The sequence below is a fragment of the Empedobacter sp. GD03865 genome, assembly GCF_029840775.1.
In the GTDB taxonomy this organism is placed as follows: domain Bacteria; phylum Bacteroidota; class Bacteroidia; order Flavobacteriales; family Weeksellaceae; genus Empedobacter; species Empedobacter falsenii_B.
The window spans coordinates 1-45,613 of record NZ_JAOCDF010000031.1; the positions used below are offsets into that span (position 1 = coordinate 1).

At 31.3% G+C, this 45,613-nt stretch carries 39 protein-coding genes and 2 tRNA genes; 23 read left to right on the forward strand and 18 right to left on the reverse strand.

Annotated elements, in window-relative coordinates; genetic code table 11:
• Positions 1-284: 284 nt before the first annotated feature.
• From N5D46_RS11455 to N5D46_RS11465, 3 genes are all read right to left on the reverse strand, one after another.
• Positions 285-356 (reverse strand) — tRNA-Glu (locus tag N5D46_RS11455).
• 12 nt (positions 357-368) lie between these two features.
• Entirely contained in the window at positions 369-623 is a 255-nt protein-coding gene (rpsT, locus tag N5D46_RS11460; RefSeq protein ID WP_038334974.1) for a 30S ribosomal protein S20, read from the reverse strand.
• Positions 624-717: 94 nt separating this feature from the next.
• Positions 718-789, reverse strand: a tRNA-Glu gene (locus tag N5D46_RS11465).
• Positions 790-1,007: 218 nt separating this feature from the next.
• Here N5D46_RS11465 and N5D46_RS11470 point away from each other — a divergent pair.
• Positions 1,008-1,640 (forward strand): C40 family peptidase, encoded by a 633-nt coding sequence (locus N5D46_RS11470; RefSeq protein WP_038334971.1) that lies wholly within the window; start codon positions 1,008-1,010, stop codon positions 1,638-1,640.
• Positions 1,641-1,696: 56 nt separating this feature from the next.
• On the opposite strand, the gene N5D46_RS11475 is transcribed toward N5D46_RS11470, so the two are convergent.
• Genes N5D46_RS11475 through N5D46_RS11490 form a run of 4 tightly spaced genes read right to left on the reverse strand, consistent with a single transcriptional unit; the run spans position 1,697 to position 7,375 of the window.
• A complete protein-coding gene (locus tag N5D46_RS11475; protein WP_280050021.1) occupies positions 1,697-2,404 on the reverse strand; it encodes a rhomboid family intramembrane serine protease in 708 nt (235 codons plus the stop codon).
• The gene (locus tag N5D46_RS11480; RefSeq protein WP_219034066.1) at positions 2,404-4,971 is read right to left on the reverse strand and encodes a DNA gyrase/topoisomerase IV subunit A; all 2,568 of its coding nucleotides are present in this window, start codon (positions 4,969-4,971) and stop codon (positions 2,404-2,406) included. Before N5D46_RS11480 ends, N5D46_RS11475 begins: the two co-directional genes overlap by 1 nt.
• A 4-nt stretch (positions 4,972-4,975) precedes the next feature.
• Complete coding sequence (locus N5D46_RS11485) at positions 4,976-5,482, reverse strand: hypothetical protein (RefSeq protein ID WP_280050022.1); 507 nt, start codon at positions 5,480-5,482, stop codon at positions 4,976-4,978.
• A 42-nt stretch (positions 5,483-5,524) separates the two neighbouring features.
• A complete protein-coding gene (locus N5D46_RS11490; RefSeq protein WP_280050023.1) occupies positions 5,525-7,375 on the reverse strand; it encodes a DNA topoisomerase IV subunit B in 1,851 nt (616 codons plus the stop codon).
• 107 nt (positions 7,376-7,482) lie between these two features.
• On the opposite strand from N5D46_RS11490, the gene N5D46_RS11495 reads away from it, so the two are divergent.
• Positions 7,483-8,622: a methionine aminotransferase gene (locus N5D46_RS11495; RefSeq protein WP_280050024.1), complete on the forward strand. Its 1,140-nt coding sequence runs from the start codon at positions 7,483-7,485 to the stop codon at positions 8,620-8,622.
• A 55-nt stretch (positions 8,623-8,677) separates the two neighbouring features.
• Here the strand turns inward: N5D46_RS11495 and ychF are convergent, their stop codons facing one another.
• Together ychF and N5D46_RS11505 are read right to left on the reverse strand one after the other, a co-directional pair.
• The gene (ychF, locus tag N5D46_RS11500) at positions 8,678-9,769 is read right to left on the reverse strand and encodes a redox-regulated ATPase YchF (protein WP_125348936.1); all 1,092 of its coding nucleotides are present in this window, start codon (positions 9,767-9,769) and stop codon (positions 8,678-8,680) included.
• 82 nt (positions 9,770-9,851) lie between these two features.
• Positions 9,852-10,253, reverse strand: a complete 402-nt coding sequence (locus tag N5D46_RS11505; RefSeq protein ID WP_280037818.1) for a hypothetical protein — start codon at positions 10,251-10,253, stop codon at positions 9,852-9,854.
• A gap of 62 nt (positions 10,254-10,315) precedes the next feature.
• Between N5D46_RS11505 and N5D46_RS11510 the strand changes: the two genes are divergently transcribed.
• The gene (locus N5D46_RS11510) at positions 10,316-10,828 is read left to right on the forward strand and encodes a thioredoxin family protein (RefSeq protein ID WP_125348934.1); all 513 of its coding nucleotides are present in this window, start codon (positions 10,316-10,318) and stop codon (positions 10,826-10,828) included.
• A gap of 36 nt (positions 10,829-10,864) precedes the next feature.
• Here N5D46_RS11510 and N5D46_RS11515 read toward each other — a convergent pair whose 3' ends face one another.
• Positions 10,865-11,560, reverse strand: a complete 696-nt coding sequence (locus tag N5D46_RS11515; RefSeq protein ID WP_280050025.1) for an ATP-binding cassette domain-containing protein — start codon at positions 11,558-11,560, stop codon at positions 10,865-10,867.
• A gap of 243 nt (positions 11,561-11,803) precedes the next feature.
• Here N5D46_RS11515 and N5D46_RS11520 point away from each other — a divergent pair, with 243 nt between their 5' ends.
• The 11 genes from N5D46_RS11520 to N5D46_RS11570 all read left to right on the forward strand — a co-directional run bounded on the left by N5D46_RS11520 (position 11,804) and on the right by N5D46_RS11570 (position 23,209).
• Entirely contained in the window at positions 11,804-12,625 is an 822-nt protein-coding gene (locus tag N5D46_RS11520) for a prephenate dehydratase (protein WP_219034020.1), read from the forward strand.
• Entirely contained in the window at positions 12,622-13,764 is a 1,143-nt protein-coding gene (locus N5D46_RS11525) for an aminotransferase class I/II-fold pyridoxal phosphate-dependent enzyme (protein ID WP_280050026.1), read from the forward strand. The genes N5D46_RS11520 and N5D46_RS11525 overlap by 4 nt, the downstream gene beginning before the upstream one ends.
• Positions 13,761-14,609 carry a prephenate dehydrogenase gene (locus N5D46_RS11530; protein WP_219034018.1) on the forward strand — a complete coding sequence of 283 codons (849 nt, stop codon included), beginning with the start codon at positions 13,761-13,763 and terminating at the stop codon, positions 14,607-14,609. The genes N5D46_RS11525 and N5D46_RS11530 overlap by 4 nt, the downstream gene beginning before the upstream one ends.
• A gap of 46 nt (positions 14,610-14,655) precedes the next feature.
• A complete protein-coding gene (locus N5D46_RS11535; protein ID WP_280050027.1) occupies positions 14,656-15,735 on the forward strand; it encodes a bifunctional 3-deoxy-7-phosphoheptulonate synthase/chorismate mutase type II in 1,080 nt (359 codons plus the stop codon).
• Between the two features lie 6 nt (positions 15,736-15,741).
• Positions 15,742-16,662: a ribosome small subunit-dependent GTPase A gene (gene rsgA / locus N5D46_RS11540; protein ID WP_038333226.1), complete on the forward strand. Its 921-nt coding sequence runs from the start codon at positions 15,742-15,744 to the stop codon at positions 16,660-16,662.
• Positions 16,663-16,764: 102 nt separating this feature from the next.
• A complete protein-coding gene (locus N5D46_RS11545) occupies positions 16,765-17,037 on the forward strand; it encodes a hypothetical protein (protein ID WP_038333228.1) in 273 nt (90 codons plus the stop codon).
• 135 nt (positions 17,038-17,172) lie between these two features.
• Positions 17,173-17,622 (forward strand): D-aminoacyl-tRNA deacylase, encoded by a 450-nt coding sequence (gene dtd / locus N5D46_RS11550; RefSeq protein ID WP_038333231.1) that lies wholly within the window; start codon positions 17,173-17,175, stop codon positions 17,620-17,622.
• Positions 17,623-17,643: 21 nt separating this feature from the next.
• The gene (locus N5D46_RS11555) at positions 17,644-19,536 is read left to right on the forward strand and encodes a DUF3857 domain-containing protein (RefSeq protein ID WP_280050029.1); all 1,893 of its coding nucleotides are present in this window, start codon (positions 17,644-17,646) and stop codon (positions 19,534-19,536) included.
• A gap of 7 nt (positions 19,537-19,543) precedes the next feature.
• Positions 19,544-21,562, forward strand: coding sequence for a DUF3857 domain-containing protein (locus N5D46_RS11560; RefSeq protein ID WP_280050030.1), 2,019 nt, complete (start codon positions 19,544-19,546; stop codon positions 21,560-21,562).
• Between the two features lie 88 nt (positions 21,563-21,650).
• Complete coding sequence (locus N5D46_RS11565) at positions 21,651-21,977, forward strand: nucleotide pyrophosphohydrolase (protein ID WP_038333238.1); 327 nt, start codon at positions 21,651-21,653, stop codon at positions 21,975-21,977.
• 2 nt (positions 21,978-21,979) lie between these two features.
• Positions 21,980-23,209 carry a 3-phosphoshikimate 1-carboxyvinyltransferase gene (locus tag N5D46_RS11570; RefSeq protein WP_038333240.1) on the forward strand — a complete coding sequence of 410 codons (1,230 nt, stop codon included), beginning with the start codon at positions 21,980-21,982 and terminating at the stop codon, positions 23,207-23,209.
• A gap of 57 nt (positions 23,210-23,266) precedes the next feature.
• On the opposite strand, the gene N5D46_RS11575 is transcribed toward N5D46_RS11570, so the two are convergent.
• On the reverse strand, positions 23,267-25,102 hold the full coding sequence (locus N5D46_RS11575) for an ABC transporter transmembrane domain-containing protein (protein ID WP_280050031.1): 1,836 nt from the start codon (positions 25,100-25,102) through the stop codon (positions 23,267-23,269).
• Positions 25,103-25,254: 152 nt separating this feature from the next.
• On the reverse strand, positions 25,255-25,680 hold the full coding sequence (locus N5D46_RS11580) for a DUF2147 domain-containing protein (protein ID WP_038333244.1): 426 nt from the start codon (positions 25,678-25,680) through the stop codon (positions 25,255-25,257).
• Positions 25,681-26,012: 332 nt separating this feature from the next.
• Here N5D46_RS11580 and epsC point away from each other — a divergent pair, with 332 nt between their 5' ends.
• The 3 genes from epsC to clpB all read left to right on the forward strand — a co-directional run bounded on the left by epsC (position 26,013) and on the right by clpB (position 30,477).
• Positions 26,013-26,786, forward strand: coding sequence for a serine O-acetyltransferase EpsC (gene epsC, locus N5D46_RS11585; RefSeq protein WP_125348924.1), 774 nt, complete (start codon positions 26,013-26,015; stop codon positions 26,784-26,786).
• 12 nt (positions 26,787-26,798) lie between these two features.
• Positions 26,799-27,707, forward strand: coding sequence for a cysteine synthase A (gene cysK, locus N5D46_RS11590; protein WP_038333247.1), 909 nt, complete (start codon positions 26,799-26,801; stop codon positions 27,705-27,707).
• A gap of 157 nt (positions 27,708-27,864) precedes the next feature.
• On the forward strand, positions 27,865-30,477 hold the full coding sequence (clpB, locus tag N5D46_RS11595; protein WP_280050032.1) for an ATP-dependent chaperone ClpB: 2,613 nt from the start codon (positions 27,865-27,867) through the stop codon (positions 30,475-30,477).
• 55 nt (positions 30,478-30,532) lie between these two features.
• Here the strand turns inward: clpB and N5D46_RS11600 are convergent, their stop codons facing one another.
• The gene (locus N5D46_RS11600) at positions 30,533-31,042 is read right to left on the reverse strand and encodes a DUF2480 family protein (protein WP_280050033.1); all 510 of its coding nucleotides are present in this window, start codon (positions 31,040-31,042) and stop codon (positions 30,533-30,535) included.
• 100 nt (positions 31,043-31,142) lie between these two features.
• Between N5D46_RS11600 and lpxB the strand changes: the two genes are divergently transcribed.
• The 4 genes from lpxB (at position 31,143) to N5D46_RS11620 (ending at position 34,852) form a co-directional block, all read left to right on the forward strand.
• The gene (lpxB, locus tag N5D46_RS11605) at positions 31,143-32,255 is read left to right on the forward strand and encodes a lipid-A-disaccharide synthase (protein WP_221855728.1); all 1,113 of its coding nucleotides are present in this window, start codon (positions 31,143-31,145) and stop codon (positions 32,253-32,255) included.
• Positions 32,256-32,501: 246 nt separating this feature from the next.
• Positions 32,502-32,945: a hypothetical protein gene (locus N5D46_RS11610; protein WP_280050034.1), complete on the forward strand. Its 444-nt coding sequence runs from the start codon at positions 32,502-32,504 to the stop codon at positions 32,943-32,945.
• Between the two features lie 13 nt (positions 32,946-32,958).
• The gene (locus N5D46_RS11615) at positions 32,959-33,516 is read left to right on the forward strand and encodes a sigma-70 family RNA polymerase sigma factor (RefSeq protein WP_038333274.1); all 558 of its coding nucleotides are present in this window, start codon (positions 32,959-32,961) and stop codon (positions 33,514-33,516) included.
• Positions 33,503-34,852: an outer membrane beta-barrel protein gene (locus N5D46_RS11620; protein ID WP_280050035.1), complete on the forward strand. Its 1,350-nt coding sequence runs from the start codon at positions 33,503-33,505 to the stop codon at positions 34,850-34,852. Before N5D46_RS11615 ends, N5D46_RS11620 begins: the two co-directional genes overlap by 14 nt.
• A 15-nt stretch (positions 34,853-34,867) precedes the next feature.
• Here N5D46_RS11620 and N5D46_RS11625 read toward each other — a convergent pair whose 3' ends face one another.
• Complete coding sequence (locus tag N5D46_RS11625; RefSeq protein WP_257468052.1) at positions 34,868-35,305, reverse strand: DUF2141 domain-containing protein; 438 nt, start codon at positions 35,303-35,305, stop codon at positions 34,868-34,870.
• Between the two features lie 76 nt (positions 35,306-35,381).
• On the opposite strand from N5D46_RS11625, the gene N5D46_RS11630 reads away from it, so the two are divergent.
• On the forward strand, positions 35,382-37,346 hold the full coding sequence (locus N5D46_RS11630) for a ComEC/Rec2 family competence protein (protein ID WP_280050036.1): 1,965 nt from the start codon (positions 35,382-35,384) through the stop codon (positions 37,344-37,346).
• Here the strand turns inward: N5D46_RS11630 and N5D46_RS11635 are convergent.
• The 4 genes from N5D46_RS11635 to N5D46_RS11650 form a co-directional block, all read right to left on the reverse strand.
• Positions 37,336-37,779, reverse strand: a complete 444-nt coding sequence (locus N5D46_RS11635) for a thioredoxin family protein (RefSeq protein WP_125348917.1) — start codon at positions 37,777-37,779, stop codon at positions 37,336-37,338. The genes N5D46_RS11630 and N5D46_RS11635 overlap by 11 nt on opposite strands.
• Positions 37,780-37,794: 15 nt before the next feature.
• Positions 37,795-39,879, reverse strand: coding sequence for a peptide MFS transporter (locus tag N5D46_RS11640; protein ID WP_280037725.1), 2,085 nt, complete (start codon positions 39,877-39,879; stop codon positions 37,795-37,797).
• Positions 39,880-39,908: 29 nt separating this feature from the next.
• The gene (locus N5D46_RS11645) at positions 39,909-41,393 is read right to left on the reverse strand and encodes a peptide MFS transporter (RefSeq protein ID WP_125348915.1); all 1,485 of its coding nucleotides are present in this window, start codon (positions 41,391-41,393) and stop codon (positions 39,909-39,911) included.
• Positions 41,394-41,564: 171 nt separating this feature from the next.
• Positions 41,565-43,724 carry a S9 family peptidase gene (locus N5D46_RS11650; protein WP_125348914.1) on the reverse strand — a complete coding sequence of 720 codons (2,160 nt, stop codon included), beginning with the start codon at positions 43,722-43,724 and terminating at the stop codon, positions 41,565-41,567.
• An 898-nt stretch (positions 43,725-44,622) separates the two neighbouring features.
• Here N5D46_RS11650 and N5D46_RS11655 point away from each other — a divergent pair.
• Positions 44,623-45,228, forward strand: a complete 606-nt coding sequence (locus N5D46_RS11655; protein ID WP_280050037.1) for a hypothetical protein — start codon at positions 44,623-44,625, stop codon at positions 45,226-45,228.
• Positions 45,229-45,613 lie beyond the last annotated feature (385 nt).

Genomic DNA, 45,613 nt, shown 5'->3' on the forward strand with positions numbered 1-45,613 from the left:
TTAATATGAATTAATTAATTCGAATATTCTTTATTTTGAATGAACGTCATTTTGTGTTGGGAGTTGTAGAAAAGTCGATGTATAATTCTAATAATTTGAACCAAGTTGAATTATACAGCGACATTTTCATTCCCGATTAATCATCTAAACATTATGATTAACCTTTACAAACAAAACACAAAAAACAATTTCCTTTACACAGTATTCTACTGGTTGTTTAAAAAATCAACAACTATGAACAAGGAAAAAAAAGATTGCAATAATGCAATCCATCTATTAATTTGTAGTCCCTAGGGGAATCGAACCCCTCTTTCTAGAATGAAAATCTAGTGTCCTAACCGATAGACGAAGGGACCACTTTTATTTTATTAAGCTAATCCCGCAATATGTTTCGCTAACTTTGATTTTAAGTTTGAAGCTTTATTCTTGTGAATAATGTTTCTTTTTGCTAACTTATCAATCATTGAAGAAACTTTTGGAAAAACTGTTTCTGCTTCATTTTTATCAGATTCAGATCTTAAAGCTTTAATAGCTGTACGAGCTGATTTGTGATAATATTTATTACGATCGCGTCTTACCGCTGATTGTCTAATTCTTTTTAATGCTGACTTATGATTTGCCATAACTTAAATCTCTTTCTATTTTAGTTCGGCAAAGATATAAACAAATATTTTATCTCGCCAAATTAATTTAATAATTTTCTAAAACACTTTTATGTAGCCCATAGGAGAATCGAACTCCTGTTTCCAGGATGAAAACCTGATGTCCTAACCACTAGACGAATGGGCCGCATGACGGCTTAACCACTTGTTGTGAAAAGCGAGTGCAAATGTAGAACAATTTTTTGGACTTCCAAATATATTTAAAAGTTTTTTTGAATATGTTTTTGTTAAAAAATGTTAAGGAAGTTAATATTTTGTCAAAACAACTCTTATATATAATGAGTTATAATTTTAACAATTACTTTAGCGGTGCTATTAAAATTTATACAAACGAATACTCAATATATGAAAGCATCGATATTAGGTGTAGCTGCAGTGGTTTGCACGATGTTTATTACATCATGTTCATCTTTAACCCCAGTTAGTGAAGCTACAGAATATTCTTCGAGAAGTTTCGTACCGAAACCAAGAGCTATTGAAGCTCAAGCTAAAATAATCAATAAACATGCCAATTTAGATGTTACACCAATAGAAATTAACGATGAAGCGAAATCTATGGTTGTGTTAAACAGCGTTTTAGAAGAAACGAATGAATTGTTTGCAGGGTTTTTATTAAAAGAAGCAGAAACGTATATTGGTACACCTTACCGATACGGAGGCACAACAAGAAGTGGTATTGATTGTTCTGCCTTTGTTAGAAACGTTTTCGAAACTTTCAATAAAAATTTACCTCGTGTATCTGCTGATCAGGCAAGAGAAGGCTTTACAGTTAGTACAGACGAAGCAAAAGAAGGAGATTTAGTTTTCTTTGCAACAAGAGGTCGTGGTAGAGTTTCGCATGTAGGAATTGTTCATGGAAGAAATAAAGATGGAGTTTTAGAATTTATTCATTCATCTACTTCTCAAGGTGTTATGGTATCTTCTTTGAATGATAGATATTGGGGACCAAAATTCTTATACGTAAAAAGAATATTATAACATTATCATAAAAAAAGCATCAAGTAATTTTGATGCTTTTTTTTTGTCTTATTTTTTTATTTTCGATGTTCTCTCAAAATCATCACAAGCAATACAATTAATGGAACAATCATTCCTAAAATATAATATGTATTGATTTGTAAAATTGTTGGATAAAATAATATTGCAGATAATAATCCCACAATTGCTCCACCTAAATGCGCTGAATGCCCGATGTTTCCTAAATTAGTTTTCATTCCATAAACTGAATATCCTAAATATAATATTCCGAAAATCCAGGCTGGAATTGGTAAAGCAAAAAATAATCTTAATTCCATTTCAGGAAAAGCTGCAATTGCAGCGAATAAAACCCCTGTCACTCCACCAGAAGCTCCTACTGCCGAATAAAAAGTTTCTTTCTTGTGAATCAACAAAGACAAAATATTTCCGCCAATAACCGCTGCAAAAAAAACTAAAAGAAACATTCCGTAACCTACATTTAGTTTAGCATTCGAAAAGTCTCCTAATAAAAATCCTTCTGGACTTGCAAAAAAACCGATAACAGGATTCGCAAAAAAGTAAAGAGTTAACATATTGAATAACAAATGAGTAAAATCAACATGTAAAAATCCTGAACTTAAAATTCTATAGTATTCCTTATTATATAATATCGACCCTACTTGGAATTTATATTTTTCAAAAAAAGCTAAATCGTTAAAACCTTTCCAACTTACCAAAACATTCAATCCAATAACGACTAATGCCACAATAGAGATGTCTCCCATTATTCTTCTATATTTTCTTCTTCATTATTATCCTCCTCAATCGCATCAAATAGCGTCGGCTGCGGCTCTTCTTCTGACTCCTCCTCTTCTTCTGGTTCTTCGAATGGAAGCGGTTCTAACACATTAATCTGTTTTAATTTATATGTCGTCAATTGATTTCCTTGCGCTTTAATTCCTTTAACTGTAATAAATTCTTCTAAATTTATCACTTCTGGTTCTTTTTCTAAACCTTTTACTTTCGGGAAAATCAACTCAATAACTGGTAAATAATCTGTCGAAACAACTTTTATTGATGATTTACCATCTTCTAACGTATAAAAAGTTTGTGGAGAAAATGTATCTTCTAAAAGGAAACGTTTCACAAAATAACGATCTTTTTCTGCATCATAATACACGCAAGAAATCGGTTTTGAAGGTTTCCATTTCTCGATAATTTCTAAATCTTCGTCAAAACGATTACTCAAATCAAACGAAACCAATTTTGCTTCACCTTTTTTATTAATCGTTAAAATTTTATCATCACCCTTAAAAGAACCTAATAAAATCCCCAATCCATCTGCATTTAGGCGTTTTGTATCCGTATCAAACCAAATTTGACGAGGAGCTAAAGTCGAAACTCCTTCCTCTTTCAATTCTACTTTTTTGATTGGATATTTAGTGACTAAATTACCTTTTGATGCACGACCTTTAATCGCTAAATCAGCAAAATTAATATCGAATTTTAACTTTTTGATTCGTTGATGAGTTTTCAGAATAATTGATACAACTTCGGCTTCACCATTTGGATTCGCTGAAAAATACAACACTTCCGAACCTTTGTTACCAGCCGTTAAATCATATTCTTTATCGCGAGTAATTCCCGTTACAGCAAAACGTTTTTGATAAGCCGGACCATTTTTACCATCGCGATAAATCAAGTTATAAATGGTACGTTTATCATTTTTATGCCAAATTCCAACATGAATAATTCCTTTTCCAACAAAAGTTTTTGCATCAACTTTTGTCACAATCATCGAACCATCATGTTTGAAAACCACAATATCATCAATATCAGAACACTCGAATAAATACTCGTCTTTTTTCAATGAAGTTCCGATAAAACCTTCGTTTCTATCCACATAAAAACGTGTATTTGCAACGGCAACTTTTGTCGCATCAATCGTATCAAATGTTCTAATTTCTGTTTTACGTTCTTTTCCTTTTCCGTATTTTGTCTTTAGGTTTTTGAAATAATCGATCGCATAATCAATCAAATTTGCTAAATGATGTTTTACATTCTCGATTTTATCTTCTAATGATTCAATAAATTGTTGTGCTTTATCTAAATCAAATTTTGAAATACGTTTGATTCGAATTTCTGTTAAACGCGTAATATCTTCTTCCGTAACTGGACGAATTAAATGCGCAATATGTGGCTTCAGCCCTTTATCAATCGCAGAAATTACACCTTCCCATGTTTCTTCTTCTTCGATATCGTGATAAATTCTATTCTCGATAAAAATTCGTTCCAACGAAGAAAAATGCCATTGTTCTTGCAGTTCATCTAACTCAATTTCTAACTCTTTTTTCAACAATTCAACTGTATTGTTTGTATTGTGAATTAAAATTTCAGAAACTGTTAAAAATTCTGGTGTTTGTTCATTAATCACACACGCATTTGGCGAAATAGAAATCTCGCAATCCGTGAATGCATACAATGCATCAATCGTTTTATCTGGACTACTTCCCGGAACAAGATGAATTAAAATCTCCACCTCAGCCGCTGTATTATCTTCAATCTTTTTGATCTTGATTTTACCTTTATCATTGGCTTTCAAAACCGAATCAATCAAAGATCCTGTCGTTGTTCCGTAAGGAATTTCCGTAATTTTTAGCGTCGTTTTATCTTCTTGCAAAATCTTTGCACGAATGCGCACTTTACCTCCACGCAATCCATCATTATAGTCAGAAACATCAACCAAACCAGAAGTTAAAAAATCTGGGAAAATTTGAAATTTCTTTCCTTTCAGATGTAAAATTGACGCATCAATTAACTCATTGAAATTGTGTGGCAAAATCTTTGTTGACAAACCAACTGCAATTCCTTCTACTCCTTGTGCCAAAAGCAAAGGAAATTTGATTGGAAGATCAATTGGTTCTTTATTTCGACCATCATAAGATGGTTGCCATTTTGTAGTTTTTGGATTATAGACAACTTCTAACGCAAATTTAGTTAATCGAGCTTCGATATAACGCGACGCAGCTGCTCGGTCACCAGTGTAAATATTTCCCCAGTTTCCTTGCATATCGATCAACAATTCTTTTTGACCAATTTGAACCATTGCATCAGAAATCGCCATATCACCATGCGGGTGATATTTCATCGTATTTCCTACAATGTTCGCAACTTTGTTATATCGTCCGTCTTCCAACTCGCGCATTGAATGTAAAATTCTACGCTGAACTGGTTTCAACCCATCATAAATAGATGGAATTGCTCGTTCTAAAATTACATAAGAGGCATAGTCAAGAAACCATTCTTGGTACATACCAGAAACCTTCTTGATGCTCTCTTGATTGTCTTGCATCATGTTAAATAGCTACTTCTACATTGTTTTTGACCATACAATTAGACTCCACAATTTTGTCTAATTCAGTCAAAATAATATTAATATTTCGGTTAGAAATGAATGCTAAACGAAATTTGACTTTTGTTAAATTGGTAGGATTCTTTTTACTGTTAATATAAAAGACAACGTTTTTTGAAAGAATTCCTTTCTGAAAATCGTATTTGATCAATTTATACTTCGGTAAATCGATTTTGTTCGTTTTTGAATCTAAGAAGGATAAAAATCCAACATTCTTCGTTTCAAAAGTTATGGTTTCACCTTTTGTGTCTATCGCAAAAAATTGATTTCCACTTTTATAGCTTACATAAATAAACAACGCTATAAAAATTGCAACAACATAAGGTGGTATTATGTGATACTTGTAAGGTAAAATACCAGCATACATAATAAGGTTTAGAATGATTAAAATAACGATGGTGAAATTCAGTATTTTGAACAACTGAATGACCTTTTTATTATTTTTCTTCATAATTGATAGGTGTTTTTAGGTTAGGATTGGTTTGGTTTTTATTTAATTTTTAATAGATTCTATGGCTAAGTTGTTAATAATAAATTCTTGTCTAGTTGGTGTATTTTTTCCCATGTAAAATTCTAAAAGACTTTCGATGGTTTGATCTTTTCCGATCATTACAGGCTCTAAACGAATATCTTTTCCGATAAAATGCTTGAACTCGTCTGGCGAAATTTCACCTAATCCTTTGAATCGTGTAATCTCTGGATTTTTAACTTCTTCCAACGCTTTTATACGTTCTGGTTCAGAATAACAATAACGTGTTTCCTTCTTGTTTCTCACACGAAAAAGTGGTGTTTGCAAAATATACAAATGTCCCTCTTTGATCAATTCTGGGAAAAATTGTAAGAAAAATGTAATAATCAACAAACGAATGTGCATTCCATCGACGTCAGCATCAGTTGCAATTACAACATTATTGTAACGTAAATCTTCTAATCCTTCTTCGATGTTTAATGCCGCTTGTAAAAGATTAAATTCTTCGTTTTCATAAACAATTTTCTTTGTCAAACCGTATGAATTCAACGGTTTTCCTCTCAAACTAAAAACCGCTTGCGTTTCTACACTTCTACTTTTGGTAATCGATCCACTTGCCGAATCTCCCTCGGTAATAAAAATAGTTGTATCTAAACGTAATTCAGCTTTCGGATCATTATAATGTTGACGACAATCGCGCAATTTCTTGTTATGTAAACTAACTTTTTTGGCGCGATCACGCGCTAATTTTCGAATTCCAGAAAGCTCTTTTCGTTCCGTTTCTGATTGTTTAATCTTGCGTTCTAATGCTTGCGCAACTTCTGTATTTTTATGTAAAAAGTTGTCAAGATTCGTTTTGATAAAATCATTTACAAACGTGCGAACCGTTGTCATTCCTGGTCCAATTTCATTCGAACCAAGTTTAGTTTTTGTTTGCGATTCAAAAACTGGCTCAATTACTTTGATCGAAATTGCTCCAATAATTGATTTTCTAATATCCGCAGGATCATAATTTTTATTATAAAATTCGCGAACAGTTTTCACAACAGCCTCTTTAAAAGCTGTTAAATGTGTTCCTCCTTGCGTTGTATTTTGACCATTCACAAAAGAATAATACGTTTCCGAATATGATTTCGAGCTGTGCGTCATCGCAATTTCGATATCTTCTCCTTTCAAATGGATGATATCATAAATTGTTTCTTCCTCGATATTATCATTCAATAAATCTTTCAATCCGTCTTTCGAAAAGAATTCTTCTCCATTGAAAATAATTTTCAATCCTGGATTTAAGTAAACATAGTTTTTCAACATTTTGTCTACATATTCTTTTCTGAATTTAAAATTCAAGAAAATCGATTTGTCTGGAACAAATGTAATTTTAGTTCCTTTTCGCAAAGATGTTTCTTTTTCATCTTCTTGATTTGCTAAAATCCCTTGCTCAAACTCTGCAATACGTGTTTTTCCATCTCGAATAGATTGCACTCGAAACGATGTTGACAACGCATTTACAGCTTTTGTACCAACACCATTTAAACCAACCGATTTTTTGAAAGCTTGTGAATCATATTTACCACCTGTATTCATCTTAGAAACGGCGTCAACCATTTTTCCAAGCGGAATTCCACGTCCATAATCACGAACCGTTACCTCATCTTCGCGCAGATTAATTTCGATTGTTTTTCCTGCACCCATCACAAATTCATCGATACAGTTATCTACAATCTCCTTCAACAAAATATAAATTCCATCATCTTGAGACGAACCATCTCCCAGCTTCCCAATATACATCCCAGGTCGCATGCGAATATGTTCGCGCCAATCAAGGGTTTTGATATTGTCTTCCGTATAATTTACTTGTTGATCTAATTCTGACATTTGAGTTGTTGAGTGTTAAACGAGTTTTACAAAAATAAGAAAAAATTTCCTAAAAATATTAAGGTTCATTGTTTTGATTTTGAGCAAAAACGACCTAATTTACCAATATGATAAAATCTAAACTACCCAATGTTTCGACAACCATTTTTTCGGTAATGAGTCAATTGGCAAATGAACATCAAGCGATTAATTTAGCGCAAGGTTTTCCTGACTTTAATGCAGATTCTGAATTAATTAGTCGTTTAAATTATTATTCAACACAAAATTACAATCAGTACGCGCCAATGACTGGCGTCGAAAAATTGCGTGTATTACTTTCAGAAAAATATTCTAATCTTTATCAATCTGATTACGATTTTCAGAATGAAATTAACATTACGAGTGGTGCAAGTCAAGCGATTTTTAATGTTGTTTCTACATTAATTCATCCAAATGATGAAGTAATTATTTTTGAACCTGCTTACGATTTATATCAACCAACGGTTGAATTATTTGGAGGAAAAATTGTTCCAATTCAGCTAAAATATCCTGAATATTCAATCGATTTTGAAGAATTGAAGCAAAAAATCAATGATAAAACGAAATTAATTATCGTTAATAATCCGAACAATCCAACAGGAAAAATTTTATCCGAAAATGATTTGAAACAATTTGAACAAATCCTAAAAGATTCAAATTGTTATTTACTTGCAGATGAAGTTTATGAGCACATTACATTTGATGGAAAATCGCATCAAAGTTTCGCAAAATTGAAATCGGTAAAAGACAAAGTGTTTATTGTTGGTTCTTTCGGAAAATTATTTCACATTACAGGCTGGAAAATCGGTTACATTTTAGCCGAAAAAGAATTGATGAAAGAGTTTAGAAAATGTCACCAATTCAATACTTTTTCTACGCATACACCATCACAATATGCAATTGCAGATTATTTAGAAAAACCTGATCATTACTTGCATTTGAATGATTTTTTTCAACAAAAAAGAGATTTATTTGTTAAAGGTTTAGCTTCAACAAATTTTGAAGTTTTGCCTTGCGAAGGAACTTATTTTGTAAGTGCAAATTATGCTAAAATAAGTGATTTATCTGATGATGAGTTTGCAAAACAGTTAACCATCAAAAATAAAGTTGCGACAATACCAATTTCAGCATTTTACCATGATAAAACAGATAACAAAGTAATCCGATTTTGTTTTGCTAAAAAGGATGAAACACTTTTAATGGCTTTAGAAAATTTGAAGAATTTGTAGAAAAATAAAAGCTCAATCTTTCGATTGAGCTTTTTATATAGATATAATTTAAATCTTAAACATTAAACAAGAAATGCATAATATCACCATCTTGTACGATGTACGCTTTTCCTTCTACGTTTAATTTTCCTGCTTCACGACATTTAGATTCTGATCCGTATGTAATAAAATCCTCAAATTTGATTACCTCTGCACGAATAAATCCTTTCTCGAAATCGGTATGAATAACTCCAGCCGCTTGTGGTCCTGTAGAACCTTTTTTGATTGTCCAAGCACGAACTTCTTTTACACCTGCTGTGAAATATGTCTCTAAATCTAACAATGTATAAGCAGAACGAATCAAACGATTAACTCCTGGCTCTTCTAATCCTAATTCTTCCAAGAAAATTTGACGCTCATCAAACGTTTCTAACTCGTTGATATCAGCTTCTATTTGTGCCGCTAAAATTAACACTTCTGCGTGTTCATCTTTTACAGCTTCTTTCACTTTTTCTACCCATTCGTTTCCGTCTTTTGCAGCAGACTCGTCTACATTACATAAGTACAAAACTGGTTTAGAAGTAATCAATTGTAACGAATCTACAATTTCTTGCTCTTTTTCGTCCAAATCCATTTCACGAACATTTTTCAACTCTTCTAAATGAGCGATTACAGCTGTTAAAACTTCTACAACTTTTTGTTCGTCTTTATTTCCCGCTTTTGCTGCTTTTTTAGATTTATCGATACGTTTTGTAACTGTATCCAAATCTTTCAATTGCAACTCAATATCAATTGTTTCTTTATCACGCAATGGATTAATAGAACCATCAACATGTGTAATATTTTCGTTTTCGAAACAACGTAAAACGTGAATAATTGCATTACACTCGCGGATATTTCCTAAAAATTGATTTCCTAAACCTTCTCCCTTACTTGCTCCTTTTACTAAACCAGCAATATCTACAATTTCTACAACCGCAGGCACAACGCGCTCTGGATTTACAATTGCTTCTAACTGATTTAGACGAGTATCTGGTACAGAAACTGTTCCTACATTTGGTTCAATTGTACAGAAAGGATAATTCGCCGATTGCGCTTTTGCATTCGACAAACAGTTAAATAAAGTAGATTTACCAACATTAGGCAATCCAACAATTCCACATTTCATATATGTTGTCTCTTTTTTTAATGATTGAATATTAGAACGATGTTCTAATAATTTTGTGCAAAGATAATGATTTCCATTAAATTTATTTAACCGAAGAAACTCTGTTCAATTTTATATTTAATACATTTCCAGAATATGATTTCATTTCACCATAAAAACAATCGCAAGTCGCATTATAAGTTAAATCATAATAATTAGAAGTTTTATCAAGATTTATTTTTCTGAATTTGAGTTGAGGAAAATTAAACACAACAGAATCTGTCACATCTTTTTCATAATCGTCATGAAAATCAAATTCTATTTTTAATTTTGATTTATTTCTTGAAACATCCATAATCGCATCACTTTTCGACAAAGGAACTTCTACCACTTTCGATTTATAATCCAAAAAATCTTGTTTCCATTTTCCTTCAATTGTTTTTATGTTATTGGGTACGCAACTTGTGAGAAATAGCAAAAAGATAAATACTAAAAAATGTTTCATAAGTGTTAATTTTTTATTGAAAATACAATTATTTATTTACATTTACTTAAATACTTATTACAATGAAATTAAAAGCCTTAATCGTAAGTTTTATGATTGCTTTCGCAGGAATCGTAAACGCGCAAACAGCAACAGAAATATTAACAAAAGCTCAAAATCAAGCGAAGGTTGAAAATAAAAATGTCTTTTTAATTTTTCATGCTTCTTGGTGCGGATGGTGTAAAAAGATGGAAAAAAATATGGACGATCCAGCTGTGAAACCATATTTTGATGCGAATTATGTCAAAACATTTATTACTGTACAAGAACGTGCAGAGAAGAAAAATTTAGAAACTCCTGGTGGAGATGCTGTCAATGAGAAATTAGGAGGAAAAAATCAAGGTTTGCCTTTTTGGGTAATTTTAGATTCGACTGGAAAAGTTTTAGAAGATTCTCGCGTAAATGGAGAAAATCTTGGTGGTCCAGCTTCTGAAGAAGAAGTAAATCACTTGATTGCAAAACTTGAAAAAACAACGAAAAACGATAAAGTTGATCCAGAAAAAATCAAAGAAGTTTTTATCTTGAAAAAGAAATAATTCACAAAAAAATCCGCTCAATGGGCGGATTTTTTTTTATTGTGTTAAAACATGAAAAGCTTCTTCCAAGTTTTTATATTGTCCTTTAAATTCTTCTATCGGTTGATCGGCTACAATTTTTCCTTTATTCAAGAGGATTACACGCGAACAAAGCGCTTCTACTTCTTGCATAATATGTGTCGAAAGTATCACCGTTTTTTCTTTTCCAATTTCTTTAATTACCTCTCTAATTTCAATAATTTGATTTGGATCCAAACCATTTGTAGGCTCATCTAAAATTAAAATTTCTGGGCTAGAAATAATCGCTTGCGCCAATCCAACACGCTGTTTATATCCTTTAGATAATTGATGAATTTTCTTATGTTTTTCTGGTGATAAACCTACTTTTTCAATGACTTCATCAATTTTTGATTTAGGCACATTTCGAATATTTGTTACAAATTCCAAATACTCTCTTACATACATATCCATGTACAATGGATTATTTTCTTGCAAAAATCCAATCAACTTTTTCGATTCAATTGGTTGCGTCGAAACATTAAAATCATTCACAGAAATTTCACCAGAATCTGCATTTATTGCATTGGTAATACTTTTCATCAATGTCGATTTTCCTGCTCCATTTGGTCCAAGTAAACCAACAACTTCGCCATTATTTATCGAAAACGAAACTTTGTCTAAAGCCACTTGTTCACCGTATTTTTTTACTAAATCTGTAATGATTATTCCCATTTGATGAAAAATTTTCGATAAAATTAGCAAAAAAGATTTGGATAACTGAAAAATTATTTTTTAGATTTGTAGAACAATTAGAAAAACGAAATGGCAACATTCAATTATTTTAACGCATTCTTTTTTTACTTTTTTGGATATTATCCAGGAGAGCAGGGACTGCGTTGTCAAAATTGATTGTTAACATTCATAATAAGATAATATAAAGTCCCGCAATTTGTGGGACTTTTTTTGTGGAAAAAAATGAAAGAAAGAGTTGCAATACAAGGTTACATTGGTTCATATCATCACGAAGCTGCCAATAATTATTTAGGAAATGACATCGAAATTGTAGAATGCGACACATTCAAAACTTTAGCAAAGTCGCTTGCAAAGGGAAAAGTTGAAAAAGCAATCATGGCAATTGAAAACACAATTGCTGGGGCAATTTTACCAAACTATGCATTGCTAACGAAATATAATTTGAAAGTTGTTGGAGAAATTTATTTATCAATTCAACATCAATTGATGGTAAAAAAAGGACAAACTTTAGATGATATAAAAGAAGTTCGTTCGCACCAAATGGCATTGTTACAATGTGATAAGTTCCTTGAAAAACATCCAACATGGCGCGTTGTAAATGATATCGACACTGCATTAACAGCCAAAGATATTATTGAGCAAGATTTGAATGATGTTGCTGCAATTGCCTCAAGAAAAGCGGCAGAAGTATATGGATTAGACATTTTAGCTTCAAGTATTCAGACGTTTCAAGATAATTTTACTCGCTTTTTTGTATTGCAACGCGAGCACAACGATTACGAAGATTTCAATAAAGTTTCGATGCGTTTTTCTGTTCCACATAAAGCTGGTGCTTTAGTAGATGTATTAAATCAAATTGCAGAATGTGGAATAAATATGGACAAAATACAATCTGTTCCGATTATTGAAAAACCTTGGGAATACTCTTTCCATATTGACATTACGTTCGAGCAAAAAGAACAATATTATGAATTGCTTGGAAAAATTGCAAGAAAGTTAACGGATTTAGAAATATTAGGCGAATATAAACTGGGGAAAAAATGATAGCAGAAGCCCAACGATTACAAAGTGTTCAAGAATATTATTTCTCGAAAAAATTACAAGAAATAGCGAACATGAAAACCGACATTCCAATCATTTCATTAGGAATTGGAAGTCCAGATTTACAACCTCATCCAGATGTGATCGAGGAATTAATCAAAAGTTCACGAAACGGAATCAATGGCTATCAAAGTTATCGCGGAATTCCAGAACTGCGCGAAGCAATGGCAAGTTTTTACAAAAACAAATTTGATGTAGACGCCAATCCTTCAACAGAAATTTTGCCACTTATGGGCTCTAAAGAAGGAATTATGCACATTTCGATGGCATTTTTGAATGAAGGTGATAAAGTTTTAATTCCAAATCCTGGATATCCAACTTATTCATCTGTTACAGAATTAGTGCAAGCAGAACCTTTATTCTACGATTTGAAAAATGAAAATGATTGGCTTCCAGATTTTGATCAGTTAGAAAAATTAGCCGAGCAAAAACCAAAAATTATGTGGCTCAATTATCCACATATGCCAACCGGAGCCAAAGCCCCAAAAGACGTTCTTAGAAAATTAGTAGAGTTTGCAACTCGTCACAATATCTTAATCGTAAATGATAATCCGTATAGTTTTATTTTGAACGATGAACCAACAAGTATTTTAGAAATTGAAGGTGCAAAAGATGTTTGCATTGAATTAAATTCATTGAGCAAAACCTTTAACATTGCAGGTTGGCGAGTAGGAATGGTGATTGGAAAAGAAAGTTTTATCAATTCTATTCTAAAAGTGAAATCAAATATGGATTCGGGAATGAATTTTGCGATACAAAAAGCCGCGACAAAAGCTCTTTTAGTTGATGATTCTTGGTACGATGAATTAACAAAAATTTACGCAGAAAGACGAAGAATCATTTGGGAAATCGCTGATATTTTAAATGTAAAATATAATCCCAATGCAACAGGAATGTTTATTTGGGCGAAGCTTCCAGAAGGAAAAGATGATAAAAAATTTATTGATGAAATTTTATACAATAAAAAAGTATTTATTACACCAGGAAGTATTTTCGGAAGCAATGGTGAAGGATTTATAAGATTTTCACTTTGCGCACCTGTCGAGAAGTTGATTGAAGTAAAGAGAAGATTAGAAGCATGAAAATAATTTCAGTAATCGGTTTAGGATTAATCGGAGGTTCTTTTGCTTTAGCATTAAAAAAAGTTGGTGTTGCCGAAAAAATAATCGGTGTTGATCAAAATATTGAACATCAAATTCAAGCTTTAGAATTAGGAATTGTGGATGAAATCGCTCCTTTGAATGAAGCACTTTCTCAATCAGATTTAGTAGTGATTGCCGTTCCTATTAATTCTATTCAGAAAGTTTTACCAGAGATTTTAGATCAAATTAATGATAAAACGATTGTTATGGATATGGGATCAACAAAAGCTGGAATTTGTAAAAAAGTTGCAAATCATCCCAAAAGAAAACAATTTGTTGCCACACATCCAATCGCAGGAACGGAAAATTCTGGACCAAAAGCTGCTTTTCCTGAGTTGTTTTTAAACAAAGTTGCGATTTTGTGTGATGTTGAAGAAAGCGAAAAAGAAGCAGTAAAAAAAGTAAGAAAAATTTATCAATCGCTCTGGATGAATGTTAAAACAATGACTTCGGAAGCGCATGATGCGCACATTGCGTACGTTTCTCATCTTTCGCACATTACTTCTTTCGCCTTAGGACAAACAGTTTTGGAAGAAGAAAAGAATGAAGATGCAATTTTTGACATGGCTGGATCTGGTTTCGAATCTACGGTTCGTTTAGCAAAAAGTTCTCCTGATATGTGGACACCAATTTTGATTCAGAATCGAGAAAATTTACTCAATGCTATTGATGCTTATCAAACACAAATTTCGAAAATCAGAAAAATGATCGAAGAAAAAGACGCCGAAGATATTCATCAATATTTAAAAAACACAAACGACATACGTCGAATATTAAATAAATAATTACTCTCAAATAAAATAAATATTAAATCTTAAATTTGTAAATGTTATGGAAAACAATAACTGGATAAAAGAATACGATAAACCAATGATCATCGCTGGACCTTGTAGTGCAGAAAGTGAAAAACAAATGATGACAATCGCTGAAGATTTGGACAAAGATTATGTGCAAGTTTTCCGTGCGGGAATTTGGAAGCCTCGTACTAAACCAAATTGTTTCGAAGGAGTTGGTGCAATCGGATTAAACTGGTTGAAAAAAGTAAAAGACGAATTCGGAATGAAAATCGCAACTGAAATCGCCAATGCAAATCACGCAAAATTAGCGTTAGAATATGATGTTGACGTTTTATGGATTGGTGCTCGTTCTACGGTAAACCCTTTTACAGTACAAGAAATTGCTGAAGCTTTACGTGATACAGACAAAACAGTTTTGGTTAAAAATCCTGTAAATCCAGATTTAGATTTATGGATTGGTGCTTTGGAACGTTTAGAAGGTCAAGGAATCAAAAATTTAGGTGCTATTCACCGTGGTTTCTCAACATACAAAAAGACAAAATACCGTAACAATCCGCAATGGCAAATTGCGTTAGATTTCAAAAACAAATTGCCAAACGTGCCAATTATTTGTGATCCATCACATATTTGCGGAAACAGAACAGGATTATTTGATGTTGCACAGCAAGCCTTCAACTTTGAATACAATGGATTGATGATCGAAACGCACAATAATCCTGATGAAGCTTGGTCTGATGCAGCTCAACAAGTAACACCAGCTTGTTTATTAGAAATCTTAAAAGATTTAGAAATTCGTGTTTCTGATGATCCAGATGCAATTTACAAAACTGGAATTCAGAATTTACGTCATCAAATTGATGAATTAGATAACTCTATTTTAGATGCAATTGCTCAACGTATGAAAGTTGCAAACTCTATCGGAGAATTGAAAAAAGAACATAATGTGGCAGTTTTTCAGCCAGATCGTTGGAAACAAATCAAAGATAATTCTGTAAAAGCAGGAGTTTCTTTAGGTTTATCTGAAGATTTTGTTGACAAATTATTGCAAGCAATTCACCAAGAATCTGTTGCGCAACAAAACCAAATTATGGTAAAAAAAGAAGAAAAAATTTAAACAATATTGAAAGGAATTGTCATAAAATCTACTGGTAGTTGGTATCATCTTTTAACCGAAGATGGTATAACCTATCAGGCAAGAATTAGGGGAAAATTTAGAATAGCCAATATCAAACATACCAATCCAATTGCTGTTGGAGATGAGGTTGAGTTTGAGATTGACAAAGATGATATTGCTGTCATTACAAAAATTCATGATCGCAAAAATTACATCATTCGAAAATCTGTTAATCTATCCAAAAAAACGCACATTATTGCATCTAACATTGACGTTGCTTTTTTGGTTGTAACGCTTTCTAATCCCAAAACTTCGTTTGGTTTTATTGACCGTTTTTTGATTACTGCCGAAGCTTATCATATTCCTGTTGTAATTTTATTCAACAAAATGGATTCGTACACAGAAAATGAAATGGCTGAGTTAGAAATTTATAAATCAATTTACAATTCTATCGGTTACGAAAGTCTAGATATTTCGGCTGAAACTGGTCTAAATTTAGATCTTGTAAAAGATCGAATGAAAGATAAAGTAAGTTTGGTTTCGGGACATTCTGGCGTTGGAAAATCAACGTTGTTGAATACTTTAAATCCTGATTTAAACTTAAAAACGCACGAAGTTTCTGATTTTAATAGCAAAGGACAACATACCACAACTTTTGCACAGATGTACGAATGGCCTTTTGGAGGTTTTATTATCGATACGCCTGGAATTAAAGAATTTGGTTTGGTTCATATCGACAAAACCGAATTACAAGGTTATTTTCCTGAAATTTTAGATTTAAAACATAATTGTAAATTTGATAATTGTATACATGTTAACGAGCCAAAATGTGCCGTTCGAGATGCAGTAGAAAATGGTGAAATAGCAGTTTCTCGCTACGAAAATTATCTCACTTTTTTAGAAGAAGATATTTATACCGAAAAATAATTAAAAGCCATTTCTTTCGAAATGGCTTTTTTATTTTTTCAAATTACGGTTTCACGTAAAAATAATTCAACTTCTCATTTTATTTTTGTTAAAATTAATTGAATGAGCAATTTATCCGTACAAATCGCTTTAGATTTTGTGGAATGTACAAAGGAACAAAAAGAAAGATTTTTATTGCATTTAGAAGATTTAAATTGGAAACCATTAAATCCAAATAAATTGTGGACTGCTGAATTCGATAATTCTAAAAACAAAGAAAATAAACTAAAAAATATAGAACAAGAACTAATTAATGCAAAACAAATATCGAAGCTCTATGAGCTAGATTATGTGATAATTGCAGATGAGGAAATCTATTTTAACCAACTAACTTAAACCTATAGCGATTGCTTTCTAAACTTAAATTACAACAAGCGTTATAACACATCTAAAAGATGAGTTGTAACGCTTTTTTATTTGTTAATAATTTCTTAAATTTCAATCAATTTAATACCGATTAAAACAATATTTATGCGAGTGATTTTACAGCGTGTGCAACATGCTTCTGTAATGGTGGATGGAGAAATAACTGGAAAAATAGAAAGTGGAATTTTGACCTTGGTTGGCTTTGAACCTGATGATACGAAGGAAGATTTTGAATGGATTTCGAAAAAAATAATTCAACTTCGAGTTTTCAATGATGAAAATGATGTGATGAATTTAGATGTGCAACAAACAAATGGAGATATTTTGGTTGTTTCTCAATTTACGTTACATGCCTCTACGAAAAAAGGAAATCGTCCGTCATATATCAAAGCGTCAAAACCAGCTGTTGCAAACGAACAATATGAAACATTTTTGAACGTTTTAGAATCAAATTTCAAACCTGTACAAAGAGGAATTTTTGGTGCAGATATGAAAGTAGAATTATTGAATGATGGTCCTGTAACCATTTTTATCGATTCAAAGAATAAAGAATAACTTGATTAATATTGATATTGAATGAAACAAACTCTACTTTTTTCAACTTTTTTGATTAGTTCATTTTCTTTTGCGCAAAACTATGCGGTCGATCAAATTCCAGCCGATTTGATAAAAGATGCGTATGCTGTTGTGCGAAAAAATGAAGAAAAAATAGAACTTCTAAAAGTTGATGAATTAAAATACACGGAAGACGTTGTCGTAACGGTTTTGAGTAAAGCGGGCGATAATTATGTTGGTGCGCAAGCGAATTACGATCCGAACACAAAAATTGACTTATTCGAGGCAACTTTGTATGATGCAAACGGAAAGGAAATTAAAAAATTCAAAACCAAAGATTTTGGTGACCAAAGCCATGTAAGTAGTGGACAAATGTACACGGATGATCGCATCAAATATTTGAATTATACTCCAACTACTTATCCTTACACGATACATTATAAAATCGTTACAACAAACAAAAATACACTTTGGATTCCGCGTTGGTCGCCTATACGAGCAGCAAATTTATCGACTGAAAAATCTTCTTATCAATTTGTCAACAAAACATCTTCAACCATTCGATTAAAAGAAGATAATTTTAAAGGTTTTGACATTGCAAAAACAGGAGATAACAATAATTTGAGCTATTCATTAAATAATGTTTTGGCATTTAATGAAGAAGATCAAATGGTTGGAAGTCAAAAAATATTTCCTCGCGCTATTTTAGCTTCAAATCAAATTAATATCGATGGTGTTAAAGGAAATTTTGACAATTGGAATGATTACGGAAAATGGACTTTTGATAATTTAATTCGTTCAAAATTAGATTTTACTCCATCTCAAAAATTAACTTTTCAAAATATGGTCAAAGATGCAAAATCGGACGAAGAAAAAGTTCAGATTTTGTACAAACATTTGCAAAATAAAGTTCGATATATTGGCGTACAACTGGGAATTGGAGGACTTTCGCCTTTTCCAAATTCTTATGTTGAGAGCAAAAGTTATGGCGATTGCAAAGCCTTATCTAATTATATGATTGGAATGTTAGATGCAGTGAATATCAAATCGTATCACACCATATTATTTGCTGGAAATCCAATTGATATTGATGAACAAATGATGTATCAACAAGGAAATCACATGATTGTTTATATACCTCTAAATGGAAAAGATATTTGGTTAGAAGCAACAAGTCAAACAGCTCCTTATAATTATTTAGGTGATTTTGCAGGAAATAGAAAAGTATTAATTGTTGATGAAAAAGGCGGAAAAATTATTCCTTCGCAACAATTCAAAACAGAAGATAATCAATTATTCGTCAATGGAAATGCAACACTTTTAGCAGATGGAACATTAAATTTTGATTTTTCTGAAACTTCCAAAGGTTTGATTTATGAGAATTTTGCAAGATTTAATCAATTAAGCGAAAAAGATCTTGATGTTCGTTTAAAAAATCGATTTTCTTACTTACAAGGAATATCATTCAAAAAGAAAGAATTTAATAATGATTGGAAAAATGCTGTTTTTACTTCAAATTTCGAGTTTTCAGCACCAAATTATGCTAAAATTCAAGGAAATAACATCATTCTGAATATTATTCCAGTGAATAAAGAAGAGACTTCTGTCAAAAAAATGAAAGATAGAAAGTTTGATTTCAACATCGAGACAGGATATGTTGACGAAGTTTCGTATACATTGACACTTCCTTCTGGTTATAAATTACCACAAAAATTTGATGCTATAACCGTGAAATCTGCTTTTGGAGAATATCAATTAGAAATCAATCCGAAAGAAAATAATGCATTCGAAATAAAACGTATTTACAAACAATTTTCTGGAACTTTTTCGAAAGAAAAATACAACGAATATGTAGAATTTAGAAGACAAATTTCGGGTTACGACAACACAAAACTACTTTTAGAAAAATTATAACACTAATATGAAAACAATATTTACGATTGTTGCGACAGTTGCAACTGTTTCGAGTTTTGCACAAGATGTAAAATTTGGAAAACTATCTAAACAAGATTTCGAGAAAACAAAAAGTACAATTCAAGCTGATGCTCCAGCAGAAGTTTTATATGCTGACGGAAATTATAAAGTTAGTTTTAATACCAATCAAGGCGGTGTTGAGCAAACAAAAAAAGTTTTTTATAGAGTAATTGTTTTTGATAAGGATAAAACACCTGATGATGTTTTGAAAGTTGAAATTCCTCTTTACAAAAGTTCAGGATCGGATCAAGATAAATTAATTTCATTAAAAGCGGTTACTTATAACCTTGAAAACGGAAAAATTGTTGAACAAAAAGTCGAGAAAAAAGATATTTTTTTAGATAAAGTTCATCGTTTTATGGATAAACAAACGTTTACTTTTCCAAATGTAAAAAATGGATCAATCTTAGAATATACGTACGAAATTATTTCTCCATTTTATGGAAGTACGGATACCTGGTATTTTCAACAATCAATTCCTGTAGTTGCGAGTAATTTGACGATGCAAAATCAAGAACATTTTAATTATCAACAAGATTTGAGAGGTGCATTTGCTCCAAAATTAACAAAAAATTCTAAAGATGATACTTTTTCAACTACTTCTTTTGGAAACAGAGGTGTTTCATCTTTTGGGGGAAATATGGGAAATCAAGGCGCGACATCAAGTAACCACAAATTAAAAATTGACACGCAAACCTATTCATTAACTAATTTACCTTCTTATTCTCGCGAAGCTTATGTACTTAATCCGAGAAATATGTTAGCAAGTATTCAGTTTGAGTTAGCTTCTTTTGTTGCTCCTGGTAGAACTTCAGAAAATTTTTCTACAACATGGGAACGTATTGGTAAAGATTTGATGGATCATGAAGAGTTTGGTCGACAATTAAATGGGAATAATTTTTTAGATGAAACTGTAAACGCTACAATTGTTGGAAAATCTACAAATATTGAAAAAGCTCAAGCAATTTACAATTATGTAAAAAACAACATGGCTTGGAATGATTATTTAGGTCAATATACAGATAAAGGAATCCGAAAAGCATTTAACGAAAAATCTGGAAATTCAGCGGATATCAATCTTATGTTAACAGCTATGTTGCGTAAAGCCGGATTAGACGCAAATCCAATTGTTTTGAGTACGTTGCAAAATGGTTTAATCAATTATTCGTTTCCTTCACGTAGCAAATTGAATTATGTAATTGTTGGAGCAACAATAGATAATGAATTTTATTTAATGGATGCAACTGATAAAAATGCTCAAATTAATTTATTACCAATTCGAGCAATTAACGATCGTGGATTTATGGTAAATGACAAAGGAATAAAAGAAGTTCCTCTTCGTAATTCGGTTATGACCAATGATAAAATATCAATTACGGCAGATTTAAAAGCAGACGGAACATTAACTGGAATTTTTTCGAATGTTCGCGATAATTATTTTTATATGTTTGATAAAAGTGAAATCGCAGATGATCCAAAAGCGTTCGAAAAAGAATTTGTAGAAGATTATAATTTTGAAATTTCAGAATTTAAAACACAAGATAACAAACAAAATGTAATTCGTCATCAATTCAAATTTGATGATGTAAAAGTAGATGTGGCTGGAAATAAAATATTATTCAATCCATTTTTATTTGTTGCGAATACAAAACATAATTTAAATCTAGATCAACGTAATTATAACATTGAATTTGGAGCACCAACTACGAATACAAATACAGTTAAAATTAAAATTCCAGAAGGTTACAAAGTCGAATCTTTGCCTACAGAAAAGCAATTTACAATGCCTGATCAAGCTGGTGGTTATGCATATAAAGTAATTGAGAAAGATGGTTTTATTGTCGCTCAAGCCCAAAAAGTTATTCCATACAGTATTTTACCTGCACAATACTATAAACCATTGAAAGAATTTTTAACAAATATTATTAATGCAGAAAGTCAGCAAGTGATTTTGGTAAAACAATAAAAAATATTCTAAACATCGAATAAAGCCAACTCCAAATACGAGTTGGCTTTTTATTTTTGTACCTTTAACTTTTAAAATTTAAAATAAGATGAGCCTTAAACAAGCACAAACAGACGTTGATAATTGGATAAAAGAACATGGTGTTCGTTATTTTAACGAATTAACAAATATGGCACAATTAACTGAAGAGGTAGGAGAAGTTGCACGTATTATTGCGCGTCGTTACGGTGAACAATCGGAGAAAGAATCTGATAAAAACAAAGATCTTGGCGAAGAATTGGCAGATGTTATTTTTGTAGCGCTTTGTTTGGCAAATCAAACAGGTGTTGATTTAGAATCAGCTTTTTACAAAAAATTAGATTATAAAACAAAACGTGACCACGATCGTCATCAAAATAATGATAAATTAAAATAAATATGATTGAAATTTCTGCTCTAAAATCTCCGATAAACAATCAATTAGCCATCACAGGTTCTAAAAGCGAAAGCAATCGTTTGTTGTTATTAAGTCAATTATTTGAGAATGTTTTGACATTAGAAAATGTTTCAAATTCAGAAGATTCTCAATTAATGCAAAAAGCGTTAGCGAACAAAAGTGATTTAGTTGATATTCACCACGCGGGAACTGCCATGCGATTTTTAACGGCTTATTTTTCTATTCAAGATGGACGAAAAATAACGTTGACAGGTTCTGAAAGAATGAAACAACGTCCAATAAAAGTTTTGGTTGATGCCTTGAATGAGCTGGGTGCAGAAATTTCGTATCAAGAAAACGAAGGTTATCCACCTTTATCGATTGTTGGAAAAAAAATAACGAAAGATTCTATTACAATCCCTTCTAACATTAGTTCTCAATATATCTCTGCTTTATGTTTGATTGGAACGAAATTAGAAAATGGATTAACGATTAATTTGGATGGAAAAATTATTTCTATTCCTTATATTCAAATGACAATTCAATTATTGAATAAAGTTGGAATTAATGCAATTTTCGAAGGAAATACAATCAAAATTCCTTTTACTGAAAACATCAAAGCTAAAACTTTACAAGTAGAATCTGATTGGAGTTCAGCTTCATATTATTATAGTTTGATTGCTTTATCGCAGAATTCTGAAATTAAAATCTCAACTTATTTCGAAGATTCTTTACAAGGAGATTCAGCTTTACAACATATTTATGCAGAAAATTTTGGTGTAATTTCAACTTTTGAAAATGGAGTTTTAACATTGAAAAATGAAGATAATTTCATACCAAAATCTATCATCGAATTAAATTTAATCAATACTCCAGATATTGCACAGACAATTGCTGCAACTTGTGTGGGATTGAAAACAAAATGTCATTTAACTGGTTTAGAAACACTAAAAATCAAGGAAACCGACCGTTTAATCGCACTTAAAAATGAGTTGGAAAAATTTGGAGCAATTATAACAATTACAAACGATTCATTAACGATAGAAGGTTATAATAATTTTGAAAAAACGCCTACTTTAGCAACATATAACGACCACAGAATGGCAATGTGTATGGCGCCTTTGTCGCAAATTTACCCAATTCGAATTGAGAATGAAATGGTCGTAGAAAAATCTTATCCAACATTTTGGGAAGACTGGAAACAATTAGGTTTTGAAATTAAATCGATTTAAAATATAACAAAAAAATCCGCTTTTAAGCGGATTTTTTTTAGTTTGTATATACTTCATTTATTCAAAATTCTGCATATTTACCAAATTGGCATAAACACCTTTTTTCTCAATAAGTGAATGATGATTTCCTTGTTCAATAATTTTACCTGCTTCCATTACCACAATTTTATCTGCATTCTGAATGGTTGATAAACGGTGCGCAATAACCAAAGAAGTACGATTTTGCATCATATTATTCAAAGCAACTTGCACCAATTTTTCAGATTTAGTATCCAAAGCAGAAGTTGCTTCATCCAAAACCATAATCGGTGGATTTTTATAAACCGCACGCGCAATACTTAAACGTTGTTTTTGTCCACCAGAAAGCTTGCTACCTCCCTCTCCTACTGACTCTTGATATTTTTCTGGCATTTTTACAATAAACTCTTCCGCATTTGCAATTTGCGCAGCATATTCTACTTTTTCCAAATTTGGAGATTTATCACCTAATGAAATATTATTAAAAATTGTATCATTAAACAGAATCGAATCTTGCGTAACCAAACCAAATAACAAACGATAATCATGTAATTTTATATGTTTGATATCAATTCCATCAATCAAAATTTGACCAGATTTTACATCCCAAAAACGAGTAATTAAATTAGCCAAAGTTGATTTTCCAGAACCAGACTGCCCAACTAAAGCAACCGTTTCACCTTTGTTAATTGTTAAATTAAAATTCTCAATTACATTATGTTTACCATAAGCAAATGTCACATTTCTAAACTCAATTTTATCTTTAAAAGCTTCAATTCCTTTCGCATCTGGAACATCTTTTATCGAAACATCAGCATCCAAAACTTCAAAAATTCTCTTTGCAGAAACTTCTCCTTTTTGTACATCTGATAATGCTTTCGAAAAACGTTTAATCGGATCTAATAATGTATAAAATGTTGCGATATAAAAAATAAATTGTGACCCTGTTAAACCATTTCCTTCTAACGATAATTTACCACCAAAAAAAACAATTAATCCAATTGTAACAGCACCTAAAAATTCACTTGTTGGTGAAGCCAAAGCACGTTTTTTCATTACTTTTTGAAGATATTTACGATAACGATTAATCGATTCATCAAAACGACCTTTTACTTGATCTTCTGCGTTAAAAATTTTGATAATCTTAAGCGAAGAAAGTGTCTCGTCTACATAAGTAATAATGTTAGATAATTCGTCTTGCGCATGAGCAGCAGCTTTTTTCAGACTTTTTCCAATCAACGAAATAATTGTTCCCATAATCGGAAAAACCAAAATAGCGAAAATTGTTAATTGATAGCTAACTGTAAATAATACTACAACGAAAACAATAATCATAATTGGCGAACGAACAATCTCTACAATTGAATTTAAGATATTCGATTCAACTTCATTTACATCACTTGACATACGATTTATCATATCGCCTTTTCGTTTTTCTGTAAAATAAGCAACTGGTAAATCGATAATTTTATTATGAATATCCACTCGCAAATCGCGTGTAACCCCAGAACGTAAATCGACCAAACAAGTTTCTGAAAGAAAACTGAAAATATTACGAAACAAAAATGCAATAATAAATACAACACACGAAATTGCTAATACATAAACTGGACCTTCGGTTTGCGACAATTGATTCATATAATAGCCCGAATAATCAGAAAAAAATTGTTTCAAATCAACTAAATGACCTGAATAAATCGGTTTGACTGTAATGTGTTTTTTATCTTCTCCGAAAAGCACACTCAATATAGGCATCATGAATGCTAATGCAACAATATTAAATAATGCATACATTAAATTAAAAAAAATTGCTGCAACAAATGAAGATTTGTAAGGTTTTATATAAGCAAACGCTCTGTTTTTATATGAACTCATTAATTTATTTTAGAAATAATCAAAAACTAAAGTTTTGAAGTTACAAATTTAAGCAAAAAAAATAATGACTATTCTTTTAGAAATAGTCATTATAGAGTAAAATTTTGTGGGTTTGATTACTCAGAGTAACCTTTTCGTTTTTGTTTTGATTTTTATTTAACTCGTTGCCAAGTTTGCGTTCTTCCTACAAGAGAAATCCCGATAAAACCTCTTACGTCTAATTTATCATTTCCGTTAAGAGACATTTTTGCTTTGTATTCCTTTCCACTATTAGGATCAATGATTTTTCCACCATTCCATTCTTTTCCATCTTTTTTAAGACCAGAAAGAATTTGCATTCCTAAAATTGGTTTATTTTTTAATGCTCCTGAACAATCTGTACATTTTGCATCTTCTTTTCCTTTCGTTAAAATCTTAGTGACTTTACCATAAAGTTTTCCATCTTTCTCGAAAATCTCTACGTAAGACTTCGCCTGTTTTGTCTCATCATCAATTGTTTTCCAAGTTCCTATTGGTGATTGCGCATACATTAAAGATGTCAACATAAAGAATAATCCGAATAAAATTGATTTTTTCATATTTTTATCCTTTAAAATTTATTTCACTAAAATAACTATTTTTTAGTGTAAATAAAACACTACGCTTTATTTTTTATAAAAATAATCTCTTTTAAACATAAAAATTCATTTATAACATTAATTATCAATCATTTAATTCAATAAATATTTTTAAATAAATAATTATAAATTTTATTCATAAAAGTCAAAATAGTGTATTATTATGCTTACATAGCAATAATAAAAACGAAGGCATTTTTATGGTTTTTGTCATTTTTATGACAATTTCTTCTTCAAGAATAAAAAAATGAATACATTTGTCTACTATTTTTATAGAGTTTATAGATTGAAGAATGAATCAGCTTACGAAATACAGTTTACCATTTAGAAAACAAGAAGTAGAACCTTTGATAGAATCCATTATTTATGATGAGATTTTTCAACAACCAAATCCTTTGTACAAGAAAGAAGATTTACTCAATCAATTCAATTCTATTTTGTTAAAAATTGTTCCTGAGGAGAAATCGAATCAAATTAGTTTATATTTTTTTGAACAATTTGCACAACTTAGACAAGAATTAGAGGAACTAATTTTTGTTTTTTATGCAAATGATCCTGCATCTAAATCGGAAATTGAAATCATTTTAGCCTATCCTGGTTTTTTTGCAATTGCAATTCATCGTTTAGCACATATTCTCTACAATTTAAATACGCCTATTCTTCCTCGTTTTTTTTCCGAATATGCACATTCTAAAACTGGAATTGATATTCATCCTGGTGCTTCAATTGGAAAAAACTTTTATATCGATCATGGTACAGGAATTGTCATTGGAGAAACAACATTGATTGGTGATAATGTGAAAATTTACCAAGGCGTAACATTAGGAGCGTTTTATGTTTCGAAGAATTTGGCTAATAAAAAACGTCATCCAACAATAGAAAATAATGTCACAATTTATGCTGGAGCAACTATTTTGGGAGGAACAACAATTATTGGAAAAAATTCTGTAGTCGGCGGAAATGTTTGGATTACAGAAAGTATAGAAGAAGATTCTGTTGTCTATCAAGAGAATCAACCACAAATAAAAAAACAAAAAAAAGAACAACATATCAATTATATCATCTAAAACCTTACAACAATGATTTACAATAATGTATTAGAAACCATAGGAAATACACCAATTATTAAACTGAATAAATTATTTCCTAACCATAACGTTTATATTAAAGTAGAAAAACAAAATCCGGGTGGATCAATAAAAGATCGTATTGCTTTGGCAATGATTGAAGATGCTGAAAAAGCTGGAATTTTAAAACCTGGAGGAACAATTATAGAACCTACTTCGGGTAATACAGGAATTGGCTTATCATTTGTTGCGGCTGTAAAAGGTTACAAAATGATTATCACAATGCCAGAATCGATGTCAATTGAACGTCGTAAAATTATGGAAGCTTATGGTGCTGAATTTGTTTTAACTCCAAAAGAATTAGGAATGAAAGGCGCTATTGCAAAAGCACAAGAATTAGCCGAAACAATAGAAGGCGCTTGGGTTCCGCAACAATTTGAGAATAATTCGAATCCGACAGTCCATTACAATACAACAGCAAAAGAAATCCTTGAAGATTTTCCACAAGGAGTTGATTATTTAATTACAGGAGTTGGAACAGGCGGACATCTTTCTGGAATTGGAAAAGCATTAAAAGAAGTTAACTCTTCAACAAAAGTTATCGCTGTAGAACCAACAGATTCTCCTGTCATTTCAGGAGGAAATCCTGGTCCACACGCGATTCAAGGAATTGGAGCAGGATTTATTCCTACTAATTTAGATACTTCAATCGTTGATTCTTCTACTCAGATTACAAAAGAAGAAGCATTTGAATTTGCAAAAAAAGTGGCTAAAGTAGAAGGTATATTTGTCGGAATTTCTACAGGTGCTTCATTGGCTGCAGTTGCTAAAACTTTGAATGAAGTAGACAAAAACACGAAAATATTAACTGTCAACTACGATACTGGCGAACGCTATCTATCAGTAGAAGGTTTATTTTAAATACTATAAAAATTTTTAAACGAAAGGAGATATTGACAAAATGTCTCCTTTTTTTATTCAACAAAGTCAAAAAGTCAGTTTTTAGGTTTTATTTCTACTTTGGAATTTTTTTTGATGAAATACAGCAAACAAAACCAATATAAAAAACTAAAAACCAATGGATTTTAATCAATTTACAATAAAGGGTCGTGAAGCGATTCAAGCAGCGCAGCAAATTGCAGTTGCACAAAAAAATCAAGCAATAGAACCAGCTCATATTTTAGGTGGAATGATAGATGTTGATGAAAACGTGTTATCATTAATCTTAGAAAAACAAGGTGTAAAAATGGATATGTTGAAACCTGAGTTGGATTTAGAAATCAATAAATATCCAAAAATAGAAGGTCAACAAGGAAATCATCTTTCCAATTCATCTAACCAAATTTTGCAATCTGCACAAGAAATTGCAAAAGAGATGAACGATGATTTTATCACCTTAGAGCATTTATTATTAGGTATAATCAAGAATGTATCGCCTGTAAGTCAGTTATTAAAAAATAGAGGTGTAACATTCGACAACACAAAAAAATTAGTAACAGAATTGAGAAACGGAGAAAGAGTAACTTCTGAAAACGCGGAAGGAACATATAATTCATTAAACAAATACGCTAAAAACTTAACAGATTTAGCAAAAGAAGGAAAATTAGATCCTGTAATTGGACGTGATGAAGAAATTCGTCGTGTTTTACAAATTCTATCACGTCGTACAAAAAATAACCCAATCCTTATTGGTGAACCAGGTGTTGGTAAAACCGCTATAGCAGAAGGTTTAGCACATCGTATCATCAATGGAGATGTTCCTGAAAATCTTTTGAATAAACAAATTTTTTCATTGGACATGGGAGCTTTGGTTGCTGGTGCAAAATACAAAGGTGAGTTCGAAGAGCGTTTGAAAGCCGTTGTGAAAGAAGTAACCGCTTCGAATGGAGAAATAATTTTGTTCATCGATGAGATTCACACGCTTGTTGGTGCTGGCGGCGGCGGAGAAGGTGCAATGGATGCTGCAAATATCTTGAAACCTGCTTTGGCTCGTGGCGAATTACGTTCGATTGGTGCTACAACTTTGAATGAATATCAAAAATATTTTGAAAAAGATAAAGCTTTAGAACGTCGTTTCCAGAAAGTAATGGTAGAAGAACCAGATGAAGAATCGGCTATTTCTATTTTGCGTGGAATCAAAGATAAATACGAGCAACACCATAAAATTGGAATTAAAGACGAAGCAATTATTGCGGCTGTAAAATTATCAACACGTTATATTACAGATCGTTTTTTACCAGATAAAGCCATCGATTTGATGGACGAAGCAGCTTCTAAGTTGAGAATGGAAATGAATTCTAAACCAGAAGATTTAGATAAATTAGATCGTAGAATTATTCAATTAGAAATCGAAATTGAAGCGATAAAACGCGAAAATGACGAGAAAAAATTGAATCTTTTAAAAGAAGAATTATCTAATCTTCAAGATGAAAGAAATCAATTGAATTCGAAATGGGAAGCGGAAAGAAATCGTGCTGACGAAGTTCAAGATTTAAGAAAATCTATCGAAAATATCAAATTCGAAATTGAGCGTGCAAAACGAGATTACGACTATGCAAAAGCTTCCAAATTAGAGTTTGAAGATTTAGTTAATGCAAAAAATAATTTAGAAGAAGCTGAACATAATCTAGAAGAAAATAAACAAAATAAACTGGTAAAAGAGTTTGTTGATGCGGATGATATTGCAGAAGTTGTATCGAAATGGACAGGAGTTCCGGCTCAGAAAATGATGCAATCTGATCGCGAAAAATTATTGAATTTAGAAAACGAATTACACAAACGTGTACTTGGACAAGAAGAAGCAATTACGGCTGTTTCTGATGCAATTCGTCGTTCTCGTGCAGGTCTTAGTGACGAAGGAAAACCAATCGGTTCGTTCTTATTCTTAGGTTCAACTGGTGTTGGGAAAACTGAGTTGGCAAAAGCCTTAGCCGAGTTCTTATTCGATGATGAAAATGCAATGACTCGTATCGACATGTCCGAATATCAGGAGCGTCATGCAGTTTCTCGCTTGGTTGGGGCACCTCCGGGTTACGTTGGTTACGACGAAGGTGGTCAGTTAACAGAAGCGGTTCGTCGCCGTCCTTATTCAGTTATTTTGTTGGACGAAATTGAGAAGGCACATCCAGATGTTTTCAATATTTTGTTACAAGTTTTGGATGACGGACGTTTGACAGACAACAAAGGTCGTGTGGTTAACTTTAAAAATACGATTATCATTATGACATCGAATTTTGGTTCTCATACGATTTTGGATAAATTCTCAAACATTGACGAAAATAATGTGGCACAAGTTTATGATGAAACAAAAGATGTCGTTTTTGAGGAATTGAAACAAAACTTTAGACCAGAATTTTTGAATCGTATTGATGAAATTATTTTGTTCCGTCCGTTGAGCGAAAACCAAATTTCCGGAATCGTGAATATCTATTTAAGCGGAGTTGCGAAGAAATTAGCACAACGCGATATTACATTAGATATTACGCCAGAAGCTGTTGATTATTTAGCAAGAAAAGGTTACGATCCACAATTTGGAGCACGACCATTAAAACGAGTTATTCAGCAAGATGTATTAAATGAACTTTCGAAAGAAATTTTGAAAGGAACAATAAATGATAATGATGCGGTTTTAATCGATTATTTCGAAGAAAAACCTGGAGATAATAAATTAGTTTTCAGAACTAATCAATAAGTATATTCCGATTTTATTCATGTGTAAAAAATCCGCTCGTTGAGCGGATTTTTTTTTATTTCTTCTTTTTATAAAGCGGAACAGTGCTACATGCTTCACCAAACATCAACGAACTTACAATTGGTTGTAAACGTTCAATTAATTGAATATAAGCCGAATCGGGAACTGGCTTGTGCGAGCAACCTTTCACAATTATTTTTCCATCAACATAATCTTCATAAGGCAAATGATCTACAATTTCGGTGTACAAAATCGTATCTAAATCTTGTAAGCTTCCGTGTACAATTCGTTTCGCAATTGGCGACAAATAGGTTGCGACCAACAAATAAGCCCAAGACGGAACAATCGCATCGGCAGTACATGTTAACGCTACATATTTATCTTGATATTTCGTCCAATCATGATTTTTCAGATTTTCTCTAAAATCCTTTTCTCTAAGAATCAATTCTTCATATAACCAATCTTTCAAGTCAAAAACAACACGATCTCCATCAGGATAATAATCTTGTAAATCAATTGTTACTAAACTACTATTGGCAACTTTATTTATAATTTCGTCTGACATTTTTCTTTGTTTGAAAGAGTAAATTTACGCAATAAAAAACATTGAAATCTACTCCACTTATAGATTTCTCCTATCTTTGTAAGAAGAAAAATGATTTCCATTGAAATACTATATCATTGCAGGTGAAGCTTCGGGCGATTTGCACGCATCGAACTTAATGAAAGAATTAAAATTAAAAGATCCACAAGCTGAATTCAGATTTTGGGGAGGAGATTTGATGCAAACGCAAGGCGGAACTTTAGTCAAACATTACAGAGATTTGGCGTTTATGGGTTTTGCTGAAGTTGTAATGAATTTGAGAACGATTTTAGGAAATATTTCGGTTGCTAAAAAAGACATCGAAGCTTATCAGCCAGATGCAGTTATTTTAGTTGATTATCCTGGTTTTAATCTCAGAATTGCTGAATTTGTAAAAAGTCTTGGAATTAAAATTTACTATTATATTTCGCCACAAATTTGGGCTTGGAAAACTGGTCGAGTTCATAAAATCAAAAAAGTTGTCGACAAAATGTTTGTGATTCTTCCGTTCGAAGAAGAATTTTATCAACGTTACAATTACAAAGTAGATTTTGTCGGAAATCCATTATTAGATTCGTTGAATAATCTTCCGCCAATTGATGAACAACAATTTAGAAAAGATCATAATTTAGACGAAAGACCAATTATTGCTTTACTTCCTGGAAGCCGAACTCAAGAAATTAAAGTCAAATTACCTTTGATGCTTTCAGTGGAAAAAGATTTTCCCGATTATCAATTTGTTGTGGCTGGTGCACCATCTCAACCAATCGAAAATTATAAAAAAATTGCAGGCAACAACTTGAAAATTGTTGAGAATAGAACCTATGATTTATTACGAGTTTCTCATGCAGCCTTGGTTACATCAGGAACAGCAACATTAGAAACTGCTTTACTGAAAGTTCCAGAAGTTGTTTGTTACAAAGGAAATGCTATTTCGTACGAAATCGGAAAACGTGTTGTAAAAAACATTCGTTTTATTTCGTTGGTAAACTTGATTATGGACGAAGAAGTAGTGAAAGAGTTAATTCAATATGATTTAACTTACGAAAATATCAAACGAGAATTAGATTTAATTTTAAATTCTCCTAAACGTGAAAAAATCATGAAAAGCTACGAAGAATTGTATCATAAACTTGGTGGAATTGGCGCTTCAGAAAGAACCGCTTCACTAATTATTGAGGACTTAAAAAAATAATTAAAAAAAAGTAAAAGTTTGACGCAACCTTTTATTGTTTTTTAAATCTTGTAAGCTATAGATGTCATTCAGATCTAATTATTAAAATGTTTCAGGATTGACTTAATTAAAGTTTACACCTATTCTAACAAAGTAATCCTCTTGATTTTCAAGGGGTTTTCTTATTCTATATATTAATTTCTTATTCTTTCACGCAACCTTTTCTAAAATCTATATCTTATTTTTATAACGATTAAAACTCATACAATGAAATTAATGAAAAGATTAAGCATGTTTGCTTTGGTAGGTATTTTAGGTTTATCAACATTTAGTTGTTTAAATAATGATGACTCAGATTATATGAATTATGGTTTTTTAGCAACAACAGCAATTAATGTTCATGAAGACTCTATTCAGCCAGTAGGAAAAACTACAAATATTCGAGTAACGTACGAAAAAACAAATTCTTGTCAAAATTTTATTCAATTTAGCTCTTTACAAGGAAGAACAACTTTTAAACACAACATTGGTGTTTATGCAAGTCAAACAAATGGAGCTTCTTGTACACAGGAAACATCTTTAGAAACAAAAACTTTGAAGTTTACACCTAAAGAAGCTGGTGAGTACACATTAAGATTTTGGACGGGAAATAAACCAAATTCAACTGAACCAATTTATGACTCAATTGTGTTAAATATCAAAGAAAAATAAAGTCCAATAAGTTTTGAATAGTGACTCTCTTGAAATTTTAATCAAGCAATGTCAAGAACAAAATAGAAAAGCTCAAGAAGAAATTTATGTTGAGTTTTCACCTGTTTTGTTCTCGATCTGTCTTCGTTATGCCGAAAATTATGAAGATGCGCAAGATATTTTTCAAGAGGGTTTTATTCACATCTTCAATAAAATAAATCAATTCAAATTCGAAGGATCTTTTGAAGGTTGGATGAAACGAATAATGGTAAATCTTAATTTAGAAAAACTAAAAAAGAAGAATAATTTACCTTTTGAAGATTTCGAAAATCTCATTATCACACAGGAAGATGACGACGAAGTTGAAGAAGATTTTGATTATCAACAGTTGTTAGAAGCCGTTCATAATCTTCCACCACAATATAGGCAAGTTTTTAACCTCTACGTTTTTGAAGAATATTCGCACCAAGAAATTGCAGAAATGCTGACCATTTCGGTTGGAACTTCAAAATCAAACTTATCAAGAGCACGAAATTTATTAAAACAAAAACTCAATCAATTAAAAACTGTCACAGAAGATGAACAAATTTGATCAACATATTAAAGATAAACTCTCGCAACCACAACTTCCTCCTTTGGATGCTTGGAAAAATATTCAAGAGAAATTAGACGAGAAAGAAAAGAAAAAACGCATCATTCCTTTATTTTATTGGATTGGTTCTACAGCAGCGTGTTTAGTTACGGGAATTTCTATTTATTATTTTAATCAAAATGATGCGGTTAACGTTAATCATACTCCGACTAATGAAGTTGTAAAAACGAAATCGACTTCTAAAGAATCTATCGAAAAAGATTGGAATAATATTGAACATACAAATGAAAGGTCTTCTGATAAAAAGATTGTTTCTTCTGTAAAAAATTCGACTGAATCAAATCAAAAAACAACTCAACACTCAAATTCGTATTTTGAAAATATAATTGGAGAATCATCTTTATTTTCGAATATAATTCCGGATAAAAAAGAAGATAAAACACAAGAATTATCTCAAAAGAATTCAACTCAAAAAGATAATTTTGTACAAAATAATTCTTCAATCAATCCAAAAAATGAAGTTTCTGAAAAAGAAACTAATCCTAAAATTTTAGAAGAAAAACCATTAGAATTAGTTCTTCAAGAAGAGGAAAAAAAGAAAGAGAAAGTAGAAATCAAACAGAAATCTCCACTTCTGACGATTTCTTCGTACATCAATCCAACAAAAGTGTTAGAATCAAAATCTATTTTAGCAAATGAATTTAATGATTACAACATCAAAAATAACATTACAGTTGCTTATGGCGCAAAAGTTTCTGTTCGATTAAATGATAAGATAAATGTTCGTTCGGGAATTGCAAAAGTTGAGTTGGAACAAAATACAACCAATATAAATTCGGGAATCAATACAGGTGTTTATGCACTTTCTGCAAGCATGCCAAAATCATCTAACAATATCACATATCATTCGAATATTCGAGTTGTAGGTGATAATACATCACATACGACAATGACCATGTTGTCTTCTGAAACAAATAATATGGAGCAAAAAGTGCATTATATCGAGATTCCGTTAGAAGTTGAATACAAATTAGCAAGTTTTGATAAATTCAATCTTTTAGCAACTGCTGGTGGAAGTTATTATGTGGTCACAAAAAACACAATTTCTTTGGAAGATGTTAACACAAGATCTCAATATAAATTGGGTGAAGCGAGCAACTTGAATGATATGAGTTATAGCGCGAATGCAGGTGTTAAATTGGAGTATAATTTATCGAATAAATCGAGCATTAATCTTGAACCAAACTATAGATATATGCTAAATCCATTGAAAAATGTTGATGCTAAAAACCCATCTTTATTAGGATTGAATTTAGGTTTTTCAATTAAATTTTAACAAAAAAGACGAAGATTATTCTTCGCCTTTGTTATTGTTTAATTTGATGACAATTGTGTTATTTTCTTCGGTCATTTCTACTTTAGCTTCCTCAAAAGTTGGTTCGCGCAAAATAGGATCCAAGTTTTTCGAAAAACCATAAGGTTCTTTACGAACGCCTAAAAAACTTTTGTCTAACTTTTTGTTATTGTTCGTATCCAAAAAAACTTTTACCGCATAAAATGTTGGTTCAATATCTTTAAAAACCGTTTCATACTTGTCTATATCAGCAACTGGAACGTACAATTTTTTGAATGCATTTTGACCTTTTGTATAATTTTCTACATTTCTATAAAACTCTATAGCCAAATTTCCTTTCATTTTCTTAAGGTTTGTGATTGATAGTTTTACATCAATTTGAGCCATTGCCATTTGAGTAAAAAATAACACAATTAATATAAGAATCTTCTTCATTTTTTTATTTTTTTAATCAATTCATTTACAAATAATTAAAACCTACTATTTGTAAAAAAATTTATAAATTATTAGGATGAAAAAGTATCTCTTTTTTACCCTAACAATTTGTTTCTCAATCGGAATAATTTTATCCGAATTATTAATTCCTGCTACAAATTTACGAATTATATTTTTTTCATTAATTATTCTACTTTTTATCTCTTTGTTAAAAAATAATAATCGTCAAAATATAATCACTTTTTTAGGCATTTCGATGATTTTAGGCTACTATATTCATCAAAATTATAATAGACATTCAAAAATTGATTTCGAATCTGTTTCGAAAATTCATTTGCTAAAAGTCGTTTATAGTTCTAATTCAACCGAAAAATACACCAATTATGTTGTAAAAGATATCGAAACGAATGAGCAAATTTTACTTCATATCAAACCTCAACAACAAATTTTATATCCCAATGATGAAATCATCATTTTCGGAGAAAAAAGGGAAATTCAAGAACCATTGAATCCATATCAATTTGATTATAAGCATTTTTTAAATAGAAAAAGAATTTATTCTCAAATCTTTACAGATGAAATTATTTCTATTCACAAAGAAGGAAACGGTTTTCGGAATTGGGTTGCAAAATCTAAAGTCAAGATTCGAGAAAAGCTAACAGAACAAGGTTATTCACTCGAAAGCAGAGCGATAATTTCGTCTATGCTTTTGGGTGATAGAACCGAGCTTTCGCAAGAACTTAATCAAAGTTATGTGGCGACCGGAGTTGTACATATTTTATCTATTTCTGGTTTGCATGTGATGATGATTTACATGATTTTACAATTCGTTTTGCAACCATTAATTAAGCTAAAAAATGGTCGGAAAATTAGAATAATTATTAGCTTAATATTTATCTGGGTTTTTGCATTTTATGTCGAATTAGAACCGCCAGTTTTTCGTTCTGCATTGATGATTACCATTTATTACATTAGCGAATTACTCAATCGACCGAAAAATATTTTTCATACACTTTCACTTTCCGCCTTTATTATTCTAGTTTTTCAACCAAATTATTTGTTTGATGTTGGTTTTCAATTGAGTTTTTCAGCAGTCTTTTTCATTGTTTGGCTCAATCCAATTTTCGAGCATTATTGGAAGGTTAAAAATAGTTTCTTGAAGAAAATTAAGATTATGATTGAAACAAGTTTATCTGCACAACTAGGAACTTTACCAATTTCGGTCTTGTATTTTAATCAATTTTCGGGTTTATTTTTATTTGGAAATTTAGTCTTGATCCCTGCTTCTTTTTTGATGATTTGTGGTGGTATAATTAGTATTCTTCTCATCATTTTTGATCTTAATATTCCAATTTATACGTGGATTTTCAATCATTTTATCTATTATTCAAATCAATATATTTATTGGTTAGCGAATTTCAAGTTTATTGCAAAAGATGTTTACATCAGTTTATTTACCGCAATTTTGATTGGCGTTATTTTATATGCGTCGAAACCATTATTCTTGAAAAAATCTAAACTAGCATTATTTGTTTGTCTAATTTCTTTATTCCTAATTGAATTTGAAAGATATTATCAAGTTTATCAACTCAATCATTCGAATGAATTGATCGTTTTTAATCAATATAAAAATAGTATTATCGGAATAAGAAATCAACGAAGTTTAGCAATTTTAAGTGAAAATCCTTTGGATGAAAAAACATATAATTTTAAGATTAAACCTTATAAAATTCACGAAAGAATAAAAGATGTTAGTTTCTACTCTTATGATTCAGACTTTAAACATCAACATTTTATCAAACATCCAAATTCTATTGAAACGAAGTCATTTAAGCTCTTATTAAATGAAGAACATTCTGATATTCCTTTTTATGTGTTAATTCATCAATCAAGGCTTTATCCTTTCGAAAATAATGAAAATTTAAAAAGGGTAATTGCTGATGCCAGCAACTACCCTTCTATTGTTACAGAACTCGAAAAAACTTCTGATTCTGTTTTATGGAAAACCTCTCAACAAGGTTATTTCTCGATTAAATTTTGATATCGTTTATGAAATCTGTTGAACTACGATAACCCAAAACGACTTTGTTGATATCTCCTTTTCCGTTCATCAAAACAGTTGCAGGATAACTCAATTGTCCGTTTGTAAAGGCATATGCCATATAATTCGCTTTAGCAGGCGCAATATATGTATACTGAATTCCCATAAATTTTACCATATCCTTTGTTTCTGCATCAAATTTTACCGCAATATAATTTTTGTTTACATAATCTGCGACTTTATTATCTGTAAAAGTTTCTTTGTCCAAACGCTTACAGAATCCACACCAAGTTGTATAAAAATTAATCAATACAGGTTTTTCTGGATGTGCTTTTATTTCCTTTGTTGCTTCGTCTAATGATAACCATTTAATTTCTTGTCCGAAAAGAAATGATGATAAAATTAGGGCAGCGATTGCTAAGCTTGATTTCATAAATTTCAATCTTTATTATTTAACTCCGTGCATCAATTTCTTCATAACTGGATTTAATGCGATAACGATTAAACCTGCTACAATTGGTACAATTGTAAAAATTAAGAAGAAAGTTGATAACGAATATTCTTTTGTAATATTTTCGATTTGACCTCCTAAAATGGCTGCCAATTTGTTACCAATTGCAATTGCAAGGTACCACATTCCGAACATAAATGCAATCATACGTGCTGGAACTAATTTTGATACGTACGAAAGTCCAACTGGAGATAAACAGAGCTCGCCCAATGTATGGAACAAATAAGCTAATACTAACCAGATGATAGAAACGCGAACGCCTTCTGAAATTCCGTAAGAACCGAAAGCTAAGAATCCGAATCCGATTGCCATAATGATTAATCCTAAACCATATTTTACAGAAGCTGATGGGTTGTATTTAGAATCCCAAACACGAGAAACTAATGAAGCTAATGCAATGATGAAGAAAGAGTTTAATGTAGAGAACCAAGAAACGGTAATTTCTACTTGAGAATCTTTAATCTCTGCTACTTTCGCAGGAACAACTTCAGATGGTTTGTTTTGATTTTTATATTCAGTATCTAATTTCACTAAACTTTCTGGAGAAACTAATACAAATTTATCTCCTTCTTTGTGAATGCTAATATCTGAACCTTTTGTTAAAGCGTCTTGAGAAGCTAAATTAATTGTTTCAGTAACAATTTTATCTGTAGAATTTGCAACATAAGAAGCCGTAACTGGTGTTTTATCAAAAACAGGTTGACCTTCTTCGTTCATCACTTGTTTACCAGAGTCGTCTAATTTAGCCGTTTCAATTGCTTGGTAAGAAACATCGTAAGAGTGAGAAGTCCAGTTATAGTTTAACATCCAAATTGCAGCAGCCCAAATTCCTAAGAAAGTAAACGCTAAAACAACATTAGATAAAGCCGCTTTTTTAAATGTTTGTTTTGCTAATAAAATCAATACATACGAGATGAACAATAATGGAACAACTGTTAATAATGTATTGAAAACGTTGAATGCCATTGCAGCACCTCCAATTAAGTTACGTTCTGTATTATCACGCGCAAAGATTACTAATGATGTAGCTCCTTGTTCGAAAGACATCCAGAAGAAGATAACGAAGAAAGCAAAAATAATTACCGCAATCATACGATCACGAACCACTTTTGTATAATTTGCCAAACGACGAATTACCACAAAGAAGAACAAGAATAATGCTACTAAAATAACGACATTTTGTCCTGATAATCCTCCGATAGAGAATGGGAATAAGTTAATTCCACCAATTGCATTTAACGGATCATTGAACGCATATCCTAATCCTAAAAGCGTCATAATAACGATCAATACTTGATCTAATACTGTAAAAGGATTTGGTTTTTCTCCTGGTTCGTATTTTGGTGTATCATCATCAGCAGTAATTTGATTTCCTGTTTTTGAAGGAACCTCACCGATATACCCAAATAATGGTTTTGCTAACCAGAACTGTAATGTTCCTAATAACATGAAGATTCCAGCTAAACCAAATCCCCAGTGCCATCCTACTTTTTCTGCTAAGAATCCACACAACATCATTCCGAAGAATGCACCAGCGTTAACTCCCATGTAGAAAATTGTATAAGCACCATCCTTTTTCTCAGGAAAGTCTTTGTACATTTCTGATAAGATAGATGTCATATTTGGTTTAAAGAATCCTGTTCCAATAACCAAACACGCCAATCCTAAATATAAAAAGATAGGTGTATCAAAAGCCATGAATGCATGACCAAGAGTCATAATAATCGCACCAATTACAACTGCCCATCTATAACCTATGTATTTATCGGCAATAATACCTCCAAAGATGGGCGTAATGTATAATAACATTGCGTATGTTCCATATAAAGCAGTTGCTTTTTCTATAGACCATTCCCAACCTGGATTTAACCCAATAACTGCAGCTGTTAAAAACTGAATTAATAAAACGCGCATTCCGTAGAATGAAAAACGCTCCCACATCTCTGTAAAGAAAAGCACGAACAACCCTGACGGATGCCCAAGTACTTTTGAATCAAAGAAATTTTCTGATTTTGAACTCATGTTTGTTTGTTAAAAGTATATCTTAAAAGTTATTTTACGTCTTGCATTAATTTACGAATAAATGGAGACAATACGATGACAACAACACCTGCAACTAAAGAGTAAATTGCCAATTGTTGATAACCATCTGTATAAGCCATTAATTTATCTGTTAAAGATGCTGTTGGACTTGGGTCTGACATTCCAGCTCCTAAGATTCCTGCTAAATATTGCCCGTAAGCAGATGCTAAGAACCATAATCCCATCATCATTCCTCCTAAGTGTTTTGGAGATAATTTTGTTACCATTGATAATCCAATTGGTGATAAACACAACTCTGCAATTGTAACTGCAAAATATGCTAATGCAAATATTTCTAATGATGATAATCCATTTTCGTCAGCAAAAAATCTTAAAGAATAGAAGATATAATAAGCCCCTGCTAACATCAAGAAAGCTAAACCAAATTTTACAACTGTGTTTGGCTCAATTTTCTTTTTCGCCATCCATAACCAAACTAAACCTAATAAAGGTGAGAAAATAATAACATACAATGAGTTTGCACTATTATTCACAATGTTTGGATCTAATGGAACGCTAAATAAAGTTGAATGTAAGTTTTTGTTTGCAAACAAAGCTAAAGAACCTCCTGCTTGCTCAAAAATTGCAAAGAATAAAATAGAGAACGTAATCATGATAAAAGCAGCGATAAACTTACTTTTTTCTTTAGAACTTGGTATTTTATATAATTGAATTAAATAATAAATAATTGCCAATGGTCCTACAATAAACATAAACATATCTGTGTATGCTGTATTATGAATCATGATAAAAATTAAAGGAATACAAACCAATGCTCCTACATATACGGCTACTTCTCTAATTAATCTTTTCTTAGGATCCATTTTTTCAAGTGGAGAATCTCCAATTGGTCCCAGCTCGTTACGGATAAATAAGAATAAAACAACTCCAATTATCATTACGATACCAGCCGCTAAGAAAGCATAATTCCAACCAACTTGTTTACCTAAATAAACACAAACTATACCTCCTAAAAATGCACCTATATTAATCCCTGAATAAAATAAACCGAATCCAGCATCACGTCTTGGATCATCAGCTTTGTACAGTTCTCCAACCATCGAAGAAATATTTGGTTTGAAAAAACCTGTTCCAATAATACTTAATGTAATTCCGTAATAGAAAAATTGATGAGGATCTGTTGCAATTAATAAGTTTCCTGCAACCATTACCAACCCTCCGAAGATTAATGATTTTTTGAATCCTAAGATTCTATCTGCAAAAATACCTCCGATAAAAGTAAATGCATAAACAAAAGCTTGGATTGCTCCATATTTTAAATTTGATTCTGCATCCGTTAATCCCAACATATCTACCATAAAAATGGCAAGAACTCCTCTCATTCCGTAGAAGCAGAAACGCTCCCACATTTCTACCATAAACAAATGCCAAAGCTGTTTTGGGTATTTCCCTTCAAAGTTTTGAATTTGCTCTAAAGTTAATTTTTGACTCATAATTTCTTTAACTAAGCGCTAATATATCATTTAGATTTTATTAGCAATCAACGAAAATAAAAAAAACCTCCGACAATGCAGAGGTTTTTTTTGTTTAATGTATGATTTTTGTCAATTTGAATAATGTTTCATCTTATTCATTGGCGTATTCTAATAAATACAGCTTTTTTCTTACAAATTCTTCTTGATAAAGTTTGTCATTTTACGGTAAAGCTGAATACGCGTGTTTCCACCATAAATCCCGTGATCTTTATCGGTATAAATTGCCATATCAAAATCTTTGTTCGCTTGTACCAACGCTTCCGATAATTCGAATGTGTTTTGTGGATGCACATTATCATCAGCAGAACCAGAAATTAATAAGAAATTACCTTTTAAGTCATTTGCATAATTAATTGGTGAATTATCGTCATAACCAGCTGCATTTTCTTCTGGTGTACGCATAAAACGCTCTGTATAAACAGAATCATAATAACGCCAATTCGTTACAGGAGCAACTGCAATCGCCGCTTTGAACACATCATTCCCTTTGAATAATACATTCGAAGCCATGAATCCTCCGTAAGACCAACCCCAAATTCCGATACGAGATTTATCTACATAAGGTAAATTACCAATCTCTTTCGCCGCAGCAATTTGATCCTCTACCTCATATTTCCCTAATTGCAAATATGTTTGTTTCTTGAAAGCTTCTCCTTTGTATCCCGTTCCACGACCGTCAACACAAAAAACGATGTAACCTTCTTGCGCCAACATCATGTGCCAATAATCATTCGAGTTGAAATAAGCATTGTTTACATTCTGAGAACCTGGTCCAGAATATTGATACATCAAAACTGGGTATTTTTTGTTTGGATCAAAGTTTTTTGGTTTGATTACATACGCATTCAATTCATTTCCTGCTGCAGTTTTCAACACAAATAATTCTTTTGTTCCAATATTATCTGTAGTCAATTTATCTTTTAAAGAAGTATTGTCAACGATAACACCCAAATCTTTTCCAGATTTAGATTCTACTAAACTAATTGTTTTTGGAGTTGTTGTATTCGAAAAAGTGTTAATAAAATACGTAAAATTCTTACTGAAAGCAGCCGAATTTGTTCCATTATTTTTCGTCAACATTGTTGTTTTCTTACCATCTAAACTAACCGAAGAAATTTGTCTTTCTGTCGAAATACGTTTTCCATTATTTGAGTTTGATTGATAATAAAGTGTTTTATTACCAGGATTATACCCATAGTAATTCGTTACCTCCCAATCTCCTTTCGTCACTTGGTTAATTAGCTTTCCGCTATCTGCATAATGGTAAATATGGTTATTTCCATCGCGCTCAGAAGTCCATAAGAACGAATTATCTGCTAAAAATTCTAATGTTAAATTATCCGTTTCTATCCACGCTTTATTTGTTTCAGTAAATAATTTATTTACTTTTTTCGTGTTGATATCATAAAACGAAACATCTACATTATTTTGATGACGGTTAGACGTTACAACCGTTAATAAATTCGCTTTTGTAGAGAACTTAATTTTCGGAATGTAATAATTCTGAACTCCGCCTAAATTAACATTTGCAGTTGAGTTATTCTTCGTATCAAAAACATGTAACGAAACTTCCGAATTGTCTTGTCCTGCTTTTGGATATTTGTAACGTAATTCTTGTGGATAAAGATTATTGTGGTAAATCGGAATATTAATTTCTTTGACTTTCGATTCGTCAAAACGAACATAAGCCAAAGACGTTCCATCAGCATTCCAATCAAAATTTCTTACGAAACCAAACTCTTCTTCATAAACCCAATCGTTGATCCCGTTGATAATATTATTCTTTTTACCATCCGTTGTAACTTGAATTACCTTGTTCGATTTTAAGTCTTGAATGTATAAATTATTCTCAAAAGCAAAAGCTACCTTAGAAGCATCTGGCGAAAACAAAGGCTCTTGAATTCCTTTTCCATCAAATAACAATACTTTCGATTTTGTTTGTGTATCATACACTTCAAACTTTGCTGTAAACGAATGGCGATAAATTTGGTGCGAATTAGTTTGCAATAAAACGTAACGCTCATCAGAACTAAATTCATAACCTTCAAACTTTCCAGGAACGACAACTACATCAGAAGTCTGACCTTTTTTCAATGTCGATTCATACGAACGTTTTACCAATCCGTCTTTTGTCAGAATAGTATAATTTTCTCCATCGTTCAATGAGTTCACACCGTACAAAGAATTTTCGCGGTATTTTCCGCCATATATCCCTTCAATGGTTATTTGTTGTGCATAAGAATAAGCGCCCATCGCAAGGATAGCCAAACTTAAAATAAATTTTTTCATATTAATTTTCTAATCATGTGAGTTCAAACAATCAAATATAAACAATTCTATTTTCTCAAATAACACATTTCCTCGAATAATCCATTATAATCGTTCATATAAACGAAAAACTCTTCACTATTTTATATTTTAAACAATTTACAGATAATCGTATTTCATCATTTTTATCAAGAATATTATTAATTCAATCAAAACAATTTAAAATAATCAAATATTTGTAATATAATCATTTAAACAATACAAATTACATTTTTCACAAAAAGTGACCACAAATGTCCGGTTTTGTCCACATTTGTCCACTTCTGTCCTCCAGTATTTTTATCAACAATATGTTTTAGTTAATTGAAACTCCTATACAAACCTCTGTATATCTATGTTTCACATCATATCGAAAAATAGCTCATTTTACTCTTGTTCGACCATCGTTCGACCTTTGTTCGACCGTCCTTCGACGAACTTGCGGAAAAATGCACCTTTGCGAGGACAATGGTCGAAGAACGGTCGAAGAAAACACGAATAAACTCTATAGAGAGTTATAAAAAAAATAATAACGTTGCAGTAAAAAATTAGTACGAAAGAAAAATAATTTTGTCTGATATGAATACCTTCACTCAACGATTAAATGCTTCTTTCAGAGCATTTTAAATTACAAACTTGTTTGTTCAAAACTGCACTCTCACAATATCAAAGTTTTAAGCCATTTAAAAGAGGTGTATAATAATGATTATGTTTAATAGTCTTATATTAATAAATACATAGAAAATTATCCGTTTTAAATTATTTATATAGATTTTTTTTCTAATTTACACTTATTGTTTTTTTTCTTAAAAAAATCTTTATATCATTGTTAGAACCTAATCGTTAGGACAATTAAAAATCAATTTTAAAATTTATTACTATGAAAAAATTTACTTTATTAAGTCTTACTTTATTATTAACAACAAGTTCTTTTATATCATCTTGTAGTAATGATGATGACTCATTTAAAAAAAATGAAATAATAAATAAAGAATTCTCTACATCAACTTTTGTAGATAAAATAAGTAACGGTTCTGTTTCTTTATTAAGTGAGAAATCTATCTCTTTAAATAAGAATATTTCTAATAAAAATAATCAAAACGAATATGACAATAATGGTGTAGAGATTATTTTAAAAAATGCTAATAATACAATAGTTAAAGTAACTACTTTTAAAAACTTAAAAAATGAAAATCAATTTCTATCAATTGTTGAAAATCAAGACCAAAAGAAGTATATAGAGTACGTTCAAAATATAGACTCTAATGGTAATGTATTAAACTACAACCTATTAGAAAAATCGGATAATATAATTCAAAGTAGAGATGGAAGAAGTTGGTGGCAATGTATGGGAGATGGTTTTCAAAATAGAGATTTCGTTACAACCGTAGGTATTTTAGGTGCTGCTGGTGGTGCTGGGTGTGTTGCCTGTGGTATAGCAGGTGGTGCTATTGTCGGTGTTTTAGCTTTAGGATGTTTGGGATAAAATTATGTTGAATAATATTTCTAAATTTATATCTTCTACAATTCTACTATTGTTAATTTATTTTAATTTTAGAGAAAATTTATATATAAAAATTTTATGTGTAATAATTTTTATTATTTCTGTTATTTTTTTTTTAAAAAAAATCTTTTGTAATAAAGATCATTTATAGAGCATTGCTTGCCAATGCTATTAATTCTATATTATAATTTCTTATTGTTTTAATATTTTCACTAAAAATAATCTTATTTTTTCACCTTTCGTAGAATAACCTAATAATAATTCAAAAAATATCTATAACACCTTTTATGTTAAGTAAAAGGTGTTTTTTATATTTTAGAATATCAATTTTGAAGTGGATATTTTCTTCAAAAAGTTATAGTACAAT

Coding starts and splice junctions, on each gene's coding strand:
- rpsT (WP_038334974.1), bottom strand. CDS start 623: ATGGCAAATCATAAGTCAGCATTAAAAAGAATTAGACAATCAGCGGTA.
- N5D46_RS11470 (WP_038334971.1), top strand. CDS start 1,008: ATGAAAGCATCGATATTAGGTGTAGCTGCAGTGGTTTGCACGATGTTT.
- N5D46_RS11475 (WP_280050021.1), bottom strand. CDS start 2,404: ATGGGAGACATCTCTATTGTGGCATTAGTCGTTATTGGATTGAATGTT.
- N5D46_RS11480 (WP_219034066.1), bottom strand. CDS start 4,971: ATGCAAGACAATCAAGAGAGCATCAAGAAGGTTTCTGGTATGTACCAA.
- N5D46_RS11485 (WP_280050022.1), bottom strand. CDS start 5,482: ATGAAGAAAAATAATAAAAAGGTCATTCAGTTGTTCAAAATACTGAAT.
- N5D46_RS11490 (WP_280050023.1), bottom strand. CDS start 7,375: ATGTCAGAATTAGATCAACAAGTAAATTATACGGAAGACAATATCAAA.
- N5D46_RS11495 (WP_280050024.1), top strand. CDS start 7,483: ATGATAAAATCTAAACTACCCAATGTTTCGACAACCATTTTTTCGGTA.
- ychF (WP_125348936.1), bottom strand. CDS start 9,769: ATGAAATGTGGAATTGTTGGATTGCCTAATGTTGGTAAATCTACTTTA.
- N5D46_RS11505 (WP_280037818.1), bottom strand. CDS start 10,253: ATGAAACATTTTTTAGTATTTATCTTTTTGCTATTTCTCACAAGTTGC.
- N5D46_RS11510 (WP_125348934.1), top strand. CDS start 10,316: ATGAAATTAAAAGCCTTAATCGTAAGTTTTATGATTGCTTTCGCAGGA.
- N5D46_RS11515 (WP_280050025.1), bottom strand. CDS start 11,560: ATGGGAATAATCATTACAGATTTAGTAAAAAAATACGGTGAACAAGTG.
- N5D46_RS11520 (WP_219034020.1), top strand. CDS start 11,804: ATGAAAGAAAGAGTTGCAATACAAGGTTACATTGGTTCATATCATCAC.
- N5D46_RS11525 (WP_280050026.1), top strand. CDS start 12,622: ATGATAGCAGAAGCCCAACGATTACAAAGTGTTCAAGAATATTATTTC.
- N5D46_RS11530 (WP_219034018.1), top strand. CDS start 13,761: ATGAAAATAATTTCAGTAATCGGTTTAGGATTAATCGGAGGTTCTTTT.
- N5D46_RS11535 (WP_280050027.1), top strand. CDS start 14,656: ATGGAAAACAATAACTGGATAAAAGAATACGATAAACCAATGATCATC.
- N5D46_RS11545 (WP_038333228.1), top strand. CDS start 16,765: ATGAGCAATTTATCCGTACAAATCGCTTTAGATTTTGTGGAATGTACA.
- dtd (WP_038333231.1), top strand. CDS start 17,173: ATGCGAGTGATTTTACAGCGTGTGCAACATGCTTCTGTAATGGTGGAT.
- N5D46_RS11555 (WP_280050029.1), top strand. CDS start 17,644: ATGAAACAAACTCTACTTTTTTCAACTTTTTTGATTAGTTCATTTTCT.
- N5D46_RS11560 (WP_280050030.1), top strand. CDS start 19,544: ATGAAAACAATATTTACGATTGTTGCGACAGTTGCAACTGTTTCGAGT.
- N5D46_RS11565 (WP_038333238.1), top strand. CDS start 21,651: ATGAGCCTTAAACAAGCACAAACAGACGTTGATAATTGGATAAAAGAA.
- N5D46_RS11570 (WP_038333240.1), top strand. CDS start 21,980: ATGATTGAAATTTCTGCTCTAAAATCTCCGATAAACAATCAATTAGCC.
- N5D46_RS11575 (WP_280050031.1), bottom strand. CDS start 25,102: ATGAGTTCATATAAAAACAGAGCGTTTGCTTATATAAAACCTTACAAA.
- N5D46_RS11580 (WP_038333244.1), bottom strand. CDS start 25,680: ATGAAAAAATCAATTTTATTCGGATTATTCTTTATGTTGACATCTTTA.
- epsC (WP_125348924.1), top strand. CDS start 26,013: ATGAATCAGCTTACGAAATACAGTTTACCATTTAGAAAACAAGAAGTA.
- cysK (WP_038333247.1), top strand. CDS start 26,799: ATGATTTACAATAATGTATTAGAAACCATAGGAAATACACCAATTATT.
- clpB (WP_280050032.1), top strand. CDS start 27,865: ATGGATTTTAATCAATTTACAATAAAGGGTCGTGAAGCGATTCAAGCA.
- N5D46_RS11600 (WP_280050033.1), bottom strand. CDS start 31,042: ATGTCAGACGAAATTATAAATAAAGTTGCCAATAGTAGTTTAGTAACA.
- N5D46_RS11610 (WP_280050034.1), top strand. CDS start 32,502: ATGAAATTAATGAAAAGATTAAGCATGTTTGCTTTGGTAGGTATTTTA.
- N5D46_RS11620 (WP_280050035.1), top strand. CDS start 33,503: ATGAACAAATTTGATCAACATATTAAAGATAAACTCTCGCAACCACAA.
- N5D46_RS11625 (WP_257468052.1), bottom strand. CDS start 35,305: ATGAAGAAGATTCTTATATTAATTGTGTTATTTTTTACTCAAATGGCA.
- N5D46_RS11630 (WP_280050036.1), top strand. CDS start 35,382: ATGAAAAAGTATCTCTTTTTTACCCTAACAATTTGTTTCTCAATCGGA.
- N5D46_RS11635 (WP_125348917.1), bottom strand. CDS start 37,779: ATGAAATCAAGCTTAGCAATCGCTGCCCTAATTTTATCATCATTTCTT.
- N5D46_RS11640 (WP_280037725.1), bottom strand. CDS start 39,879: ATGAGTTCAAAATCAGAAAATTTCTTTGATTCAAAAGTACTTGGGCAT.
- N5D46_RS11645 (WP_125348915.1), bottom strand. CDS start 41,393: ATGAGTCAAAAATTAACTTTAGAGCAAATTCAAAACTTTGAAGGGAAA.
- N5D46_RS11650 (WP_125348914.1), bottom strand. CDS start 43,724: ATGAAAAAATTTATTTTAAGTTTGGCTATCCTTGCGATGGGCGCTTAT.
- N5D46_RS11655 (WP_280050037.1), top strand. CDS start 44,623: ATGAAAAAATTTACTTTATTAAGTCTTACTTTATTATTAACAACAAGT.